The sequence below is a fragment of the Novosphingobium sp. ERN07 genome (assembly GCF_012641335.1).
GTDB lineage: Bacteria > Pseudomonadota > Alphaproteobacteria > Sphingomonadales > Sphingomonadaceae > Novosphingobium.
Genome location: NZ_JABAID010000004.1, coordinates 1 through 57,671, shown reverse-complemented (window position 1 = coordinate 57,671; position 57,671 = coordinate 1). Strand labels below are relative to the sequence as shown.

50 protein-coding genes, 1 tRNA gene and 1 pseudogene (1 of these 52 running past the window's edge) are annotated in these 57,671 nt (G+C 62.1%); 45 read left to right on the top strand and 7 right to left on the bottom strand.

Translation table 11 applies throughout. The features are described from left to right. Positions 1-39, bottom strand: the 5' portion of a protein-coding gene (ispH, locus tag HGI47_RS07555; protein ID WP_168852222.1) for a 4-hydroxy-3-methylbut-2-enyl diphosphate reductase. The gene continues 930 nt to the left of window position 1, outside the view; 39 of the gene's 969 nt are visible here — the first part of the coding sequence; it begins with the start codon at positions 37-39; the stop codon falls past the left edge of the window. A gap of 121 nt (positions 40-160) precedes the next feature. Here ispH and HGI47_RS07550 point away from each other — a divergent pair, with 121 nt between their 5' ends. The 9 genes from HGI47_RS07550 (at position 161) to tatC (ending at position 7,727) form a co-directional block, all read left to right on the top strand. Next, positions 161-823 (top strand): hypothetical protein, encoded by a 663-nt coding sequence (locus HGI47_RS07550; protein ID WP_168852221.1) that lies wholly within the window; start codon positions 161-163, stop codon positions 821-823. A 57-nt stretch (positions 824-880) separates the two neighbouring features. Then, positions 881-2,629 (top strand): arginine--tRNA ligase, encoded by a 1,749-nt coding sequence (gene argS / locus HGI47_RS07545; protein WP_168852220.1) that lies wholly within the window; start codon positions 881-883, stop codon positions 2,627-2,629. A 30-nt stretch (positions 2,630-2,659) separates the two neighbouring features. Then, complete coding sequence (locus tag HGI47_RS07540; RefSeq protein ID WP_240950068.1) at positions 2,660-3,547, top strand: SPOR domain-containing protein; 888 nt, start codon at positions 2,660-2,662, stop codon at positions 3,545-3,547. 220 nt (positions 3,548-3,767) lie between these two features. Continuing rightward, complete coding sequence (gene nagZ, locus HGI47_RS07535) at positions 3,768-4,784, top strand: beta-N-acetylhexosaminidase (RefSeq protein WP_168852219.1); 1,017 nt, start codon at positions 3,768-3,770, stop codon at positions 4,782-4,784. Further along, positions 4,784-5,581: a ScpA family protein gene (locus tag HGI47_RS07530; protein ID WP_168852218.1), complete on the top strand. Its 798-nt coding sequence runs from the start codon at positions 4,784-4,786 to the stop codon at positions 5,579-5,581. Before nagZ ends, HGI47_RS07530 begins: the two co-directional genes overlap by 1 nt. Continuing rightward, complete coding sequence (gene scpB / locus HGI47_RS07525) at positions 5,578-6,186, top strand: SMC-Scp complex subunit ScpB (protein ID WP_168852217.1); 609 nt, start codon at positions 5,578-5,580, stop codon at positions 6,184-6,186. The genes HGI47_RS07530 and scpB overlap by 4 nt, the downstream gene beginning before the upstream one ends. Positions 6,187-6,238: 52 nt before the next feature. Further along, positions 6,239-6,478: a twin-arginine translocase TatA/TatE family subunit gene (locus HGI47_RS07520; protein ID WP_168852216.1), complete on the top strand. Its 240-nt coding sequence runs from the start codon at positions 6,239-6,241 to the stop codon at positions 6,476-6,478. 26 nt (positions 6,479-6,504) lie between these two features. Further along, positions 6,505-6,909, top strand: coding sequence for a Sec-independent protein translocase protein TatB (gene tatB, locus HGI47_RS07515; RefSeq protein WP_168852215.1), 405 nt, complete (start codon positions 6,505-6,507; stop codon positions 6,907-6,909). Then, complete coding sequence (gene tatC / locus HGI47_RS07510) at positions 6,906-7,727, top strand: twin-arginine translocase subunit TatC (protein WP_168852214.1); 822 nt, start codon at positions 6,906-6,908, stop codon at positions 7,725-7,727. Before tatB ends, tatC begins: the two co-directional genes overlap by 4 nt. Here the strand turns inward: tatC and HGI47_RS07505 are convergent. Together HGI47_RS07505 and HGI47_RS07500 are read right to left on the bottom strand one after the other, a co-directional pair. After that, positions 7,724-9,442, bottom strand: coding sequence for an amidohydrolase (locus HGI47_RS07505; protein WP_168852213.1), 1,719 nt, complete (start codon positions 9,440-9,442; stop codon positions 7,724-7,726). The genes tatC and HGI47_RS07505 overlap by 4 nt on opposite strands. A 143-nt stretch (positions 9,443-9,585) precedes the next feature. Beyond that, positions 9,586-10,503 carry an NAD(P)-dependent oxidoreductase gene (locus HGI47_RS07500; RefSeq protein WP_168852359.1) on the bottom strand — a complete coding sequence of 306 codons (918 nt, stop codon included), beginning with the start codon at positions 10,501-10,503 and terminating at the stop codon, positions 9,586-9,588. Positions 10,504-10,588: 85 nt separating this feature from the next. On the opposite strand from HGI47_RS07500, the gene HGI47_RS07495 reads away from it, so the two are divergent. The 6 genes from HGI47_RS07495 (at position 10,589) to HGI47_RS07470 (ending at position 21,070) form a co-directional block, all read left to right on the top strand. Continuing rightward, positions 10,589-10,966: a hypothetical protein gene (locus HGI47_RS07495; protein WP_168852212.1), complete on the top strand. Its 378-nt coding sequence runs from the start codon at positions 10,589-10,591 to the stop codon at positions 10,964-10,966. 50 nt (positions 10,967-11,016) lie between these two features. Then, positions 11,017-12,264 (top strand): threonine ammonia-lyase, encoded by a 1,248-nt coding sequence (locus HGI47_RS07490; RefSeq protein ID WP_168852211.1) that lies wholly within the window; start codon positions 11,017-11,019, stop codon positions 12,262-12,264. Between the two features lie 210 nt (positions 12,265-12,474). Next, positions 12,475-13,335 (top strand): arginyltransferase, encoded by an 861-nt coding sequence (locus HGI47_RS07485; RefSeq protein WP_168852210.1) that lies wholly within the window; start codon positions 12,475-12,477, stop codon positions 13,333-13,335. Further along, positions 13,304-15,529: an autotransporter assembly complex family protein gene (locus tag HGI47_RS07480; RefSeq protein WP_240950067.1), complete on the top strand. Its 2,226-nt coding sequence runs from the start codon at positions 13,304-13,306 to the stop codon at positions 15,527-15,529. The genes HGI47_RS07485 and HGI47_RS07480 overlap by 32 nt, the downstream gene beginning before the upstream one ends. Further along, positions 15,529-19,734 carry a translocation/assembly module TamB gene (locus HGI47_RS07475; RefSeq protein WP_168852209.1) on the top strand — a complete coding sequence of 1,402 codons (4,206 nt, stop codon included), beginning with the start codon at positions 15,529-15,531 and terminating at the stop codon, positions 19,732-19,734. Before HGI47_RS07480 ends, HGI47_RS07475 begins: the two co-directional genes overlap by 1 nt. A 67-nt stretch (positions 19,735-19,801) precedes the next feature. Further along, a complete protein-coding gene (locus tag HGI47_RS07470; protein WP_168852208.1) occupies positions 19,802-21,070 on the top strand; it encodes a glycosyltransferase in 1,269 nt (422 codons plus the stop codon). Here the strand turns inward: HGI47_RS07470 and HGI47_RS07465 are convergent. Both HGI47_RS07465 and HGI47_RS07460 read right to left on the bottom strand, forming a co-directional pair. Beyond that, complete coding sequence (locus HGI47_RS07465) at positions 21,051-22,475, bottom strand: aldehyde dehydrogenase family protein (protein ID WP_168852207.1); 1,425 nt, start codon at positions 22,473-22,475, stop codon at positions 21,051-21,053. The genes HGI47_RS07470 and HGI47_RS07465 overlap by 20 nt on opposite strands. A 108-nt stretch (positions 22,476-22,583) precedes the next feature. After that, a complete protein-coding gene (locus HGI47_RS07460; RefSeq protein WP_168852206.1) occupies positions 22,584-22,730 on the bottom strand; it encodes a lmo0937 family membrane protein in 147 nt (48 codons plus the stop codon). Between the two features lie 165 nt (positions 22,731-22,895). Between HGI47_RS07460 and HGI47_RS07455 the strand changes: the two genes are divergently transcribed. Continuing rightward, positions 22,896-25,196 (top strand): bifunctional diguanylate cyclase/phosphodiesterase, encoded by a 2,301-nt coding sequence (locus tag HGI47_RS07455; RefSeq protein WP_168852205.1) that lies wholly within the window; start codon positions 22,896-22,898, stop codon positions 25,194-25,196. A gap of 13 nt (positions 25,197-25,209) precedes the next feature. Here the strand turns inward: HGI47_RS07455 and HGI47_RS07450 are convergent, their stop codons facing one another. Then, the gene (locus HGI47_RS07450) at positions 25,210-25,695 is read right to left on the bottom strand and encodes a CHAP domain-containing protein (protein ID WP_168852357.1); all 486 of its coding nucleotides are present in this window, start codon (positions 25,693-25,695) and stop codon (positions 25,210-25,212) included. A 273-nt stretch (positions 25,696-25,968) separates the two neighbouring features. On the opposite strand from HGI47_RS07450, the gene HGI47_RS07445 reads away from it, so the two are divergent. From HGI47_RS07445 to HGI47_RS07305, 29 genes are all read left to right on the top strand, one after another. Then, positions 25,969-26,772 (top strand): SDR family oxidoreductase, encoded by an 804-nt coding sequence (locus HGI47_RS07445; protein WP_168852204.1) that lies wholly within the window; start codon positions 25,969-25,971, stop codon positions 26,770-26,772. Between the two features lie 136 nt (positions 26,773-26,908). After that, entirely contained in the window at positions 26,909-27,484 is a 576-nt protein-coding gene (gene ccmA / locus HGI47_RS07440) for a heme ABC exporter ATP-binding protein CcmA (RefSeq protein ID WP_168852203.1), read from the top strand. After that, positions 27,481-28,143 (top strand): heme exporter protein CcmB, encoded by a 663-nt coding sequence (gene ccmB / locus HGI47_RS07435; protein WP_168852202.1) that lies wholly within the window; start codon positions 27,481-27,483, stop codon positions 28,141-28,143. The genes ccmA and ccmB overlap by 4 nt, the downstream gene beginning before the upstream one ends. 67 nt (positions 28,144-28,210) lie before the next feature. After that, the gene (locus HGI47_RS07430; RefSeq protein WP_168852201.1) at positions 28,211-29,206 is read left to right on the top strand and encodes a cysteine synthase A; all 996 of its coding nucleotides are present in this window, start codon (positions 28,211-28,213) and stop codon (positions 29,204-29,206) included. Positions 29,207-29,224: 18 nt separating this feature from the next. Then, the gene (locus HGI47_RS07425; protein WP_240950066.1) at positions 29,225-29,641 is read left to right on the top strand and encodes a hypothetical protein; all 417 of its coding nucleotides are present in this window, start codon (positions 29,225-29,227) and stop codon (positions 29,639-29,641) included. A 5-nt stretch (positions 29,642-29,646) separates the two neighbouring features. Further along, positions 29,647-30,375, top strand: a complete 729-nt coding sequence (locus tag HGI47_RS07420) for a DUF4350 domain-containing protein (protein ID WP_168852200.1) — start codon at positions 29,647-29,649, stop codon at positions 30,373-30,375. A 323-nt stretch (positions 30,376-30,698) separates the two neighbouring features. Beyond that, positions 30,699-31,196 carry a division/cell wall cluster transcriptional repressor MraZ gene (locus tag HGI47_RS07415; RefSeq protein ID WP_168852199.1) on the top strand — a complete coding sequence of 166 codons (498 nt, stop codon included), beginning with the start codon at positions 30,699-30,701 and terminating at the stop codon, positions 31,194-31,196. Then, positions 31,193-32,200: a 16S rRNA (cytosine(1402)-N(4))-methyltransferase RsmH gene (gene rsmH, locus HGI47_RS07410; RefSeq protein WP_168852198.1), complete on the top strand. Its 1,008-nt coding sequence runs from the start codon at positions 31,193-31,195 to the stop codon at positions 32,198-32,200. Before HGI47_RS07415 ends, rsmH begins: the two co-directional genes overlap by 4 nt. Further along, positions 32,197-32,919: a hypothetical protein gene (locus tag HGI47_RS22605; RefSeq protein ID WP_240950065.1), complete on the top strand. Its 723-nt coding sequence runs from the start codon at positions 32,197-32,199 to the stop codon at positions 32,917-32,919. The genes rsmH and HGI47_RS22605 overlap by 4 nt, the downstream gene beginning before the upstream one ends. Continuing rightward, positions 32,916-34,661 carry a penicillin-binding protein 2 gene (locus HGI47_RS07400; RefSeq protein WP_168852197.1) on the top strand — a complete coding sequence of 582 codons (1,746 nt, stop codon included), beginning with the start codon at positions 32,916-32,918 and terminating at the stop codon, positions 34,659-34,661. The genes HGI47_RS22605 and HGI47_RS07400 overlap by 4 nt, the downstream gene beginning before the upstream one ends. Then, positions 34,658-36,106, top strand: coding sequence for a UDP-N-acetylmuramoyl-L-alanyl-D-glutamate--2,6-diaminopimelate ligase (locus tag HGI47_RS07395; protein ID WP_168852196.1), 1,449 nt, complete (start codon positions 34,658-34,660; stop codon positions 36,104-36,106). Before HGI47_RS07400 ends, HGI47_RS07395 begins: the two co-directional genes overlap by 4 nt. Further along, a complete protein-coding gene (gene murF, locus HGI47_RS07390; RefSeq protein WP_168852195.1) occupies positions 36,103-37,572 on the top strand; it encodes a UDP-N-acetylmuramoyl-tripeptide--D-alanyl-D-alanine ligase in 1,470 nt (489 codons plus the stop codon). Before HGI47_RS07395 ends, murF begins: the two co-directional genes overlap by 4 nt. Further along, positions 37,573-38,637, top strand: a complete 1,065-nt coding sequence (gene mraY / locus HGI47_RS07385; protein ID WP_168852194.1) for a phospho-N-acetylmuramoyl-pentapeptide-transferase — start codon at positions 37,573-37,575, stop codon at positions 38,635-38,637. It abuts the gene before it with no gap. Further along, complete coding sequence (gene murD, locus HGI47_RS07380) at positions 38,634-39,965, top strand: UDP-N-acetylmuramoyl-L-alanine--D-glutamate ligase (protein ID WP_168852193.1); 1,332 nt, start codon at positions 38,634-38,636, stop codon at positions 39,963-39,965. Before mraY ends, murD begins: the two co-directional genes overlap by 4 nt. Then, the gene (locus HGI47_RS07375) at positions 39,962-41,197 is read left to right on the top strand and encodes an FtsW/RodA/SpoVE family cell cycle protein (protein ID WP_168852192.1); all 1,236 of its coding nucleotides are present in this window, start codon (positions 39,962-39,964) and stop codon (positions 41,195-41,197) included. Before murD ends, HGI47_RS07375 begins: the two co-directional genes overlap by 4 nt. After that, positions 41,194-42,360 carry an undecaprenyldiphospho-muramoylpentapeptide beta-N-acetylglucosaminyltransferase gene (murG, locus tag HGI47_RS07370; RefSeq protein WP_168852191.1) on the top strand — a complete coding sequence of 389 codons (1,167 nt, stop codon included), beginning with the start codon at positions 41,194-41,196 and terminating at the stop codon, positions 42,358-42,360. The genes HGI47_RS07375 and murG overlap by 4 nt, the downstream gene beginning before the upstream one ends. Further along, positions 42,357-43,769, top strand: a complete 1,413-nt coding sequence (gene murC / locus HGI47_RS07365; RefSeq protein WP_168852190.1) for a UDP-N-acetylmuramate--L-alanine ligase — start codon at positions 42,357-42,359, stop codon at positions 43,767-43,769. The genes murG and murC overlap by 4 nt, the downstream gene beginning before the upstream one ends. Next, positions 43,766-44,659, top strand: a complete 894-nt coding sequence (gene murB, locus HGI47_RS07360; protein ID WP_370521660.1) for a UDP-N-acetylmuramate dehydrogenase — start codon at positions 43,766-43,768, stop codon at positions 44,657-44,659. Before murC ends, murB begins: the two co-directional genes overlap by 4 nt. After that, a complete protein-coding gene (locus tag HGI47_RS07355; RefSeq protein ID WP_168852189.1) occupies positions 44,656-45,597 on the top strand; it encodes a D-alanine--D-alanine ligase in 942 nt (313 codons plus the stop codon). The genes murB and HGI47_RS07355 overlap by 4 nt, the downstream gene beginning before the upstream one ends. A 4-nt stretch (positions 45,598-45,601) precedes the next feature. Further along, the gene (locus HGI47_RS07350; RefSeq protein WP_168852188.1) at positions 45,602-46,567 is read left to right on the top strand and encodes a cell division protein FtsQ/DivIB; all 966 of its coding nucleotides are present in this window, start codon (positions 45,602-45,604) and stop codon (positions 46,565-46,567) included. A gap of 9 nt (positions 46,568-46,576) precedes the next feature. Then, entirely contained in the window at positions 46,577-47,857 is a 1,281-nt protein-coding gene (gene ftsA / locus HGI47_RS07345) for a cell division protein FtsA (RefSeq protein ID WP_168852187.1), read from the top strand. 195 nt (positions 47,858-48,052) lie between these two features. Next, positions 48,053-49,489, top strand: coding sequence for a cell division protein FtsZ (ftsZ, locus tag HGI47_RS07340; protein WP_168852186.1), 1,437 nt, complete (start codon positions 48,053-48,055; stop codon positions 49,487-49,489). A 64-nt stretch (positions 49,490-49,553) separates the two neighbouring features. Beyond that, the gene (locus HGI47_RS07335; RefSeq protein WP_168852185.1) at positions 49,554-51,746 is read left to right on the top strand and encodes an SPOR domain-containing protein; all 2,193 of its coding nucleotides are present in this window, start codon (positions 49,554-49,556) and stop codon (positions 51,744-51,746) included. A 200-nt stretch (positions 51,747-51,946) separates the two neighbouring features. After that, positions 51,947-52,450, top strand: coding sequence for a YbjN domain-containing protein (locus tag HGI47_RS07330; RefSeq protein WP_168852354.1), 504 nt, complete (start codon positions 51,947-51,949; stop codon positions 52,448-52,450). Positions 52,451-52,619: 169 nt separating this feature from the next. Continuing rightward, the gene (gene proC / locus HGI47_RS07325) at positions 52,620-53,426 is read left to right on the top strand and encodes a pyrroline-5-carboxylate reductase (protein WP_168852184.1); all 807 of its coding nucleotides are present in this window, start codon (positions 52,620-52,622) and stop codon (positions 53,424-53,426) included. Between the two features lie 121 nt (positions 53,427-53,547). Further along, entirely contained in the window at positions 53,548-54,291 is a 744-nt protein-coding gene (locus tag HGI47_RS07320) for a Bax inhibitor-1/YccA family protein (protein ID WP_168852183.1), read from the top strand. Positions 54,292-54,497: 206 nt separating this feature from the next. Then, on the top strand, positions 54,498-55,226 hold the full coding sequence (locus tag HGI47_RS07315; RefSeq protein WP_168852182.1) for a hypothetical protein: 729 nt from the start codon (positions 54,498-54,500) through the stop codon (positions 55,224-55,226). A 105-nt stretch (positions 55,227-55,331) separates the two neighbouring features. Then, positions 55,332-55,407: transfer RNA gene (locus HGI47_RS07310), tRNA-Ala, on the top strand. Positions 55,408-55,497: 90 nt separating this feature from the next. Then, positions 55,498-57,297 carry a site-specific integrase gene (locus HGI47_RS07305; protein ID WP_168852181.1) on the top strand — a complete coding sequence of 600 codons (1,800 nt, stop codon included), beginning with the start codon at positions 55,498-55,500 and terminating at the stop codon, positions 57,295-57,297. A gap of 25 nt (positions 57,298-57,322) precedes the next feature. Here the strand turns inward: HGI47_RS07305 and HGI47_RS22400 are convergent. Beyond that, positions 57,323-57,671: pseudogene (locus tag HGI47_RS22400) on the bottom strand (hypothetical protein); the annotation flags it as partial.

Here is a 57,671-nt window from a genome sequence, read left to right as displayed (position 1 = left end):
GGCCGTTTCGGCGGCGATATCTGGCAAGCTGGCGTTCATGCAGCGGCACTTAGCAGCAAGCGCAGCCCACCGCCATTGCCGAAAGCCATTGTGGCGATTAGAGGTGGCGCAAATTCCGGTGCCGCGTGCGCCGCCGTGATCTTAAGGATAGACAGTGCCCATGAACGCATCCGCCCGCCGTCTCGCCCTTCTGGGCGCTCCGCTTGTGGTGGCGCTGGCGCTTGGTGGCTGCGGCGGAAAGCGCGGCGAACTGGTGGTGGATGATGCCGTTGGCGTTACCGCACTGCGCGATCCATGCCCGCGCGTCGGCATCCCTGATTACACGGGCGACGTTACGCTGTTCTCCGATCCGGCGCGTACCGATTCGGCAGCGATTGATGTAGAAGCGGTCATCACCAACCTGCGCGCGCAGTGTTCCGAAGGTGAAAAGCTCTATTCGGTCGCCAGCTTCGATGTGCTGGCCCGCCGCAGCAACACCAGCGGCGCACGTCGGGTGGAACTGCCCTATTTCTCCACTGTCATCCGTGGCGGCAACACTGTCGTCGCCAAGCGGCTGGGCAAGGTCGTGATCGAATTTGCCGATGGTCAGGCCCGCGCCAGCGCAAAGGCGCAAGCTGCGGCCTATGTCGAAAAGGCCGAAGCATCGCTGCCGGAAGACGTGGTGAAGCGCATCACCCGCAAGCGCCGCGCAGGTGATCAGGACGCTGCTGTCGATCCGCTGTCACAGCCCGATGTGAAGGCCGCGCTTGCCCGCGCCAATTTCGAACTGCTGGTGGGCTTCCAGCTTACTGACGCGCAATTGCAGTTCAACGTCCGCAAGTAAGCGTAGGGGCGCACAGCGCCCTTCCGTTCCCGCCGCGATTGGGCTAACCGCGCGGCCATGACTGACGCCCGGATCAACCTTCACGCCGATTTCGCTTCGGTAATCGACACCGCGCTGACCGCGCTCGAAGCCGCTGGCACACTGCCAGCAGGCTTGCCGCGAGGCGCCGTTACGTGCGAGCCGCCGCGCGATCCGTCGCATGGTGATCTGTCCACGAACGCCGCGATGGTTCTGGCCAAGCCCGCCGGAACCAATCCGCGCGCATTGGCAGCCGCGCTCGTGGCCGAACTGGAAAAGGAACCGCGCGTTGTCTCTTCCGAGATCGCCGGTCCCGGCTTCATCAACTTGCGCCTGACCGATGACGCATGGCGCGGCGAACTCGCTTTGATCGCGCAGAGCGGTGGCGATTATGGCCGTTCGCAGATGGGCGGCGGCAAGGTCGTGAATGTCGAATATGTTTCGGCCAACCCCACCGGCCCCATGCATATGGGCCACTGCCGTGGTGCGGTGGTGGGCGATGCGCTGGCCGATCTGCTTGCCTACAGCGGACACAAGGTCACCAAGGAGTATTACGTCAACGATGCGGGCGCGCAGGTCGATGTTCTCGCCCGCTCGGTCCACATGCGGTATCGCGAAGCGCTCGGCGGAAGCATCGAGATCCCGGAAGGCCTCTATCCGGGCGACTACCTCGTGCCCGTGGGCCAGGCGCTCGCCGCCGAATTTGGTGATCAGTATGCCACCGCGCCCGAAGCGGACTGGCTCATCCTGTTCCGCACCCGCGCGGTTGCCGCGATGATGGACATGATCCGCGCCGATCTCGCCACGCTCGGCATCCGCCACGATCTTTTCTCGTCCGAAGCGGAACTACAGGCATCGGGCAAGGTCGATGCCGCCGAACAATGGCTGCGTGCGCACGATCTGGTCTATGATGGCCAGCTCGAAGCGCCCAAGGGCAAGACGCTCGAAGACTGGGAACCGGTCGAACTGCCGCTTTTCCGCTCCACGAAGTTTGGAGACGATCAGGACCGCCCGATCAAGAAATCGAACGGCGCGTGGACCTATTTCGGTGCAGACCTCGCCTATCACTTCCAGAAGGCGCAGAATGCCGATGCGCTGGTGGATATCTGGGGCGCGGACCATGCCGGGACGGTAAAGCGGATCAAGGCCGCTGTCGCCGCGCTCACCAGCGCCGATGGCGGCACGGCCAAGCCTTTCGAGGTTAAGCTGGTGCAGATGGTGCAGCTTCTGCGCGATGGCCAACCGGTGAAAATGTCGAAACGGGCCGGGACTTTCGTAACGCTTGCTGATGTGGTGGGCGAAGTTGGGAAGGATGTGGTGCGCTTCACCATGCTCACCCGCAAGCCTGACGCGCAGATGGACTTCGATTTCGCCAAGGTGGTTGAAGCCAGCAAGGACAACCCAGTGTTCTACGTGCAGTATGCCCACGCGCGCATCTGCCGGAACATTCGCAAGGGCGCCGACGAAGGCTTTGTTCCTTCAGCGGAAAACCTCGGGTTGCTGGGTGACGAAGAGCTGGCGCTGGTAAAGCTGGCGGCGCAGTTCCCGCGCACCGTCGAAGCTGCCGCCGTGGCGCGCGAACCGCACCGCATCGCCTTCTTCCTCCATGATCTCGCTTCGGCCTTCCACTCCTATTACAATCTGGGGAATGATCGGCCTGAGAAACGGTTCATTGTGGCACATGACTCCGGTTTGACCGCAGCTCGCCTTTTCCTTGCCGCACAAATCGGGCAGGTAATCCGCAATGGTCTTGCGCTGCTTGGCGTTGAGGCTGCGGAAGAACTCTGACGTCACCGTATATTGGGGCAAGGACAAGACATGCAGGGCGATAACGACCAGAACGACTGGGACAAGAAGACAGTGCTGCAGCCCGAAGGGCTGAAGCCGTTCAATGTCTCCGAGGAGTTGGATGAACTGGCGGACGATGCGCGTGACGTCATGGGCGATCCCGAAGCAGCGGCACGTCGGGCGCTTGGCAGCGGCGGGGCCGCTGTCGGCGTTTCAAATAACGACGTTGATCAGTTGGCCGAAGACGTTGTCAGCGAACAGGTCGGTGATCAACGTCTGGCCCTTGGCGATGAAGATCGTCTGCCGTGGCTGGAAAGCGCTGACGATGTTGATGGCGAAGAAGAAGACAGCGGCAATGGCCGTCTGATCGGCTTTGCGCTGGCAGGTCTGCTCGCGCTCGCCGCGCTGATTGGCGGGATCTGGTATGCCAGCAATCGCAATTCGGTGGCAAACAATGCCGATGGAAGCCTGATCGAAGCTAGCAAGGAACCCTACAAGGTCGCGCCGAGCGATCCGGGTGGCAAGACTTTCGCTGGCACCGGCGATTCCAGCTTCAAGGTGAGCGAGGGGCAGAAGCCTTCGGCCAACCTCGCCAATTCCGCCTCGCCCACGCCCACTGCATCGCCATCGGCCAAACCAAGCGCCGCTGCTTCAGCAGCGCCTGCTGCTGCACCCGCCACGGGCGGCGTCGGTGTTCAGGTTGGCGCGTTCTCGTCAAAAGCCACAGCCGAAGCCGGCTGGCAGAAGCTTGTTGGCAATCACGAAGCGCTCAAGGGCCTGTCGCACCGCGTGATCGAAGGCAAGGCCGATATCGGCACCGTCTATCGCCTTCAGGCGGTTGCGGGTGATGCCGCCGCCGCCGATGCCTTGTGCCGCAAGCTGCAGGCCGGCGGCCTGAAGTGTCAGGTAAAACGCTAATTAGCCCGTCCGACCGCGTCTGACGGCGCTCGCACCTCCCCATTTGTCCTGCGGAAAAATGGGGAGGTGCATGCAGTCACAATCCTCCCCGTTTTTGCGAAGCACAAATGGGGAGGTGCCAGCCGCAGGCTGAGGGAGAGGCAGGTTCTAGGCCCCCTTTTCCCCCAACTTCGCCGCAACCGCCCTTGCAAAACCCGCACGGCTGCGCGAACCAAGGCCCATGCTGCCCGCCATCTTCGGCCTGTCCGGCCCGGTCCTGACCGACGACGAACGCGCGTTTTTCCGCGATTGCAATCCTGCTGGATACATCCTGTTCGGTCGCAATGTCGAAACCCGTGAACAGGTTCGTGCGCTGACCGATGATCTGCGCAGCCTTCATGGGCGGGATCGCACTTTCATCTGTATCGATCAGGAAGGCGGCCGTGTCGCGCGGATGAAGCCGCCGGTCTGGTTGCCCTACCCAGCGGGTGAAGCGTTCGACCGGCTTTACGAGATCGCGCCCGCCAGCGCGATAGAGGCCGCGCGCGCCAATGCCCATGCGCTTGGGCTGGATCTTGCCGAAGCCGGTATCAGCGTTGATTGCCTGCCACTTCTCGATGTGCGCCAACCCGGCGCGCATGACGTGATCGGGGACCGCGCTTTGGGCACCGAACCGATGCGCGTGGCCGCGCTGGGCCGGGCCACGATCGACGGCCTTGCGCGCGCCGGAATTGCCGGCGTTGTCAAGCACATGCCGGGGCATGGCCGCTCGCTGGTCGATAGCCACAAGGAAACTCCGCTGGTCACCGCCTCGGCAGAGGAACTGGAGCAGGATCTTGCGCCGTTCCGCACACTGAAGGACGCCACCATCGGCATGACCGGGCATTTGCGCTTTACTGCGTGGGATGCGGAAAATCCTGCCACGCTTTCTCCTTTCGTGATCGAAGAGATCATTCGCAAGGCCATTGGTTTCGATGGCCTGCTGCTGACTGACGATCTCGATATGCAGGCGCTGGGCGGTGCGGTGCCTGATCGCGCGGCGCGCGCGCAGGCGGCGGGTTGTGATATCGCGCTGAATTGCTGGGCGAAAATGGACGACATGGTGGGCATCGCCAAGGCGCTTGGCCCCATGAGCGCAAAGACCGCGCAGCGGCTTGACCGTGCCCTTGCCCCTACTGCCGCTTTCGATGGCCCCGCCGATCTTGCCGAACAGCGCACGCTCCTCGCCACGCGTGACAGCTTGCTGAAACTTGCCTGATGGACGATCTCACCGAACCCATGCTGTTCGGTGATGATGCCGAGTGGGGCGGCGTGGCATCTGCGCAAAGCGGTGATGCGGCGCTCTATCTGGAACTTGACGGCTGGGAAGGCCCGCTCGACCTGCTGCTGGAACTGGCCCGGCGGCAGAAGGTAGACCTTCGGAAAATCTCGATACTTGAACTGGTTGGCCAGTATCTCGACTATATTGAGCGTGCCAAGGCGCTGAAGCTGGAACTGGCCGCCGATTACCTCGTGATGGCGGCGTGGCTTGCCTATCTCAAATCGCTGTTGTTGCTCCCACGCGATCCTGAAGTGCAGCCAAGCCCTGAAGAACTGGCACTAAAACTGCAATTGCGGCTGCAAAGGTTGGGCGCGATGCGCGAGGCCGGGGCGCGGCTGATGGCGCGGGATCGGGTTGGGCGTGAAGTGTTCATGCGAGGCGCGCCAGAGGGGTTGCGCGTTGATCGCAAGGCCTTGTGGAAGTGCGATATTTTCTCTCTGATCCAGGCCTATGGTGCGATCAAGCAGCGGAATCAGCCGGTGGTCCACATGGTGCGCGAACGTGCGGTGATGACATTGGATGCGGCGCTGGCGCGTGTTGCGAAGATGTTGGGTGTCGCTGTTGAATGGACCGATCTGCGGGCGTTCCTGCCGCTGGATGGTGATCCCCAACTGCGCAAATCTGCGCTCGCGTCGAGCTTTCTCGCGGCGCTAGAACTGGCGAAGCAGGGCAGGGCGGATATCGCGCAGGATCAGGCATTCGGGCCGTTGATGTTGCGGGCTGCGCGCACATGACGCGGCCTGACGACCTTGAACGCGCAGTTGAGGCCACGCTGTTTGCGGCCCAGCAACCCCTTACGGAACAAGAGATTTCTGCGCATCTTGAAGGCGCGGATGTGCGTTCATCCTTAAGTGCACTGAAATGCACCTACGCGCACCGAGGCGTACATCTGGTGGAGCGAGGGGGGCGCTGGCACTTCCAGACCGCCCCTGATCTGGCCCATCTGCTCCGCCGCGAAAAGGAAGAGCCAAGACGCCTCTCGCGCGCGGCCACCGAAGCGCTCGCCATCGTCGCCTATCACGAGCCTGTCAGCCGCGCAGAGATTGAGGCGATTCGCGGTGTGCAGACCGCGAAGGGCACTCTGGACGTGCTGCTGGAGGCGGGCTGGATACGTATTGCCGGGCGGCGCGAAGTTCCGGGGCGGCCGACGATTTATGCGACAACTCCCGAATTTCTCACGCATTTCGGGCTACAATCACGCCGCGATCTGCCGGGAATCGACGAACTGCGGGCAGCCGGGCTGCTTGATCCCGTGGACGAGGCGTTTGCCGTCTTGACGGGGGGTGATGATGGGGACACGGGAGACGCTGTTCCGCGTGACGAAGAAAGTGCGGAATAGCTGGCAAGTGGGGCGCGCCGTCCCTATCTAGGGGCGCAAAGGAGTTAGTGACATGGGTGGTCTTTCCCTTCCGCACCTGATCGTGCTGGCGCTGGTCGTGCTGGTCCTGTTTGGCCGTGGCCGCATTTCCGAGATGATGGGCGATTTCGGCAAGGGTATCAAAAGCTTCAAGCAGGGTATGACCGACGAGGACAACAAGCCCGTTACCCCGCCGCCTGCACAGATCCAGCAGCAGACGCCGCCACCCGCAGCGCCCGCGCCTGCTCCGACGTCGACCGATCAGGCCCAGTAAGCTGCTGATATAAAGGCGCTATAGCCGTGTTCGATATCGGCGCGTCCGAACTTCTGGTGCTGGTCATCGTGGCGATCGTGGTGATCGGCCCGAAGGACTTGCCGCTCGCCCTGCGCACTGCAGGCCGTTGGGTGGCGAAAATGCGCCGCGTTTCCAACCACTTCCGTTCAGGCATCGAAACGATGATCCGCGAAGCGGAAATGGAGGAGATGGAGAAGAAGTGGAAAGAGCAGAACGAGCGGATCATGCGCGAAACGGCAGCGCAAGAAGCTGCCGCTGCTGAAGGGCAAACGCCCGATGCGGCGGTCGATCAGAACGATCCGTTCCCCACGCCGCTACCTTCGGATGTCCCAAATGCGGCGTCCGATCCGGTGATGATCGGCCCGATGCCGCCTGAACAGGCGACAAAGCCGGAGGCTTCGAAGCCATGATCCGGGATATTGACGAGACGCAGGCCCCGCTGCTCGATCACCTGCTGGAACTGCGCACGCGCTTGCTGCGCTGCGTCTATGCGCTGGCAGTGGCCTTCGCGGTCAGCTTCTATTTTGCCGACGATATCTTTGCGATCCTTGCGCAGCCGCTGGTCCATGCCTTTCCGCCGGGACAGGGCAAGCTGATCTACACCAAGCTTTACGAAGCGTTCTTTGTGGAGCTGAAAGTGTCGATGTTTGCGGCATTTCTCGTCAGCTTTCCTGTGATCGCGAACCAGCTTTGGGCTTTCGTCGCGCCGGGTCTGTACGCGAAGGAAAAGCGGGCGTTTCTGCCGTTCCTGTTCGCCACGCCGATCCTGTTCACGATGGGGGCAAGCCTTGCCTACTTCATCGTCATGCCAACCGCGTTCAAGTGGTTTCTCGGCTTTGAAGGCAACAAGGGTGGGCTGCAACTGGAAGCGCTGCCGGGCACGGGTGATTACCTCAGCCTTGTCATGCAGTTCATTCTTGCGTTCGGCATCAGCTTTCTGCTGCCGGTACTTCTGATGTTGCTGAACCGCGCAGGCATCGTCAGCCGTGCGCAACTGGTCACGGCGCGGCGGTATGTGATCGTCATTATTTTTGCAGTGGCGACCGTGGCGACGCCGCCAGACGTGGTTTCGCAGCTTATGCTGGCAATACCGCTGCTGTTCCTGTTCGAAGGCACGCTGATCCTGATGCGCTTCACCGAAAAGGCCGACGCCAAGCGGCGTGCCGAGGAAGAAGCGGAAAAGGCGGCGGAACTGGCTGCCGGGCAAACTCCGCCGCTCCTGCCTTAATTCGTCACGGGTTTGGTGGCGGCGGTTCCTTCTTCCGCCGACCAGACACGGCCGCCACCGATCCACGTTTCGCTGACTTTCGCGGCGCGGACCTGTGCCGCGCTGGCGGTGAGCGGATCGACATCGACCAGCACGAAATCGGCGCGCAATCCGGGGGCGAGGCGACCGAATTTGCTTTCCGCGAACCCGGCCCATGCGGCGTCGGCGGTATAGGCCGAAAGTGCTTCTGCCGGGGCGAGCCGTTCCTGCGGTTGCCAACCGCCAGCAGGCTGGCCGTCTGGTCCTTCGCGGCTGATCGCGGCGGCAAGGCCGGCCCAAGGATCAGCCAGTTCAACCGGCGCGTCCGAGCCGAAGGCGAGGCGCACGCCTGCGGTCTTGAGTGATTTCCACGCATAGGCCCCGGCAAGGCGATCCGGCCCAAGCCTTGCTTCAGCCATCAAGCGATCCGAAGTCTGGTGGACCGGCTGCATCGAGGCGACGGCCCCGCTCTTCGCGAACTTTGCAAAATCCTTTGGATCGACGATCTGGGCATGTTCAATGCGCCAGCGCCGGTCACCCTTGTAGGTGTCTGACAGGTCGTTGATCGCACCGATCACTGTGGCGTTGGCTTCATCACCGATGGCGTGAACGGCGATCTGGAAACCGTCCATTGCGGCGCGGCTCATCAGGTTGCCAAGCTGGGTCTGGTTTAGTTGCGGCAAGCCCTTTGTGCCGGGGGCATCGGCATAAGGTGCCTTGAGCCATGCCCCGCGTGATCCCAGCGCACCATCGAGATAGAGCTTCACCCCGTTCAGCCGCAGCCGGTCCTGGTAGAGCCAGGGCGAGGGGCCGGGGCCGCCGATCAGCGTCATTTGTTCGGTGCCCGCTGCATAGGCCATCACGCGCACATAGAGCCGGTTGGCATCGCCCGCGCGGCGATAGGTCTGCCAATCCTCGATGGATGTGCCCATATCAGTCACAGCAGTGACGCCGCGTTTGAACAGCATCTGCTGCGCGGTGGCGAAGGCAACGTCGCGGTCTTCGGCGCGTGGTGGCGGCACTTTTGCGGCGACGAGTTCCATCGCGGAATCGACCAGCACGCCGAGCGGAGTGCCATCAGGGGCACGCTCGATGTTGCCGCCGTTCGGGGCTTTTGTTGTGGCAGTAACGCCTGCGGCCTTGAGGGCGGCGCTGTTGGCCCATCCAGCATGGCCATCGACCCGTTCGAGCCAGACAGGACGGCCACCGGTTACGGCATCGAGTTCAGCGGCGGTGGGAAAGCGGCCGAGTTTCCATTTTTCCTGATTCCATCCCCGCCCGATGATCCACGGACGATCCGGGTGTTCGGCGGCAAATTTGCCGATCAGGTTCAGCGCCTGCGCGAACGAGGTGGTTTCGGACAGATCGAGGCTGAGCGCGGCAAAGCCCATGCCCATGACGTGTGCGTGCGCATCGATCATGCCGGGCAGCATCACGCGGCCCTTGCCGTCGATATGATACTGATATTCCTTTCGTGGTTTGGGCTTCTTGTCGCCCGCGCGGATTAGCCGTTTGATCATGCCCGCATCGTCGAACAGCAGGCCGGTGAACTGTTCGACCTGACCGTTCGTGCCAATCGTGCGGCCCGAAACGTTGTCGACCAGCGTATCGGCAAGGGCTGCGGTGGAAGTTGTGAGCAGCAGTGCTGCCAAGCTGATGCCAAGCGCCTTGGTGGTTATCCCGTTTGCATTCGGCATTGCAAATTTCGTCACCCCGGACTTGATCCGGGGTCCATTTCTCCATCGAGACCCTTGGGCTGATTGGCGAGATGGATCCTGAAACAAGTTCAGGATGACGGAAACGCAGGTGCTTTGCCGTGCGGGATAAACTCCCATCATCGTCACGCCTTGCTCTTCCGGTGCGGCAGTCGGCGGATCAGCGCGCTCGTGTCCTCGCGGCCATAGCCCATCGCCTGCACATCGACATAGAACTGATCGACCAGCGCGGTGACCGGCACGCTTGCGCCAAGGTTGCGGGCTTCGTCTATTGCAAGGCCCAGATCCTTCCGCATCCAGTCGACGGCAAAGCCGAAGTCAAATTCGGCTTTGGCCATCGTGTGAAAACGGTTGTCCATCTGCCAGGATTGCGCGGCGCCGCCTGAAATCGCCTCGAATACCTTATCCAGATCGAGGTGGGCGATTTGCGCGAAACGGATCGCTTCAGACAGGCCAGCAAGCGCGCCTGCGATGCACATCTGATTGGCCATCTTTGCCGTCTGTCCCGCGCCGGATTTTCCGACATGGACAACGCGCTTGGCATAGGCAGCAAGGATGGGCCGAGCGGCGTCCACCGCCTTGGCACTGCCCCCGCACATGATGGCCAGCGTTCCGGCTTCCGCGCCTGACTGGCCGCCGGTGACCGGCGCATCTACGCAAAGCAGTTCCTTGTCGCGTCCTTCGACCGCGATCTGGCGGGCGATACGCGCCGAAACGGTCGTGTGATCGATATAGAGCGCGCCGCGTTTTAGCGTGGAAAACGCGCCGTTCGGGCTGAGCACGACATCGGCCAGATCATCGTCATTGCCGACGCAGGTGATTACCACGTCTGCGCCATCGGCAGCTTCTGCCGGGCTGCTGGCAATGCGGGCGGCGAGGCCGGGGTGGGCCGCCTGCCATGCTTCGGCGCGCGCAGGTGTGCGGTTATAGATGGTCAGGTTGTGCCCGGCTTTGCCAAGGTGGCGGGCCATCGCGCCACCCATCGTGCCAAGGCCAAGAAAAGAGACGTTGCTGGGCGAGGTGCTTGCGGTTTCATCGGTCATGCTGTGCTTCATATCCAGTTTCGGGCGTTGTGCCAGCCCTGTGGCACCTTGCGTGCGGTGCTGCGGCGCACCATAAGCGCCTGCCATGCAAAGATTGCTCCATCTGCTTTCCCGCACCGCGCGGCTTTTGTTCTGGCCTGCGCTGATCTTTGCATTGATCATGGCGGTGCTGCCCAAGCCGCCGCAACTGCCGGGGCCTGATCTGGGCGACAAGGTGCAGCACATGCTGGCCTTCTTCACGCTGACGACGCTGGCAGGGGTTGGTTGGCCGCGATTGCCGCTGCTGCGCGCGGTACTGTGGCTTTCGCTGGTGGGGGCGGGGATCGAAGTGATTCAAGCGATCCCGTCGCTCTATCGCGATTCGGACTGGCGCGATTGGATAGCCGATACGGTGGCGATCATGGCCGCGCTAGTGCCGGTGGCGGTGTTCCGTCGCCTGTTGGAGCGTGGCAGCGCCAACTGACCGGCAGTCGGAGGTTTTCTTGAAGGCCGCTTTCCGTTAGGGCGCTGGCGATGGAAAACACAGCGCTCAAGACCGAAACGCAGGACGCCCTGCTGACTCTCGCCGATGTTCGTGCGGCGGCGAAACGGATTGCCGGGCAGGTCGTGCGCACGCCGACGCTCTATAGCAAGACATTGAGTGCGATTACCGGAGCCGAAATCTGGCTCAAGTTCGAAAATCTGCAGTTCACTGCGGCTTACAAGGAGCGCGGCGCGCTGAATGCGCTGCTGCAGCTTGACGAGGAACAGCGTGCGCGGGGCGTGATTGCAGCTTCGGCAGGCAATCATGCACAGGGCCTCAGCTATCACGGCACGCGGCTGGGGGTGCCGGTCACCATCGTCATGCCCAAGACGACGCCGACGGTGAAGATCATGCAGACCGAAGCCGTTGGCGGCAATGTCGTGCTGGAAGGCGAGACGTTTGACGAGGCTTATGCCCATGCCCGTTCGATGGAGCGGCAACTGGGGCTGACGTTCGTGCATCCGTTCGACGATCCTCAGGTTGCCGCCGGGCAGGGCACTGTCGCGCTGGAAATGCTGGAAGACGTGCCGGAGCTTGAGGCGCTGGTGATTCCTATCGGGGGCGGTGGGTTGCTGACCGGCATGGGCACGGCAGCGCGCGCGCTGAAGCCGTCTATCGGGCTGGTCGGCGTTCAGGCATCACTGTTCCCTTCGATGTATGCCAAGCTCAAGCATCTGGAAGTGCCTTGCGGTGGCGACACGCTGGCAGAAGGCATCGCGGTGAAGGAGCCGGGCACGTTCACTTCGGCAGTGCTAGGCCAGATCGTGGATGATGTGGTGCTGGTGGGCGAACCGGCGCTGGAAAGCGCGGTGGCGCTGCTGTTGCAAATCGAAAAGACCGTGGTTGAAGGCGCGGGCGCGGCAGGGCTGGCCGCGCTGATGACGCACAAGAAGCGCTTTGCCGGGCGCAAAATTGGTCTGGTGCTGACGGGGGGCAATATCGATACGCGCCTGCTCGCCAACGTGCTGCTGCGCGATCTGGCGCGGTCCGGGCGGCTGGGCCGCTTGCGCATCACGTTGCAGGATCGCCCCGGCGCGTTGTTCAAGGTGGTGGAAGAGTTCAACCGTTATCAGGTCAACATCCTTGAAGTGTGGCACCAGCGCATCTTTACCTCGCTGCCGGCCAAGGGCCTGACGGCTGAGATCGAATGTGAAGCGCGTGATCGTGAGCAGATCGATCTGCTGGTGGCGGGCCTTCGCGGCAAGGGATACGATGTGGAGCAGGTGGAACTCGGTTGATCCGGTTTGCCGCTGCGTTAACTTCTTGAAAGCGTGGTGTCCTGTAACCGGACTGGCGGCATTGATTGGCGTATTTCCGCCGTTTCGGCAGGGTTTTTCGGCAAATTCCCTGATGAAGACATGGTTAAGGGGCTTTTACGAATGCTTTCGCTGGGGCATGTTCCTTACTGACAGGCAGGACAGTCCAGCCTGAGGAGCAATCGCAACGCCGTGACCGCGCCCGTCCGCTTTCCCCGCTTCTTCGTGACCAGCCCTTCGCCGTGCCCCTATCTGCCGGGGCGGAACGAAAGGAAGGTGTTCACCGAACTGAAGGGCCAGAACGCTGACGAACTGAACGACGCGCTGAGCCGTATCGGCTTTCGCCGCAGCCAGACGGTGGCCTATCGCCCCAGTTGCATCGATTGCACCGCCTGCGTTTCGGTGCGAGTCGTCTCCGAAGCGTTTAAACCTTCGTCCACGCAGAAGCGCATCTGGAAGCGCAATCGCGATCTGGTGGTGAATGTTTGCAAGCCGTGGTCAACGCCGGAACAATTCGAACTGTTGCAGCGTTACCTCGCCGTGCGCCATCCCGGCGGGGGGATGGCCGCTATGGACGAGATGGATTTCGCGGACATGGTGGAGCACACGCCCGTCAAGAGTTATGTGATTGAATACAGGGAGCCGACCGTAGACGGCTCGCCGGGAAGACTGGTAGGAGCCTGTCTGACCGACGAGCAGGGCGACGGCCTCTCGATGATCTACAGCTTCTACGATCCACAACACGAGACGCGGGCCGGGCTTGGAACTTTTATCATCCTCGACCATATCCAGCGCGCCGCGCGCGTCGGGCTGCCCTATGTCTACCTTGGCTACTGGGTCGAAGGGTCCGAACGGATGCAGTACAAGGTCCGCTTCCGGCCTATGGAGAAACTGGGCCGTGATGGCTGGGAACGGTTCGAACCTGCTGAACAGGCCGTTGCGATTGAACGCGCCGTTGCATCGCTGGACGAACGTGGCGGCGTGGAAAGCAGTGTTGCAGGAAGCCTCAAGGACGGCGTGCATGGCGCGCAAGGGCGCTACGCTCACACCTGAATCGTCGCTTACCCGGATCATTGCTGCCGTTCTGGCGCTGGCACTGCCTACGCAGGCATTTGCCCAATCGATGAATGCGGATCAGGAGCTTGAAGCGCTGATTCCTGATTCGGCGCTGCAAAACTCTGATGCCTGGGCGCTGGATACCGACGCTGCCCGCACCGGTGCACCGACCGAGGCCGAAATCGGTGAAATAGCCACCGATGTGGAAATGCCCGAACTGCCGGGGATAACCATCCCTTGGCCCGATGGCAGCGAAATACCTGAAATAGAACCGCTTTCTCCTGATCCCGATATCGATGTGGCCGAACAGACCACCGATGCTGCGGTTGAGGCACTACCCGGTCAGGAAGCAGCGGAGGCCAATCCGCGTCTGGCCGATGCCGATCTGGAACGGGTGGGCGATCAGGTGGAAGTGGCCTTCCCCCGCGGGGAAGGGGCAATTGCCGATCAGGACGCCATCGTTGAGCGTTTCGCCGGGCTTTCCAGCCTCAAGACCTACAGGGACGATGAGGACAATCTCGCGCAGATCGTGCGCCGCGCGCGCACTGACCGCGATCTTCTTGCCGAGATCATGCGCGTCTATGGCTATTACGATGCCAGCGTGTTCCAGTCGCTCGGCGGGCTTGGCCAGCGCGCCGAAGGTGAGGAACGTGGGCCGATTGACATAAGCAAGGTCGTCGTCCGGTTCGATGTACAACCAGGGCCACAGTACAAGTTCGGCGCGCTGGCCTTTGGCGATCTTCAAGCGACGGGCAAGGATTTTGCGGCCCTACGCGGGGCGTTCAAGCTGAACAGCGGCGATGCGATCAATTCCGACCGGATCGTGGCAGAGCGCGTGAACCTGCAGTCTGCGCTGGGTGAAACCGGCTATGCCTTTGCCAAGGTGGGTGAACCCGACCTGGTGATCGATCACGAACGCCGCGAAGGCGATCTGACTGTGCCTGTCACGCCCGGAGGCGTCTATGCTTTCGGCAAGGTCAATTCCTCGCGCGACGATTTCCTCAGCGGCAAGCATTTGCAGCGCATAGCACGCTTCGATCCGGGCGACCTTTATCAGCGTTCAGACGTGGACGACTTGCGGCAGGCGATCCTTGCGACGGGTCTGGTATCATCCGTCACGGTCGAGGCGCGCGAGGTGGCCAAGCCTGCGAACGGCGCGCCGGGCACAGTCGATGTGGACGTGGCGCTTACGCCGGGGCCGTTGCGGACGATCGCAGGGCTGGTCGGCTATTCCAGCGGCGAAGGTTTCCGTCTGGAAGCAAGCTGGGAACACCGCAACTTCTTCCCGCCCGAAGGCATGGTGCGCGTGCGCGGCGTGGCGGGCACTCAGGAGCAGCTTGCGGGGATCACCTTCCGCCGCAACAATTTCCTCACCCGCGATTTGGTGCTCAACGCCGATCTTTATGCGCGCAAGCAGGTCAGCAGCGCGTTTCAGGCGCGAACGGTTTCCTTTACCGCCGGGCTGGAGCGGCAGCAGACGTTGTTGTTCCAGAAGCCTTGGGTGTTCGCAGCGGGTATCGAGATTCTCGCCACCGGAGAACGCGATGCGGCGGCGATCCTCGCTAATCAACCACGCAAAACCTATTTTATCGGCGCCTTGCCGATGCGTGTTGCATATGACGGCAGCGACGATCTGCTCGATCCAAAGCGCGGCTTCCGGGTTGGGCTGCGAGCATCGCCGGAAATCTCCGTACAGGATGGCACCAAGTCGAGCTATGGCAAGATGCAGTTTGACGCCAGCTACTACCAGCCAGTGGGCGAAAAGCTGGTCGTGGCATCGCGCGTACGGCTTGGCACTATCCTTGGCACCGACATTACCAATATCGCGCCGTCACGGCGGTTCTATGCCGGTGGCGGCGGGTCGGTGCGCGGCTATGGCTACCAGTTGATCGGCCCGCGCGACACGGCGGGGGAACCCAGCGGAGGTCGTGCATTGAGCGAGTTTTCGCTGGAAGCCCGCGTCAAGACCGGGCTTTTGGGTGGCGCGGTCAGCCTTGTGCCCTTCGTTGATGCGGGCGCGGTCGATACGACAAGCACGCCCCGCCTGCGCGATATCAAGGTGGGTGCGGGCATTGGCCTGCGCTATGAAACGAACTTCGGCCCGATCCGCATCGATCTGGGCACGCCGCTCAACCCCTCGCCGGGGGACAGCCGTATCGGTGTCTACGTGGCGCTGGGGCAAGCGTTCTGATGGCCGACGAACTGCCGCCCGCTGCGGAAACCGCACCGGCCCGCTCGCGCGGGGCGGTGATCGTGCGCGGGCTGGCAAAGCGCATCGTTATTCTCGCTGTGGCGGGCGTGGCGCTGGTGCTGGCGGCGCTAGTGGTTCTGGATTCCTCGCTTGGCCACCGTCTGGTTGCAGATCGTATCGCCGCCATAACGCCGGGTTCCGGCCTGCGCATCGAGATCGGGCGCATCGATGGATCGATCTATGGCGCGGCCAAATTGCGCGATATCAGGGTGAGCGATCCTGAGGGCATCTTCATGACGGTGCCCGAAGCGGAACTGGATTGGCGACCGCTTTCTTGGCTCAAGACCGGGCTGGACGTGCGGCTGCTGTCGCTACATCGCGGCGTGCTGCGCCGTGCGCCGCGCCTGCGCCCCAGCGAAGATCCCAACGCTCCGATCCTGCCGGATTTCGACATCCGCGTGGACAAACTGGTTATCGACAACCTGACCGTATCCGAAGCGATGGCAGGTCAGAAGCGCAGGGTGGACGTTCTGGCCAAGGCCGATATTCGTGGGGGCCACGCCATTGTCGATGTGAACGGCGTGTTCGGCGGCAAGGACAAGATTGTGTTCCGGCTCGACAGTGAGCCTGACCGCAACAAGTTCGATCTGCGGCTGGTCTACGATGCGCCCAAGGATGGCGTGATTGCTGCGATGGCGGGCGTAAAGTCCGATATCAAGGCGCGTGTGTTCGGCAGCGGCGGGTGGCAGCAGTGGGACGGTATTGCCTATGCCACCCAAGACGGGCGCAGGCTGGCGGCGTTTCAGCTTGGCAACCGATCAGGCACCTATCGCCTTGCCGGGCAGGCATGGCCGGGTGCGCTGCTGACCGGCACGCCGGGGCAGGCGGTGGGTGAAACACTCTCACTACTTTTTGACGGCGCTTTTGCCGGCAATGCCTTCAACGGAACCTTCCGCACCGCAGGCGCGGCGTTCAAAGCCTCTGCCACAGGTGGACTGGACCTTGCGAACAACCGGGCCGATGCCCTGCGCATCATGGCGACGCTGCCACAGCCGCAGCGCTTGCTGGCGACGCCTGAACTGGCAGACGTCAACATTGACGCCACGCTGGATGGTGCGTTCGATGATCTGACGATTGAACACAAAGTGGCCGTGGCGCGGATGAAGCTCGGCACGCTGGACGCGCAAGGGTTGCAAAGTGCCGGAACCGCCACTTGGGATGGCAAGTGCTTTATCCTGCCGCTGGCGGTAACAGCGCGGCGCGTAGTGACAGGTAATGCGATGATCGACCCGCGCTTTCCCGGCGCGCGCATCGGCGGCGATCTGGTGTTCGAGGGCAGCCGCCTTACGTCGGACGATCTCTCACTGACGATGAAGGGTCTTGGCGCACGGCTTTCGCTGCGGGGCGATATGGCGCGGGGCGGTTATGCGCTGGCAGGTCCGGTGGTGGCGCGCGGCTTCGCGGTCGAAAACCTCGGCGCGGTGGATGGCACGGCCAAGATCCTGTTCAAGATCGGCAATGGCGTGCCGTGGACCTTGCAGGCGAACCTTGCGGGGCGGATGTCGCGGATCGACAATGCCACGCTGCAAACGCTGACCGGCGGCGGTGTGCGCTTTGCCGGGGGGCTTGCACTGGGTGAGCGTGTGCCGGTGACTTTCCGCAAGGCCACGATCAATTCGGCCAAGCTGCAGATGGCGCTGGATGGTCGCGTTCAACCGGGTGGTGCTGCTTCGTTGAAGGGTAGCGGCAGACATACCGAATATGGTGCCTTCACGGTTGAAGCGGCGATGACGGCCGAGGGGCCGAATGCCGTTCTGGTGCTGGCCAGTCCGCTCCCCGCTGCAGGGTTGAAGGACGTGCGCGTTGCGCTTGCCCCCATTGCCGATGGTTTCCGCATTGAGACTGAAGGCCAGTCCGCACTTGGCCCGTTCAACGGCACCTTCGGCCTGTTCATGCCGCCAAAACAGCCGACGCGCGTGGATATCGAACGTTTCCGCGTTTGGCAGACCGATGTGACCGGCGGCGTTACGCTGGGTGACGATGGCGTTTCGGGCCAGATCGCGCTGGCGGGGGGCGGGTTGAATGGCACGGTCCAGCTTGCCCCACGCGATGGCGGGCAGGGCTTTGATGCTGATGTGACCGCACGTAATGCTAAGTTCGGTGGCGCACAGCCTTTGTCCATCGGCAATGCGCGGATCGATGCCAGCGGGCTGATCAAGGATGGCCATTCGACCGTCGAAGGCAATCTGCTGGCCGAAGGTATCGGCATGGGCAAAGTCTTCATCGGTCGGCTGGCGGCGGCGGCATATGTGGAGGACGGCAGTGGTTCGGTTACCGCGTCGGTCGCCGGGCGCAGAGGCACGCGCTTTGACCTGCAAGGCACGGCGGCATTCTCACCCGATCAGGTCATCGCCTATGTCTCTGGCGAATATGCTGGGCGGCAAGTTTCGATGCCTCGCCGTGCGGTAATGACGCGCGAAGGCGAAGGCGAAAATCGCGGCTGGCGGCTTGCGCCCACGCAGATCACGTTCGGCCGGGGCATCGTGATTGCCGAAGGGCGGATGATGGGCGGGCCAACGCAGTTGCGGCTGCAACTGGCGCGGATGCCTCTATCGGTGATCGATATCGTGGTGGCCGATCTTGGCCTTGGCGGCACGGCTTCGGGCATCGTCGAATACAGCAACGATGGGCAGGGCGCGCCTTCGGGCAACGCGGCGCTGATGGTGCGCGGGCTTTCGCGCTCTGGCCTAGTGCTCACATCGCGGCCTGTGGACGTGGCGTTGCTGGCGCGGCTTGATCCCGATGCCATGCAGATGCGCACGGTTTTTCGTGAAGGTGGCACGGTGCGCGGACGCTTGCAGGCGCGCATCGGTGGGTTGCCGCGCGGCGGTACATTCATGGAGCGTCTGGAAGCAGGGCAACTCGCCGGGCAGTTGCGTTATTCCGGTGCGGCAGAGGCGCTGTGGCGTCTTTCCGGTGTTGAGATATTCGATCTTACCGGCCCGGTCGGCGTAAAGGCCGATATCACCGGCACCATAGCGGCACCGGTGTTGCGCGGTGCTGTTTCGTCCACCGGCCTCAGGGTGCAAAGCACGCTGACCGGCACGGATATTCGCGATGTGGCGATGGCCGGGACTTTCAACGATTCCTCGCTCCAGCTTGCGCGGTTCAGCGGCGTTACGCCCAATGGCGGCCGCGTTTCCGGCAGCGGCACCATCGGGCTGGCCGAGCTTTCCGAGCATGGCCCGACCATCGATCTGAAACTATCGGCGCAGAACGCGCAGATGATCAGCCGTGACGATATGGGTGCTACCATCACCGGGCCACTGCGTATCGTCAGCAATGGAGTGGGCGGGACCATAGCCGGGCGCGTGCGGATCGAACGGGCGCGTTGGGCGCTGGGGCAGGCCGCGGCGGTTACTGAACTGCCAACGATTGCCACGCGCGAGATCAATGCCCCTGCCGATGCCGCGCCACCTCGTGCTGCAGCAGCGCCGTGGCGTTTCATGATCGATGCGGCGGGCATGAACCGCATCGATGTGCGCGGGCTGGGGCTGGACAGCGAATGGGGTGCCGACATCCGCCTGCGCGGCACTACCGCTGCGCCGCAGATATTCGGGACGGCAGACCTGGTGCGCGGCGGTTATGAATTTGCGGGCAAGCGCTTCGAGCTCACGCGTGGGCGCATCCGCTTTGCCGGTGAAGTGCCAGTCGATCCGCAGCTTGATATCGTGGCGGAAGGCGATGCCAACAATATCAATGCCAAGATATCGATCACCGGCACCGGGAACAAGCCGGTCATTGCGTTCTCTTCCACCCCGGCCTTGCCTGAAGAAGAACTGCTCAGCCGCATCCTGTTTGGCAGTTCGATCACGCAGATTTCCGCGCCGGAAGCGGTGCAGCTTGCCTCGGCGCTGGCCAGCCTGCGCGGTGGCGGCGGGCTTGATCCGATCAACAAGCTGAGGGCGGCCATCGGGCTGGACCGGCTGCGGATCGTCGGCGCAGACCCAACCGTGGGATCGGGCACCAGCATCGCCGTGGGCAAATACCTTGGACGGCGGGTGTTCGTCGAACTGATTACCGATGGCGCTGGCTATAACGCCACATCGGTGGAATTCAGGATCACGCGCTGGCTGGCTCTGTTGGGAACGGTATCGACCATCGGGGACGAAAGCCTCAACCTGCGCGTCAGCAAGGATTATTGAGCGGCGGCTGTCACGCAGGCTTAACCTCGTCCTGAAACTGACACGATGGCATGGCCTGTCGGCGGGTATGACAAAGCCCGCTGCGCCCATGCTGATCTGTGATCTCACCCAAAGCTACGCCCCGCACGGCGGCGGTGGGATTGGCAGATATCTGCGCGAAAAACGCCGATATGTGATCCATGAAACGCCGCACCGCCTGCTTCAGATCGTGCCGGGGCCAGAGGATCGTATCGTAGAGGACGGGCGGCATATCTGGGTTGAGGTGGGGGCCGAACAGGTTCGCGGCAGCCCAAACTATCGGTTCATCATGCGCACCCGGATCGTGCGCGATGTATTGAAGCGCTTCCTGCCCGATCTGATCGAATCTCAGTGCCCGTGGGTTCTGCCCTGGACCGCAATCAACCATCGCCGCGCCTTTCCGCACACGGCGCTGGTGGCCGGGTATCATACCGATTTTCCCAATGCGCATGTCCACCGCGTTGGCTCTGAACTTTTCGGGGAGTTCGTCGGGCGCGGGCTGCGGAGACTGGCGACGGGCTATGCCGAAGTGACGTATCGCGAATTTGATCGGGTCTATACGCTCAGCGCGATGATGGCCGATGTCTTGCGCGGATATCGCGTGGATCATGTCGATGTGCTGGCGCTGGGCGTCGATACCGCGCTGTTCCATCCCGAACGGCGGGATGCGGCGTTCCGCCAGGAACTGGGACTGACAGCGCGGGGTCCATTGCTGGTCTACGCAGGACGTATCGACAACGAAAAGCGTGCCGACCGCGTGCTCACCATGTTCCGCCAGCTTCCGCGTGATCTTGATGCGGCGCTGGTGATGATCGGGGACGGCAAGCTGCGCGATGCCCTTATGGCAGAAGCGAAGGGGCTGCAGGTCGCCTTTCCGGGCTTTATGGCCGACCGGCAGGAACTGGCGCGCGCGCTGGCATCGGCCGACATCTATGTCTCGGCAATGGCTGATGAGACGTTCGGCATATCGATCGTCGAGGCGCAGGCGAGCGGGTTGCCGGTGGTCGGTGTCGCATTGGGTGCCATGCGCGAGCGGGTCGTACCGGGCACCGGGGTGCTGGTCGAGGTTGACGATACCGTGGCAATGGCGACAGCGGTTGCGCAGATATGGCAAGGACCGCGTGCAACGATGGCTGAGGCGGCGCGCGATCATGTGGCAGGACGTTTTGAATGGAGGCAGACGTTTGAGCGTCTGCTGGGCGAAGTCTACCCGCGCGCGCTGGCGACCGCGCGGGCGCGCAACGAAAAGGGCCGCTCCGGCATGGGAGCGGCCCTATCCTTGTTTCCACGCGGCGGTTTTAGGCAGGTAGGCCGCTGATAGCCTTCATCTCCATGAAGTCCTTCAGGCCATATAGCCCGCCTTCACGGCCATTGCCCGATTGCTTGTATCCGCCGAACGGTGCGCCCGGCGTCGGTCCCCAGTTGTTGATTGCCACCATGCCCGCGCGTAGTGCCGGAGCCACTTCTGCAGCCTTTGCCGGATCGCCGGTGATGCAGGCGGAAAGGCCATAGGCGGTGTCGTTGGCGATCTCGATGGCCTGATCGAGGCTGTCATAGGCCATGATCGTGGCGACCGGCCCGAAAATTTCCTCCTGCGCGATGCGCATGTCCGGCGTTACGCCTGAAAACACGGTGGGCTTGATGTAGTAGCCGCGGTTGACGTTGGATGGCAGGTCCGGCCCACCGGTTTCGAGCTTTGCGCCTTCATCGATAGCGGACTGAATCAGGCCGCGAATTTTCTCAAACTGGGCCTTGTTCACCACGGGGCCAAGATGCTGGCCTTCCTGCAAGGGATCGCCCACCGGTGTTGCCGAATACATGGCAGATACGAAAGCGGCGGCTTCGGCCTCCCGCTCCTTGGGCACCAGAATGCGCGTGGGTGAGATGCACGACTGGCCAGTGTTGACCAGCGGGCCTGACGCGGTGGACGGCAGATATTTGGCGAAGTCGGCATCCGGCAGCACCACGTTGGGTGATTTTCCGCCCAGTTCCTGATGCACGCGCTTGACGGTGTCCGCCGCAGCTTTGGCCACAAGGATGCCTGCGCGGGTTGATCCGGTGAAGCTGACCATATCGACGTCGGGGTGCGAACTGATCGCGGTGCCAACGCCCGGCCCATCGCCCTGGACAAGGTTGAAAACGCCCGGCGGGACGCCCGCCGCATCAAGGATTTCGGCAAAGATCGCGGCGTTTGTCGGGCATTCCTCTGATGGTTTGAGGATCATCGTATTGCCTCCGGCCAGTGCTGGGGCAACTTTCAGCGCGATCTGGTTCAACGGCCAGTTCCACGGCGTGATCATGCCAACCACGCCAATCGGCTCGTAAGCCACGGTGTAGGAACCGTTGTTTTCCGTAAAGTCAAAGTTCTTGAGCGCGGCCATCGTGCCAAGGAAGCCGCCGATGCCGGCGCCAACCTGTGCGGTTCCGGCAAAGCTCACCGGCGCGCCCATTTCTTCGGCCATTGCCACGGCAAGATCAGGTGCGCGCTTTTTGTATTCGGCCACGATCCGGTCCAGCAAGGCCAGACGCTCTTCGCGCGATGTTTTGCTGAATGTCTTGAAAGCGCGCTGGGCGGCGGCAACCGCTTTATCAACATCGGCCTGCGTACCTAGCGCTATCGCGCAAACGGCTTCTTCTGTGGCCGGGTTGATCACCTCGTGGCGCTTGCCACCTTCGCTATCGACCCATTTGCCATCGATATAGTGCTGCAATCGTTCACGCATGTCTGATCTCCCAAGGTCGCCAGCGACGCTATCTAAACAGAAAGCTAGGCACGTGCGTTGCAGACTGCAACCCACATGGCTTGCCAGATTCCCTCAGGCCATATTCCGTCAGACCCTGCGACCCCGGAACAGCTGAACCAGTCCCACAACTAGCGCAGCGATCAGCACCAGATGGATCACGCCCGCGGTTACCTTGAAGGCAAAGACGCCAAGCGCCCAGAGGACGAAGAGAATGAGCGCGATGGTCAACAGCATTTCGGATCTCCGCAAATTCCAGCATCCCGTCGTGCGATCAATCCGCGAAGCTGAGGACGGTTCCGACGCTGGAGTCAGAGATGAAGCAAGCCTTTCGATGAAAGAGATTGCGGCGCGTAGTCTTTGATAACCATTTCTTTGCAACCGCTTGGTAACCCAAGAATTATGGGGAAGGGACCCGTTGCCAGCGCCGGGAAACGGCACGATACCGGCGCAGCCAATGTCGGCTGGATTGTCGTGGCGACTTTTCTTGCCCTGTTGGCCCTTACCGCTGCACTGGTCGCTGCTTTCCGCAACTCGACCGATATCGCTGATCGGTTCGCCCGCGCCGAGGAGCGTCGATTGGCGCATCGGTTCGTGGAACGCAGCGAAAGGCAGATCCTCGAAGCGGCCAAATTGCAGCTCGTGTGGGACGATGCCGTCGTCCGGCTCAATGCGCCCGGCGCTGAAAGTTGGGCGCGCAACTTCATTGCAGGCTATTTCTGGGGCAGCCATCGCATCGATCGCATCTACCATGTGCGCTATGCGGGCAACCTTGTGCGGTGCTGGCAAGGGCCAAAGCTTACTGGCGATTGTCGCTATGATCAGATCGAGCGCACTGTCCGCGATCTCATCACCACATCAATGCGCACGACCTCGCCGGGTGGCAAAGTCAAGGAATGGCGCAAGCATGGCGAGGTGATGTGGCCCTATGATTCAAAGGGTTTGCCGATATCGCAGGGCGCTTCTGCGCTCATAAGCTTTGGTGGGCAGCCTACCATTATCGCTGTCGCGCCCGTCCTGCCCGACGTTACGCCATCGCTTTTGAAGGGCGCACCCGATTACCTCGTCGTAGTTCGCTTTCTCGACCAGCATATTCTGGCTGACTTGCAATCGTCGCTACTGCTTGATGATGTGCGCTTCGGCCACGTTCCTGATACTGCATCCGCGCGCAACGATCTTGCGCTCACCGACATGCGCGGCGGCACGGTGGGCTGGCTGTCATGGCGTTCCAAGCCACCGGGGCCAGCCATCCTGCGCCAGACAGCGCCTTTGCTGGCGATCTATATCCTGTTCTTCGTCGGCGTGGTTGCGGGCGGGGCGATCATCGTGCGCCGAATGCGCCGGACCACTAGCGAACTGATGGCGAGCGAAGCGCAGGCACAGCACAACGCGATGCATGATGCCATGTCGGGCCTGCCCAACCGGGCGCACTTCATGCAGCGGTTGCGGCAGGAACTGGCAACATGCGTTGCCCGTCGCGAGCTTGGCGACGTCTTTGTCGCTTATGTCGATATTGATCGGTTCAAGGTGGTCAATGACACGCTTGGCCATCATGTGGGCGACGAACTGGTGCGGCAGGTCGCGCTTCGCTTGCGTCGGTCGCTACCGGCGGGCGATTTCCTTTCGCGTTTCGGGGGCGATGAATTTGTGCTGATGCGCCGCAGCACTGGCGGACGCGCCTCGGCCGACATGCTCGGCCGTCAGATCATGGCCATCGCTCGCGAACCGTTTGTCATCTCCGGCCACAGCCTTGAAGTCAGCCTTTCGTGCGGGATCAGTTGGGGGCCTGAACAGAGCGAAGATCCTGGAGAACTGCTGCGCCGTGCAGACATCGCGCTCTATCGCGCCAAGCAGCGCGGCCGTGCGCGCTATCGCCGCTTCACGCGCGATATGGACGCATCGGTCAAACTGCGCCGCGAAATGGAGATGGAACTGCGCCGCGCCATCGCCCGTGACGAACTGACGCTTGCCTATCAGCCCATCGTCAATGCGGCGGACGGTGCGATCGAAGGCTTCGAAGCGTTGTTGCGCTGGCCCCATCCAGAACGCGGACCCATCCGTCCGGGTCTGTTTGTGCCCGTGGCAGAGCAGGCAGGCCTTATGATTCCGCTCGGCGAATGGGTGCTGCGCCGCGTCTTTACCGAATGCCAAGATTGGCAGGGCTGCGACGTCTCGGTCAACCTTTCGCCGCTGCAGATCATGGCCAGCAATTTCCTGCAGATGATCGACGATCTGCTGCGTGAAACCGGGGCCGATCCGCGACACTACGTTCTTGAAGTGACTGAAGGCGTCATGCTGGATCGCAGCGAGCATGTTGTCGAAGTGCTCAAAGGCCTGAAATACCGTGGCTTCCGCATCGCGCTGGACGATTTCGGTATCGGCTATTCCTCACTGAGCTATCTGCGCTCGTTCCAGTTTGATCGGATCAAGATTGACCGGTCGTTCGTGCAGAACATCGAAGCGGATCTCGATGCGCACTCGATTCTGCGCGCAATCGTTTCGCTGGGGCATACGCTGCGAATGAAGGTCGTGGCTGAAGGCGTTGAAACGCCGATGCAGCGGGCGCTGGTTCAAGCTGCAGGATGCCAGATGATTCAGGGCCATCTGTTCTGGCAGGCCATGCCCGCATCGGAAGCGCGGAGCCTGCTGAAACCCGACGTGAATGCGCAAGCCAGCGGCATAAGCCGCGTAGCGAACGGCTGACCGCAGGCCCTTTTTACCCCTTGGCGGGTGTAAGGGCTTCGACCTTTGCGGTCATCGTGTTGGGATAGATGAAGCCTTTTGCCGGGCTGGCGCGCAGGCCGACCGACTTGGTAGGGGCGTACCAGACGCGGACTTCGCTCCAATCACCGGCAGCCGAAACGTCTACGGCCACAACGCCGCGTTCCACCATGCCGGGGCGCGACCAGTTGGCGTGATCGATCAGGATGTGACGATCATCGACGATCTTGCGGACGACGGCCACGTGGCCATAAGGCATTGCGCGCGTGCCGCTAAATGCCAGAACCGCACCCGGCTTCGGCTCTTCACCGCGCTGGTAACGTCCTTCGGCATTGCCCCACCAGTCACGCGCATTGCCGCTGATCCGCACGTCGGAAACCTGACGGGCATAAGTTACGCACTGCAGCCGGGCATGAGCTGCAGAGGGCAGCGCGGCGAAGGAAACCAGTGCGATGAGAGCGGCGACCACGTTCTTTAGCATGTGCAGCATGACTAGAGATTTCGGCGGATTCGGGGAGTCCCGTCCGACTCCGTTCATCCTGTCGCAATCTCCGTTCACCTCGGTTCGTCGCAAACTGTGGAAAAAATCGCGATGCTGTGTGTTGTCCGTCATAGACGGCGCCGTGGATCGCAGAGTTTCGCATGTCGGGCAATTCCGGGCGTTGCACGGCAGCGCGCAGGGCACAAGTCGCTATGCACTTCGCACGGAATCTGCAATCTCTTCTGCTGACAATGATGTGAGCAGGAGGTGCCAGTGGCTGGGAAAACGATCTTCATCACCGGCGGCGCATCGGGAATCGGGCGCGCGGTGGCACAGCGCTTTGCACAGGGCGGCTGGTTCGTGGGGCTGGCCGATGTGAACGAAGCGGGCATGGCGGAAACCGCCGCGTTGTTGCCCATCGGGCAAAGTTCCTGCCACAGGCTCGATGTGCGCGAACGCGCAGCATGGGATCAGGCCCTGGCCGATTGCGCCAAGGCTTCTGGCGGGCGGATCGACGTTGTGTTCAACAACGCGGGCATTCCGATTGGCGGCGCGATTGTCGATCTGACACCTGAGGAAATCGAACGCACGCTCGACATAAACCTGAAGGGCGTGATCTTTGGTGCGCAGGCGGCGCATCCGTGGCTGAAGGGCAGCGCGCCGGGATCGTGCCTGCTCAACACCGCCAGCGCGGCAGGGATATACGGATCGCCCGGAGCATCGGTCTATTCTGCCACCAAGTTCGGCGTGCGCGCCATTACAGAATCGCTTGATGGCGAATGGGCCGAGGACGGAATCGCGGTGCGCGATCTGATGCCCAGCTTCATCGAAACCCCGCTGCTAGATCATGCGCCAAACAGGGCCAGCAACGAAGATATCCGCACCCGCGTGCTTGGCGCGGGGCTGGAACTCACGCCGGTAAGCGATGTGGCCGAGGCCGCATGGGCGGCAGTGCATGGGGATCGGTTGCACACGGTAGTGGGCAAGACCGCGCGCAAGCTGGCTTTTGCTGCGCGATGGATGCCGGGTGCGTTGCGCAAGCAGATGCGGGGGTCGGCAAAGCCAATGGGCAAATAGCGGCTATAGAAGTTCCTCCATCGCTCGCCAACGCTCCGCCGGAGGATTTCTGGATCAGGCTCTCAGGCGGTTATCGCCATTCCTTGTCCCTTGGCATCCTTGGCAGGCCCTGCGCTTTCCCCTATCGGGTTGCCCCATGCAAGAGTGCGGTCTCGTCGCCACGGATGTTGCCTGCAGGCGCGGGGACCGGATTTTGTTCCGGGGTCTGTCGCTGGGGCTGGGACGTGGCGGCATCGTGCATCTGGCGGGGCCGAACGGGATCGGCAAATCCAGCCTCATCCGCATTCTGGCGGGCCTGCTGCGCCCCTATGCCGGAACAGTGGAGCGCACTGGCGCAGTGGCGCTGGCCGATGAGCGACTGGCGCTTGACGGTCATGAACCACTCGGAAAGGCGCTTGCATTCTGGCACCGGATCGACCGGGTAGAACGCGAAACGGCTGATTTCGGACTTGCCGATCTGCTCGACGTGCCGGTGCGTTACCTTTCGACCGGCCAGCGCAAACGCGCAGCTCTGGCGCGCGTGGCGGCCAGTGCCGCGCCGATCTGGCTGCTGGATGAGCCACTGAACGGGCTTGACGCCTATTGGTCCTGCAAGGCGCAGGCGGCTATTCACGCGCACTGCCGCGATGGCGGCGCGGTGGTCATCGCTTCGCACCAGCCTTTGTCGCTCGATGGTGTGAGCGTGATCGAACTGCTGGATTTTCAGGTATGATGCGGCGTCTTTGGCCGATTTTTACCCGCGATCTCGCACTGCTCACGCGGGGCGCGCAAGGGCGGGGTGGGGCGGTGTTGCCGCTGCTGTTCTTCCTTGCCGTGGCAATGCTGTTTCCGTTTGCCGTGGGGCCTGATGCGCGCTTGTTGGCGCGAACCGGGGCAGGCGTGATCTGGGTGGCGGCGTTGCTTGCCGCGATCCTGCCGTTGGACCGGCTGGTCGAACCCGATGTGGAAGCGGGGCTGTTCGACCAGTGGGCCTTGCGCGGAATTTCGGAAGAGGCGCTGCTGATGGTGCGCATCGTTGCCCATTGGTTGAGCTTTGGTGTGCCGTTGATGCTGGCTGCGCCGATTTCGGCAGGACTGCTCTCGCTTAATGCGCAGCAGTTGTGGACGGTTGAGGTAGGGCTGTTGCTCGGCACGCCAGGGCTGGCGGCGATAGGCGTTACTATTGCGGCCCTGACAGCGGGAATGCGCGCAGGCGCGGCACTTGGCGGATTACTGGCTATCCCGCTGGCGGTGCCGCTGCTGATATTCGGTGCGGGATCGTTGCAGCCTGGCGGGGAAGGTGGGCTGGCCTTGCTGGCAGCGTGCAGCCTTGTGGCGCTGGCGGTGGCACCCTTCGCAGGTGGTGCCGCCATCCGGGCTGGGCGCGAGTAATCGGGCTTTTTGCCGGGCAAGCGCAAATTCGTTGGCAATTGCTGAAACTGCCCCTACCTCCGGCTCCATGATGGCTCCAGCGATTGCACCCGATACTATTTCCCTCATCGGCAACACGCCGCTCGTCCTGTTGAAAGGGCCGAGCGAGGCTGCAGGCGCCGAAATCTATGGCAAGTGCGAATTTGCCAATCCCGGCGCTTCGGTGAAAGACCGGGCCGCGCTGTGGATCGTGCGCGATGCCGAGGAACGCGGGGTATTGCAGCCCGGTGGCACCATTGTTGAAGGCACGGCGGGCAACACCGGCATCGGCCTTGCGCTGATGGCCAATGCGCGCGGATACAAGTCGGTCATCGTGATGCCCGAAACGCAATCGCGCGAAAAGATGGACACCCTGCGCGCGCTGAGGGCAGAACTCGTGCTGGTGCCTGCTGCGCCGTTTTCGAACCCAGGCCACTTCGTCCACACCTCGCGCCGTATTGCCGAGGAGACCGAAGGCGCGGTCTGGGCCAATCAGTTCGACAATATCGCCAACCGTCGCGCCCATATCGAAAGCACCGCGCCCGAAATCTGGGAGCAGATGGAGCACCGCATCGACGGGTTTACCTGCGCTGCCGGCACCGGTGGCACCATCGCGGGCGTGGGCCTTGGCCTCAAGGCTTTTGATGAGAACATCACCATCGCGCTGACCGATCCGCACGGGGCCGCGCTCTACAACTACTACGCCAATGGCGAACTGAAGGCCGAAGGCTCTTCGGTGGCCGAAGGCATCGGGCAAGGGCGGATTACTGCCAACCTCGATGGCGCGCCGATCGACACGCAGTTCCGCATCTCTGACGAGGAAGGCCTGTACTGGGTTGAGCGTCTGCTCGCTGATGAAGGGCTGTGCCTTGGCCTGTCGAGCGGCATCAACGTGGCAGGGGCTGTGGCGCTGGCAAAGCGCCTTGGGCCAGGCAGCCGCGTGGTCACCATCCTGTGCGATACCGGCTTTCGTTACCTGTCTTCGCTCTACAATGCCGAATGGTTGAGGGTGAAGGGACTGCCGGTGTTCCCTTGGCTGGAGTAATGCGCTAAAAGGCTCGTTATGGCGCTTTTTGGCTCCCGATCGGCAAGCAAGGCTCCCGCCAATATCGTGGCGGAGCAGGTGGCTGCCGAACATGCTGCGACAGTCAGTATGCTGGCCTATGTTCCGCCCGGGCGGCGTGAACTGCGGGCGCAGGCGGTGCATCGATTGCAGGTGGGCATGTTCGGTCTGGCCGGGATGCTGTTGCTGGTCAGCCTTGCCAACGTCATCATGGACCGTGCCAAGTTCATCGATGCCAGCGCGGTGAATACCGGCGCGCCGGTGATCGAGGCGAGCGAGACTTCGGCAAAAGACCCGCTTGCTGATATGGGTGTTGCCCCGCAACTTCCCGTGACGACCGGCGAAAAGCCAACTGTGGCGATATCCCCCGCGCCGCCACCCACGCCTGCGCCCACGGTTCGCGCGCCGCAGCCTTGATGCGCTTGGCTCGCCGGAAGGCGTTGTGGTGTGTTCTGGCCGTCGTTGCTGTGCTGGTTGCGATTGTATCGTGGCGGGCGAGTTCACCCTTCGCGCAGCCTGATCGGCGTATCGGGTTATTTACCAGTCTGCCGATCCTGTGGAATGAAGCGGCGGCTCTTGATGAACTTCTTGATGCCAAAGACCAGCCGCATTGGGCGCGGGCCGTGCTGGAAGATCGCGGCACGGTGGTCCCGCTTGATACGCTTCTCGACCTTGCTCACATTGATGTGCTGATGGTGGCCCAGCCGCGCCCGTTGGCACCGGACGAAAACGTTGCGCTGGACGCATGGTTGCGCGGTGGCGGCAGGCTGCTGCTCTTTGCTGATCCGATGCTTACCGAAGAAAGCGCGTTTCCGCTGGGTGACCGTCGCAGACCGCAGGATGTGGTGCTGATCTCACCGATACTCGCGCGATGGGGGCTGCAACTGCGCTTTGATGATGCGCAGCCTTCTGGTGAGCGGGAAAGTGCGGGCGAGCATGTCCCGGTCAACCTTTCGGGCGAATTCGGCCTTGTTGCTGGCGGGCACGATGCAGCCTGTCTGATCGGCCAGAATGGCCTGATCGCGCGGTGTCAGGTGGGGAAAGGGCGGGCTGTCCTGGTTGCCGACGCCGCGCTGCTGGAGCGCGCAGCCAACGGTGGCGCCCGGATTTCAGCGCTTCGTCGCCTGTTTGACGAAGCTGCGGCCGATTGATCTGGCGCGCTTGCGGGAAACTGCGGGCAGAATGGCAGCCATACACATGCTTCCAATCCAAGACATCGCGATTCCAAGGCTTTTGCGTGCCACTATTTGCGGCAGACTATGGTTACTGATCCGATAAGGAATAGAAAAAATGCTACGGAATCATAACTAGTCCGCAAAATCCCGCATTTTCCCCTTTTCGCCCGCACACTCCCGCGTTAGTAATATGGCTCATCGGGACGAACTCCAGTCGCATCCACGGGGGATGAGTCGGCTTTGCGTGAAAGCGCGGGGCCGAGAAGAGGAGTTTTGCGTCCGCGAGCGGGGTGTCCAGCGTGGCAGGAGGGCCGGTAAATCTGGTAGGACAGGGCTTTTCGCCACGCGGCGAAAAGGGCCGTTTCGTCCTGCCTGCCGACTTCCGCGCCGACATTCACGCTGCGTCTTCGAATCAGCGCATCCTCTGTCTCGACAAGCACCCCCGTCTGCCTTGTCTGACCGGATTCGGCCTGTCCCGCCTTGCCGACTTCGCCGCCGAGATTGATCGCGAGGAAGAGAAGAAGCTGCGCCTTGGCCTCGATTTTGATCGCGATATGGCTGAGGCGCAGGTCTATGGCTTCTATCGCGCCAGCTTCGACGAAAGCGGGCGGTTCGTCCTGCCTGATTACCTGTCCGAACTGGGCGAAGTGGAGGATGGCCTCTACTTTCATGGCGGTGGGCGTCAGATCACCATCTGGAATCCGCGTATCCTGTTTGAGCAGGGCGCGGGCTGGGAAGGCGCGCAGGCCGGTTGCCGTGCCAAGATGGCCGAAGCTGCAAAGGGGAAGCGCAAGTGACCGCAGCCGCCTCTGTTCCCCACTCTGGCTTGGCCAAATCCCCCCACATTCCGGTTCTGCTCGATGAAGTTGTTGTCGCGCTTGATCCGAAACCCGGAGACCTGATCGTCGATGCCACGTTCGGTGCTGGCGGCTATACGCGCCGCCTGCTGGAATCGGGCGCGACCGTCCACGCTTTCGACCGTGATCCTGATGCGATTGCCGCTGGACAGCTCTGGGGAGAAACCTGTGGAAAAGATCCTCGTCTGGTTCTCCACCCTCGCCGCTTTTCCGAACTGGCAGAAGGACTTGCCGATGCCGGAATTGCGGGCGTTCAGGGTGTGGTTTTCGATATCGGCGTAAGTTCCATGCAACTGGATCAGGCCGCGCGCGGGTTTGCGTTTTCGTCGGATGGCCCGTTAGACATGCGAATGTCACAGGACGGTCCAACAGCGGCGGATTTCCTGAATGAATCCAGTGAGGAAGACATAGCGGATGTGCTCTATCGCTTTGGCGAAGAACGCCAATCGCGTCGGATCGCCCGCGCCATCGTCGCTGCCCGCCCGCTGACAACCACCGCCCAGTTCGCCAATGTCGTGCGCAAGGCGCTTGGCTATCGCCCTGATATGAAGGGGCCGAAAGCGCCGAAAGACCCTGCAACCCGTAGCTTTCAGGCCGTGCGCATCCATGTGAACGGCGAACTGGACGAGCTGATGGAAGGTCTGGCCGCAGCGGAAAAGGTGCTGGTGCCGGGTGGCCGCATCGTTGTGGTGAGCTTCCACAGTCTTGAGGACCGCATCGTCAAGCAGTTCCTGCGCGAAGCAGCAGGGGCGCTTCCTGCCGGGTCGCGTCACTTGCCGCAGCTTTCGGCAAAGCCGGTTGCGGTGTTCGAAAAGCCGTCCGGGGCAATTCGTCCTACGGTTGAAGAGGAAGCGCACAATCCCCGCGCGCGCTCTGCCACATTGCGCTGGGCAAAGCGTACTGCCGCGCCTGCGCGGGTCTTTGGCGGGAGGACAGCGGCATGATCGCGCCTGCCAATCGCCTCCGTTCGGTCGGCTGGCTGGTGCTGCTGGGGCTGTGCTTTGCGGTGGTGCTGGTTCTGGCCTTCCGAGTCAACGCGCTGCGCAGCCAGATCCACCATGCCGAAGCGCGGATCGTCGCGCTCAAGCAGGAAAAGCTCTATCTCGAAACCGAGTTCGAGACCCGTTCGAACCAGCAGCAGCTCAAAGTCTGGAACGATGTCGAGTTCGGCTATGCCGCGCCCGTTGCCGGGCAATATCTGGAAGGCGAACGGCAACTTGCAGCGTTGAGCGTTCCCGCCATGCCGGATGCCCCCGCGCCGATCCGTGTAGCCAGCGTGGATGATAGCGTCATCGCTTCGGCGGGCTTCCCCGCAATGGTTTCGCCGCTGTCGGGTAAACAGCTTGGCGATAAGCCCGCAGTTCCGGCGGAAGCAAAAGTGACCAAGGTCGATCACGATGAGGCTGTCGAGACGTTGAACGAGCGCCTTGGCAAAGTGGTGGATTCGCGCCCGCGCAAGCCGGTGCGCAAAGAGACGGCTTCCGAGAAGGAAGAGCCGAATCACCCCCCTGCGAAGAAGCCGGCCGTGGCCAAGCCGACGACCAAGAAAGCCGAAAAGGGCGGCAAGGCCGTCGCGGTTGCGGATAAGTCCAAGGCGAAGGTCGCCAAGCCGGTCACGGCCTCTCGCGCCATCAAGGGCAAGGAGGCTAAGGCTGCCACGTGAACGCACTCACTGCTTCAGCCGCAATCGCATCGGGCCGCGTCAAACTCGCCAACGTTCGCCAGCGTTCGCTGGTCGAGGCGAAAATGCGCGTGCTGCTGGTTGCATCCTTGTTCCTGCTGGCAGGCGTTGCTGCTTTCGTGCGCATCCTGCAGCTTGGCTTCTTCGAGGATGCGCCTGAACGCCGTTCGTTGGCCGAAGCGTTGCTGCCGCCGCGTGGCGAGATCACTGATCGCAATGGTGTGCCGCTGGCGCGCGCGTTTCCGGCCTATGCTTTGTGGTACAATCCCAAGGCTTTCGGGGCTAGCGGTCAGCCCCTCGTCAAATCGCCTGAGGAGGTTGCATCGGCCCTGATGCAGATTTTTCCCGATGCCGATTACAACGATCTGCTGCGCCGTCTTAAATCCGATAAGCCCAGCTATCTGATCCGCCGGGTCATGCCAGAAGAGGCGAACCGCATTTTCGCGTTGGGCGAACCAGCGCTTGAATTCCCGCGCGAAAACCAGCGTTATTACCCGCAAGGATCGCTTGGCGCACATGTGCTTGGCTATGTTGATGGCGAAGGCAAAGGCCATGTCGGCATGGAGCAGGTGCTGGAAAAGCAACTGCTTGATCCGGCACAGCGCGGCCAACCGGTCGCCCTCTCGATCGACATGCGCGCACAGGGGGCGCTTGAAGACGAACTTGGCCGGGGTATGCTTGAAACCGAAGCCAAGGGTGCGGCGGGCATCGTTCTTGATGTCGATACGGGTGAGATCGTGGCGCTGGCCTCGCTGCCTTCATTCAATCCGAACCGTTCGGACATGGCTTACAACGATCTGGTGTTCAACAAGGTCACCAATCAGGTTTACGAACTGGGGTCCACGTTCAAGCCGCTGTCGGTTGCTGCGGCAATCGATGCGGGCGTCATCACCGATCTTTCGGTGCGGTATCCCGCCAATCGCCCGTTGGAAATCGGTGGCTTCCGCATTCGTGACAGCCATCCTTTCGGCGCGTCGCTCAACGTGCCTGAAGCGCTGATCCATTCATCCAACATCGTCACCGCCCAAGTGGCTGACAAGCTGGGCGGGCCGGGCCTGAAAAAGACGATGGCGGCGCTTGGCATGAACGAGCGCCCTTATATCGAACTGCCCGCGCGTGGCTTCCCGCTCTGGCCGCGCGGCCATGAAAAGACGGGTGAATGGGCGCGCATTACGACGATGACGGTCAGTTATGGTCACGGTATCGCCGTTACCCCGCTGCATCTTGCCGCAGCTTATGCAGCGATGGTCAATGGCGGAGTGTGGCGTCCGGCGACGTTGTTCAAGGTCGATCCGGCCAAAGCGCCCGAAGGCCGCCGCGTGTTCAAGGCATCGACCAGCGCGCGGATGCGGCAGTTGTTGCGGATGATCGTGGTGGATGGCACCGGCAAGACGGCGAACGCGCCCGGCTTTCGCGTTGGGGGCAAGACCGGTTCGGCCGAAAAGCCGGGTGGCAAGGGCGGTTACAACCGCACTTCGTTGGTGGCCACCTTCGCTGCCGCCTTTCCGATGGACAAGCCGCGCTATGTAGTGATTGCCATGCTTGACGAGCCTAAAGGCACGGCGGCGACATCGTATCAGCGCACGGCGGCATGGAATGCCGCGCCGATCGTAGGGCGCGTGGTGCCGCGCATCGGTCCATTCCTTGGCGTGGTGCCCGACGATACGCGCGATATCGATATTTCCGACCTTTCGCCGCTGGTCGGAAACGGAGACGGTGAATGAAGCTGGCCACCATTCTTGAAAAGGTGGGGCACTTGGCTGAGGGCGGTGACGTTAACGTGACCGGCTTTGCCATCGATCACCGCAAAGTCGCTCCTGGCACGGTGTTCGGTGCGTTTCCCGGTGTGCGTTTCAATGGCGAGGATTTTATTGCCGATGCCGTAAAGGCTGGCGCTGTCGCCGTGGTCGCCCGTCCTGAAGCGCGTGTTGAAGGGGCGGTCCATGTTGCAGCGGCAGAGCCGCGTCAGGCCTTTGCCGCGCTGGCTGCGCAGTTTTTCCAGCCTGTGCCCGAAACCGTGGTGGCGGTGACAGGCACCAACGGCAAGACCTCAACAGTAGAGATGACGCGCCAGATTTGGCGCATGGCCGGACGATCTGCTGCCTCTATCGGTACGCTGGGCGTTACAACAGCGGACGAAAGTGTTTCGACCGGACTGACAACGCCCGATATCGTGACCTTCCTTTCCAATATGACCGGCCTCGCGCGCGAAGGCGTGACGCATGTTGCCTATGAAGCGTCAAGCCACGGTCTTTCACAGTATCGCAACGAAGGCCTGCGCGTGGTGGCAGGGGCGTTTACCAACCTCAGCCGCGATCACCTCGATTATCATGCGACGATGGAGGATTACTTCGCGGCCAAGATGCGGCTGTTCGATCATGTTGTGGTCGATGGCGGCACGGCAGTCGTCTGGATGGACGACGAATGGTCTGAACGCGCTGCGGCCCATGCGCGGGCACGCGGGCTGGATCTGTTTACGGTCGGGGCAGGCGGTTCATCGATCCGTCTGACCGGGCGCGCGCCGACGCAGCTTGGGCAGACGCTGGACATCGAATGGCAAGGCAAGCCGCGCAAGATCGTGCTGCCGCTGATCGGGGCTTATCAGGCCGCCAACGCACTGGTGTCGGCCGGACTGGCTATCGCTTCGGGCAGTGAGCCTGAAAAAGTGTTCGATGCCCTTGGGCGCTTGCAGCCAGTGCGTGGGCGGCTTGAGCGTGCGGCGATCAATCGTGCGGGCGCGCCGGTCTATGTTGATTATGCACATACGCCCGACGCGATTGAGGCGGCGATTGCGGCGCTGCGCCCGCACGTGAAAGGGCGTCTGATCACGGTGTTCGGCGCAGGCGGGGATCGTGATGGCGGAAAGCGGCCGGAAATGGGACACGCTGCCTGTGTCGGGTCCGATGTGGTCATTGTCACCGATGACAATCCGCGCGGGGAAGATCCCGCCGATATTCGCGCTGCCGTGCTGGGCGGGTGCGATGACAAGGCGCGCGAGATCGGTGATCGCCGCAGCGCCATCGCTGCCGCCATTGCTGATGCTGGGCGCGACGATATCGTGCTGGTTGCAGGCAAAGGCCACGAACAGGGCCAGATCGTGGGCCGGGGCGATGCGGTGCGCGTGTTGCCGTTCGACGATGTTGAAGTCGCCAGGGAGTGTACGACATGACCGCTCATCCCGCGCTGATAGAATGGCCTGAAGACCCGTCCGATGCGGCGGGTCTTGCGCTGTGGACGAGCAGCGAAATCGCACAGGCCATAGGCGGCCGCGCCAGTGCGCCGTTTGCAGTATCGGGCGTGGAAATCGATAGCCGGGAAGTCGTCGAAGGCGATCTGTTCTTTGCGCTGAAGGGCGAAAGTTCCGACGGCCACCGTTTTCTTGAAGGCGCATACGGACGAGGTGCCGCAGGTGCGGTAGTGGAACACGCGCCCTTTGGCGCGCATGTTATCGTGCCCGATACGATGGCTGCGCTGGAGGCACTGGGACGCCACGCGCGTGCCCGTGTCGACGCAGGGATAATCGGCGTTACCGGTTCGGCGGGGAAAACCGGGGTCAAAGAAGCGCTCTATGCCGCGCTCGACCGTGCCAGCAGGGGGCGGGCACATCGCTCGGTCAAAAGCTACAACAACCACGTCGGCGTTCCGCTCAGCCTTGCGCGGATGCCTGCCTCCACCCGTTTCGGCGTGTTCGAGATGGGGATGAACCATGAAGGCGAACTGGCGGCACTCACCCGCATGGTCCGCCCGCACGTGGCCATCGTTACGACAATCGCACCCGCGCACATCGGCCACTTCTCCGGCGAAGAAGCCATTGCCGATGCCAAGGGCGAAATCTTCGAAGGGCTTGAACCGGGCGGCGTGGCGATCATCCCGGCGGACAGCCCGCATTTTGGCCGACTGAAGGCTAAAGCGGCGCAGCATGCAGCGCGCGTGGTCGCCTTTGGGCGCCATGCCGACGCAGACGTGCGGTTGCTCGATGCCGTGGCTGCATCGGGCGGCGGCACGCTGGTGACCGCTGATTTGGGTGGGCGCAAGGTTTGCTACACAATTGGGCAGCCGGGTGAACACTGGGTGGCCAATTCACTGGCGATCATGGCTGCGGTCGAGGCGATTGGCGGCGATCTGGGGGCGGCAGGGCTTGCCCTTGCCGAGATGGAGGGGCTGGCAGGGCGCGGCGCGCGCCATGCCATTCCGGCCAGCGGCGGCGATGGCTCGGGCAAAGCCCTGTTGATCGACGAAAGCTATAACGCCAACCCAGCGTCGATGGCGGTTACCTTGCGCCAGCTTGGGCAGACGCCAGCCACGCGCCGCGTCGCCATCCTTGGTGCGATGCGTGAGCTTGGAGCTGAAGAGGCTCGCTACCATGCCGAGCTTGCCGGGCCTGTGGCCGAGGGCAAGGTTGATCGGCTGATTCTGGTAGGAGCCGAAATGGCGGCACTTGCCGATGCCTTGGGGAAAAGCGGCTCTGCCTCGCTTGCCGGTAGAATCGATGTGGCGCATGTGCAGACAGCGGCCGACGCGGCGGAATGTCTTGCGGCCGATGGCGTGCGTGGGGGTGATGCCCTGCTCGTCAAGGGGTCGAATTCGGTGGGTCTGGGCGCGATCGTGCGTTCGCTTGCCGCCAGGGAACAGTGAATGCTCTACCAACTGGCCGAATGGCTGAACTTCGAAGGTTTCAGCAACCTCATCCGCTACCAGACGTTCCGCGCCGGGGCGACGCTGCTGACCGCACTGGTGATCGGCCTGATCATCGGCCCCCGCTTCATCAACATGCTTCGCGTGCGTCAGGGCAAGGGACAGCCCATCCGTGAAGACGGTCCGCAATCGCACCTGGCCAAGCGTGGCACGCCCACGATGGGCGGGTTGATGATCGTGACGGCGCTTACGCTGTCGTTGCTGCTGTGGATGGACGTGACCAGTCGGCATCTGTGGGCCTGTATCGTCGTCACGCTCGGCTTCGGCCTGATCGGCTTTCTTGACGATTACGACAAGGTGACCAAGTACGCCCATAAAGGCGTTCCGGCCAAGGTGCGTCTGGCGGGGGAGTTCGTTGTTGCGGCAGTGGCTGCATGGCTCGCTGTGGGTGAGACGAACCTTTACGTGCCGCTGTTCAGCAACCTCTATGTGCCGCTTGGGCCGTTTTATTATCTCTTTGCGATCTTTGTGATCGTGGGGGCGGGCAATGCGGTGAACCTGACCGACGGGCTTGACGGGCTGGCGATCATGCCAGTGATCATCGCGGCGGGCACATTCGCCATTATCGCCTATCTTGCAGGCCGCGTGGACTATTCCTCATACCTTGGCATTCCACACGTGAAAGGTGCAGGCGAACTTGCCATTTTCTGCGCGGCCATGATGGGCGCGGGGCTTGCCTTCCTGTGGTTCAACGCACCGCCTGCCGCCGTGTTTATGGGCGATACTGGCAGCCTTGCGCTGGGCGGAGCGCTGGGTGTGATCGCGGTTGCAGCGCATCATGAGATCGTGCTGGCCATCGTTGGCGGGCTGTTCGTGATGGAAGCCGTTTCGGTGATCGTGCAGGTTTCGGTCTACAAGCGTACCGGCAAGCGCGTATTCCGCATGGCGCCGATCCACCACCACTTCGAACAGCTTGGCTGGAAGGAATCGACCGTTGTGATCCGCTTCTGGATCGTGTCGATCGTGCTGGCGCTGATCGGCCTTGCCACGCTGAAGGTGCGATGATCGTCTCCTCCGCCTTTTCCGGCAAGCGCTTTGCGGTGCTGGGCCTTGCCCGTTCGGGGCAGGCGAGCGTCGAGGCGCTGCTGGCGGGCGGGGCAGAGGTTACCGTATGGGACAGCCGCGAAGAGCCGCGCGCCGCCTATGAAGGGCGCTGCCAGATTGCCGACCCGCTGGGTATCGACCTGACGGGGTTTGCAGGGGTGGTTGTCAGCCCCGGCGTGCCGCTTAACCGCCATCCGATTGCGGCTCATGCGGCATCGTTCGGCGTGCCGGTGATCGGGGATATCGAACTTTTCGCGCAGGCCCGCGCAGACCTGCCGCCGCATCGCGTAGTGGGCATTACCGGGACCAACGGCAAATCGACGACGACCATGCTGGTGCATCATATCTGCAAGGCGGCAGGGCTGGAGGCGCGGCTGGGCGGCAATATCGGCTTGCCCATTTTGGGGCAGGAGCCGCTGCCTGCAGGCGGTGTCTATGTGCTCGAACTGTCGAGCTATCAGATCGATCTGACGCAGAGCCTTGATTGCGATGTGGCAGCACTGATCAATCTCAGCCCGGATCATCTTGACCGGTATGATGGCTTTGCAGGTTATGCTGCGGCTAAGGCCCGCCTGTTCCAGATGCAGTCGCCTCGCCACCACGCAGTGTTTGGCTGTGGTGACGAACATACGCTGGCCATCGCGCGCGAAGCCTCGGCACAGCATGACGCGAACTTCGTTCACGTGGTGCAGCCCGAAGCGCTGGAAGGGCAAGGGGATTGGCCATCGCTGCAAGGGCCGCACAACTTGCAGAATGCCGCAATTGCAGTTGAGATCGCCCGGCAGCTTGGCATTGAAGAGGGTGTGTGGCGCCCTGCGCTGACCAGCTTCGTCGGCCTGCCACACCGCATGGAGCGCGTGGCCGAAGCGAATGGCGTGCTGTTCGTGAATGACAGCAAGGCGACCAATGCCGCCTCTACCGCGCCCGCGCTGGGGGCCTATCCGCGCATTCACTGGATTTTGGGCGGCCTGCCCAAGAGCGACAATCTTGACGAATGCACCCCCTATTTCGGCAATGTGGTCGCTGCTTATACCATTGGTGAGGCCGGGCCGATGTTTGCCGATATTCTCGAACCGGTCATGCCTGTGACCCGCAGCGAGATGATGTGCGATGCGGTGCGGCAGGCGATGGAAGCCGCGCAACCCGGCGATGTGGTGATGCTGTCACCTGCTTGCGCCAGTTTCGACCAATTCCGCGATTTCGAAGCGCGGGGCGACAGCTTCCGCCAGATCGTCGAAGCGCTGATCGAGGATCGCGATTCGCCTTGCCCCCCGGATGCCGGCAGATGAGCACTGCGCCCACACCAACCCGCCTTGTCACCACGACCACACCCGATGGCGGTGTGCGCGTGGTCGGGCATGGCGCGCGTTTTCGCCGTAGCCGTCGCAGCGAACTGCTGATCTGGTGGCGTGAGATTGATCGCGTTCTGCTGACGCTGATCCTGTCACTCGTAGTGATCGGCTGTATCGCTGTAGCCGCTTCTTCGCCCGCCAGTGCGCATCGCCTGTCTACGGCCAAGAAGTCGCTCGGCGATCTGTATTTCTTCTGGATTCACTTGCGCTGGGTTGCAGTGGGTATGGTCGCCATGTTCTTCGCCTCGGTCTTGCCCAAAGAGGCGGCGCGGCGGGGTGCGATCTTGCTGGCGGCAGCGATGGTCATCGGCCTGATGCTGGTGCCGCTGGTGGGCAGTGAGGTGAAGGGCGCGCGGCGCTGGTTGTGGCTGGGTTTCAGCCTTCAGCCTTCGGAATTTCTCAAACCCGGCTTCGCCATCGCAATGGCGTGGGTGCTTTCATGGCGTCTGCGTGACCCCAACCTGCCGGTCATCCCAATAACGGTGGCGATGATGGCATTGGTTGCTGCGCTGCTGATGGCGCAGCCCGATTTCGGATCGACCGTCCTGTTCGGCGGGGTCTGGTTCGTGCTGGTGCTGCTTTCGGGCCTTTCCCTCAATAGGGTGCTTTGGTCGATGGGCGCTGGCCTCGTGGGAATTGTCGCAGCTTACCTGTTCTATCCCAACGCAACGCATCGCATCGATAGCTTCCTGTCGGGCGGCAGCGAGTTCGATCAGGTCGATCTGGCTATGCGGACGCTTACCAACGGCGGATGGAGCGGCACCGGTTTATGGCTGGGCAGCCGCAAGAATGCGCTGCCCGAAGCGCACACCGATTATATCTTTTCGGTGATCGGTGAGGAATTTGGGCTGATTGCCTGTGCGATCATCGTGCTGATCTATTGTGCTATCGCGCTGCGCGTGCTGATGCGCCTGCTTGACGAGGACGATCTGTTCACCATCCTTGCCGCTGCCGGGCTGACCGCGCAGTTGGTGGGGCAGGCGTTCATCAACATCCTCGTAAACCTGCAACTGTTCCCCTCGAAAGGCATGACATTGCCGTTGATCAGCTATGGTGGATCGTCGACCATTGCACTTCTCCTTGGCGTCGGGCTGCTGCTCGCCATTACGCGGCGCAATCCCTATCTTACGCGCGAGAAGTTTGACGTGACCGATCTGGTGCGGAAATGAGCGTAGTTTCAAGGCATTATGTACTGGCTGCGGGTGGCACAGGCGGACATCTCATCCCTGCATTTGCGCTTGCGGACGAACTGGTAAAGCGCGGACACCACGTTGCGCTTGTGACGGACGAGCGTGGCGCGAAGATTCCCGGCAAGCCTGATTTCCTGCCCGCACACGTGCTGCCTGCTGGGCGGATGGCCAAGAATCCTGTCGCGATGTTCAAAGGCGTGCGCGCCATCTGGCAGGGTCGCGCGATGGCGTTGCGCCTGTTTGAAAGCTTCCAGCCTTCCTGCGTGATCGGCTTTGGCGGCTATCCGGCGCTGCCTGCGCTGCTTGCTGCGCGCGCGGCCAAGGTGCCGACCGTGATTCATGAACAGAACGCGGTGCTGGGCCGGGTCAACCGCTATCTGGCGGGCCGTGTCGATGCCATCGCCACGGCCTATGCGGAGATCGACAAGCTCGATCCAAAACTTTGGGGCAAAGTTCACCGCGTCGGCAATCCGGTGCGCCCCGAAGTGCTGGCACTGCGGGGCGAAGCATTTCCCGAATTTACCGACGACAGCCTGTTCCGGGTGCTGGTGACTGGCGGCAGTCAGGGTGCGTCGATCCTGTCCGAAGTCGTGCCCGATGGTCTCGCCATGCTGCCGCCCGCGCTGCGCCATCGTTTGCAGGTGACACAGCAATGCCGACCCGAAGACCTGGAAGCGGTGCGCGCGCGCTATGCTGCGCATGAAATTCCCGCTGAACTCGGCACTTATTTTGAGGATATGCAGGCCCGCCTTGCAGGTGCGCACCTGTTCATCGGGCGTGCCGGAGCTTCGACCATCGCGGAACTGACGGCGGTGGGTCGCCCCGCTATCCTGATCCCGCTGCCCATCGCAACGGATGATCATCAAGCCGCCAATACGCGCGAGATGGTGGCGGCGGGCGGCGCTCGTGCGATCCGTCAATCGGGCTTCACACCCAAGGAACTTGCCAAGCAGATTCAGGTCATGGCCCAACACCCGCAAACCCTTGCCAATGCCGCCCACGCCGCCTGGAACTGCGGCCTGCCCAATGCCGTCAGTGATCTTGCCGATCTGGTCGAAAGCTTCGGCGGCGAACCGATCATGGACGTGATCCGCGTCGATACGCGCAGCACTGCTGCGGTAGGGCAGGAGCAACTGGCATGAAGGGCGTCGGGACCGAGATTGGCACGATTCACTTCGTCGGCATCGGCGGCATCGGCATGTCGGGAATTGCCGAAGTCATGCACAACATGGGCTATTCGGTGCAGGGATCGGACATGGCGGAAAGCTACGTCGTTGATGGTCTGCGCCAGCGCGGCATCAAGGTGATGATCGGGCAGGCGGCGCAGAACGTCGATGGCGTGGCGGTGGTGGTCACCTCTACCGCCGTGAAGCGCGACAATCCCGAAGTGGTCGCCGCACTCGAAAACCGCATTCCGGTGGTGCGCCGGGCGGAAATGCTGGCCGAACTGATGCGGTTGAAGAATACCGTGGCGGTGGCTGGCACGCATGGCAAGACCACCACGACATCGATGATCGCCTGCCTGCTGGATGCGGGCGGAGTGGACCCGACTGTCATCAACGGCGGCATTATCAACTCCTACGGTTCGAATGCGCGTCTGGGCGATAGCAACTGGATGGTTGTGGAAGCCGACGAGAGCGACGGTTCGTTCCTGCGTCTCGATGGCACGCTGGCTGTCGTCACGAACATCGATCCCGAGCATCTCGATCACTACGGCAGCTTTGACCGTGTGAAATCGGCCTTCGTCGAATTTATCGAGAACGTGCCGTTCTATGGCGCGGCGATGCTGTGCATTGATCACCCTGAAGTGCAGGCGATCATCCCGAAGGTGCGGGACCGTCGCGTGGTGACTTATGGTTTTTCGGCGCAGGCTGACGTGCGCGGCGAAGCGGTTACGCCAATTCCGGGCGGCAATCGCTTTACCGCCGTGCTGCGCCAACGTGACGGCTCTTTCCGCCGGATCGAAGGCATCGAATTGCCGATGCCGGGGCGTCATAACGTGCAAAACGCATTGGCTGCCGTCGCGGTCGCCGTGGAGATGGGCGTTTCGGATGAGCTGATCCGGGGCGGGTTTGGCAAGTTCGGCGGGGTGAAGCGTCGCTTTACCAAGGTGGGTGAAGTGAATGGCGTTACTGTCATCGACGATTACGGCCACCACCCGGTTGAAATCCGCGCCGTTCTGGCGGCTGCGCGCGAAGGCGTGCAGGGGCGCGTTATCGCCGTGGTTCAGCCGCACCGCTTCACCCGGTTGCGGGATCACATGGAAGAGTTTCAGGGCGCGTTCAACGATGCCGATGTGGTCTATGCCGCGCCCGTCTATCCTGCGGGCGAGCAGCCGATCGACGGCGTTGATAGCGCCGCGATGGTTGAAGGCATCAAGGCGCGCGGCCACCGCAGCGCACATCTGACTGCGGGCGCTGACGCTCTGGCAAAGGAACTGGCCGCCACCGCACAGGCAGGTGATATGGTCGTGTGTCTTGGCGCGGGTGATATCACCAAGTGGGCTGCTGGGCTTGCCGACGCTATTGCGCGTGCAAGGGGGCAGGGGTGACAGCCACTGCCGTGCCATCAGTCCGTGGCAAGCTGACCGCGAATGCCCCGCTCGCCCCGCTGGTCTGGTTCAAGGCTGGCGGCTCGGCTGACTGGCTGTTCGAGCCAAAGGATGTGGCGGACCTGCAGGACTTTTTGGCAGGCCTTGCACCGGATGTTCCAGTAATGGCGCTGGGCCTTGGTTCCAACCTGATCGTGCGCGATGGCGGTGTTCCGGGCGTAGTGATCCGCCTTGGCAAGGCTTTTGCAAAGGTCGATAAGCAGGACGCGGTGACGCTGAACTGCGGCGGCGGTGCCAGCGGCATCCTCGTCTCCTCCACCGCGCGCGACAACGGCATCGCAGGGCTTGAATTCCTCCGCTCGATCCCCGGCACGGTCGGCGGTTTCGTGCGGATGAATGGCGGTGCCTATGGCCGCGAGGTGAAGGACGTGCTGATCGATTGTGACGTGGTGATCCGGTCGGGCGAGATCGCGACGCTGCCGTTAAGTGAGCTTGGCTATACCTACCGCCATTCGGACCTGACCGATGGTTGCGTGGTCGTCGCCGCGCGGTTCCGGGGTGAACCGGGGGAGCCAGACGCGATTCAGGCGGAGATGGATCGCATCAGCGCCGCGCGCGAAGCGTCACAACCGTTGCGGTCAAAGACTGGCGGCTCCACCTTCAAGAACCCCGATGGCGGCAAGGCGTGGGAACTGGTCGACAAGGCTGGTTGCCGTGGGCTGACGATGGGTGGGGCGCAAGTCAGCGAAAAACACACCAACTTCCTCATCAACACCGGCACTGCCACCAGTGCCGAAATCGAGGGACTGGGCGAGGAAGTCCGTCGCCGTGTGAAGGACAGCGCAGGCGTGGACCTCGAATGGGAAATCAAAAGGATCGGTCGCAAGTGACTTTGCCCAAACTTCATGTTGCCGTGCTGATGGGCGGCTGGTCGAGCGAACGCCCCGTCAGCCTGATGTCGGGCGAGGGCGTGGCCAAGGCGCTGGAATCCCAAGGGCATCAGGTGACGCGGATCGACATGGATCGCGACGTTGCCCTGCGTTTGTCGGACGCGAATCCCGATGTGGTGTTCAATGCGCTCCACGGCACGCCGGGGGAGGACGGTTCGATTCAGGGTTTGATGGATATCATGGGCCTGACCTATACCCATTCGGGCCTCGCCACGTCGGTCATCGCGATCGACAAGGAACTGACCAAGCAGGCGCTTGTCCCCCACGGCATCCCGATGCCTGGCGGACGGATCGTGCGCACCGATGAACTGTATAAGGCAGACCCGCTGCCGCGTCCTTATGTGTTAAAGCCGGTGAACGAAGGTTCTTCAGTCGGCGTGGCTATCGTGATGGCCGATGGCAATTATGGCAACCCGATCAGCGCCGATAGCAAGGGGCCGTGGCAGGAGTTCGACGAACTGCTGGCCGAACCGTTCATTCGCGGGCGCGAACTGACCACGGCGGTGATCGGGGATCGCGCGCTGCTCGTCACTGAACTGCGGCCCAAGTCCGGCTTCTATGATTTCGATGCCAAATACACCGATGGCATGACCGACCATATTTGCCCTGCTGAAATCCCGGACGAGATTACGGAAGCATGCAAACAGATTGCCTTGCGTGCCCACCAGTTGCTGGGGTGCAAGGGAACGAGCCGGTCCGACTTCCGCTGGGACGATGAACAGGGCGTCGAAGGTCTGTTCTTGCTGGAAGTGAACACGCAGCCGGGCATGACGCCGCTCAGCCTCGTGCCAGAACAGGCGCGCGCACTGGGTATGGATTATCCCGATCTGGTCGAGGCGATCATCGCCGAGGCGCTCCGGGACGCAGGAAAGGCCTGACACGATGGCGCAGACGATCAAGCGTGGCGGAAAGGGCGTGCGGCGCGCGGCGGCTGCGCGCACGACCCAGCGCAAGGTCCAGACTGCGCGCAAGCAGACAGGTTCGCTGTTCGACAGCGTGATGGCGTGGATGCCGTTCAGCGAGGAAACGCTGCACCGGATCGTCATGGCGCTGATCCTGGCCGTTGCGGCTGCCATCGTGTGGACCGTTGCGATGATGGCGGGGATTCCTGCACTCGCTTCCGAACAGGCCGCGCTGATCGCATCGGATGCCGGGTTCAAGGTCAGCCATCTTGAAGTGCGCGGTGTTAACCGCATGAACGAGCAGAAGATTTACGAAAAGATTCTTGGCCAGAATGATCGCGCGATGACCACGCTCGATCTTTCCGCGTTGCGTGAGGAACTGAACGGCATTTCGTGGGTCAAGGATGCGCGCGTATCGCGCAAGCTGCCCGATACGCTGGTGATCGATATCGTTGAACGCAGCCCGCATGCAGTGCTGCGCAAGCCCGACCGGTTGATGCTGATCGATGATACCGGCGCCGAACTGGAAACGGTGAAGCCTGATCGCGCCAAGGGCATGTTGGTTCTGACCGGATTGGGCGTGGGTAAGCGGGTGCAGGATCTTTCGCACCTGCTCGACGCTGCGCCTGCGCTGAAACCGCAAGTGGCGGAGGCCGAATGGGTCGGCAATCGCCGTTGGAACCTGACGTTCAAGACGGGTCAGGTGCTGGCACTGCCCGAAGGCGATGAGAAGTCGGCAGGCGCGCTGCTCAGCTTCGCGCGGATGGATGGCGTCAACCGCCTGCTTGGCGGAAAGGTCGCCGCGTTCGATATGCGCGCGGGCGATCGCATTTACATGCGCGTCCCCGGCCATGCCGAGGAACAGGCCGAAGCCAAGCGTGCGGCGGCGGCTGCCAAGGCGGAAGCCAAGCGCATCGCTGCTGCTGCCCGCGCTGACGAGGGCTAATCGCGCACAATGGCCACTCCGCGCATCACCAAGGTTTTTGCCGCCGTAAACATCGGCTCGTTCCGTGTCTCCGCGATGATCGCGGGGCTTTCGGAAACGGGCGAGATGGTTGTGCTTGGTTCCGGCCATCGCGCCGCGCAGGGGATCAAACGCGGCTATGTAACCGATATGCAGGCCGCCACGCATTCGGTGCGTGATGCCATCGAACGGGCCGAGAAAATGGCCAATATCGGCATCCAGAAGGTGTGGATTGGCTGTTCGGGGGCGGGCCTTGCCAGCACCACCGCCAAAGTCGAGGTCGATATTGGCGGGCGCCGTATCGAACAGGACGATATCGAGCATCTGCTGGTCGCCGGCCGCGAAGTGATCGAGCCTGACGGCCGCACCGTGCTGCACGCCCAGCCTGCGCACTATACGCTGGATGGCGCGCATGGCGTGCCCAATCCCAAGGGCCTTCATGCAGAGCGGCTGGCAGTGGATATCCACGTCATGCTGGCCGATGGTGCCCCTGTGCGCAACTTGCGCGAAGCCGTGCAGAACGCGCATCTTGATGTGGAAACAGTGGTCGGTTCTCCCATTGCTGCTGGCCATGCCTGTCTGACGCCCGAAGAGCGTGAATTGGGCGTTGCGCTGGTGGAATTCGGTGCGGAAGTGACCACCGTTTCGGTCTATGCGGCGGGCATGTTGCTGGGGATGCAGGTCATCCAGTACGGTTCGGGCGACATTACCGACGCGATTGCTTCGGCTTTCGGTATCCGGCGCTATCAGGCCGAACGGCTGAAATGCATGTCTGGCTCGGCCATTGCCAGCCCGGCAGACCATCGCGAGATGATCCCTGTTAATGCGCCCGGCGATCCCGAAGGCGGCCCCGTTGCTCGCCATGCCGATGACAAGAACCGTATCCCGCGGGCCGAACTGATCTCGGTGATCACGCAGCAACTGGGCTTCTTTACAGAGGAAGTTTCCAAATCGCTGAAGTCGATGGGCTTCGTCGGGCAGACTGGTCAGCAGGTGGTGCTGACGGGTGGCGGTGCTCAGCTTCCGGGCCTTGCCGACTATGCGCAAGCCGCGCTTGGACGCCCCGTGCGCATCGGTTCGCCGCCGACGATGGTGGGCCTGCCGCCGGGCCATGCGACGCCGAGTTCAACGACGCTGGTGGGCCTTGTGCTGTTTGCAGCAGCAGACCCCGTGGACATTCGCAGCATTGGCCCAGCCTTTACGCCCAGCGGTCAATACAAAGGCATGGGACTGCTCAATCGGTTGGCGCGTGCGGTAAAGGATTACTTCTGAACCGGGTTTTCCACCGTTCCGGCCCCATATGGCCGGAAACATGGGCCGTCATAGTGCTGCAACCTGTGGAAAAGCCTGTGGGGCCTTTGATTCGACAAGCCTGCCTGTGCAACAGGTTAATGTGAAATTGTTCAATCGCGCCAAGGGCACCGGAAAGCCTGCGGCAATAGCAGCGACCCGCTTGGGAGACCGACTATGAGCATCAACATCGGACCGCCGGCCATCGACGAGCTGCGGCCCCGCATCACGGTGATCGGGGTTGGCGGCGCAGGCGGCAATGCCATCGCAAACATGATTAACGCAGAGATTGAGGGCGTCGATTTCATCGTCGTCAACACCGATGCGCAGGCGTTGAACAATGCCATTGCCGAAACCCGCATCCAGCTTGGGCCAGACATCACACAGGGCCTCGGCGCTGGTGCACGTCCCGAAGTGGGTCGCGCGGCAGCCGAAGAAACGCTTGAGGAAATTGAGCGTGCGCTCGATGGCGTGCACATGGTGTTCATCGCCGCGGGCATGGGCGGTGGCACAGGCACTGGTGCTGCTCCGGTCATCGCTGAAGCAGCGCGCCGGAAGGGCGTGCTGACTGTCGGCGTGGTGACCAAGCCTTTCCTGTTCGAAGGCACGCGGCGGATGCGCGCGGCTGAAAGCGGCATCGAAGAACTGCAAAAACACGTCGATACGCTGATCGTCATTCCGAACCAGAACCTGTTTCTGGTGGCAAAGGCCGAAACGACCTTCAAGGAAGCGTTCCAGCTTGCTGACGAAGTGTTGCAGCAGGGCGTCCGCTCGATCACCGACCTTATGGTCATGCCGGGTCTGATCAACCTCGACTTTGCCGACGTGCGTTCGGTCATGGGCGAAATGGGCAAGGCCATGATGGGCACGGGTGAGGGCGAAGGCCCGAACCGCGCGCTCGAAGCGGCTGAACGCGCCATTGCCAATCCGCTGCTGGATGGCGTGTCGATGGCAGGTGCCAAGGGCGTGATCATCTCCATCATCGGTGGCGATGACATGAAACTGCTTGAGGTTGACGAAGCCGCCAACCACATTCGCGAACTGGTCGATCCCAACGCGAACATCATCTGGGGTTCGGCGTTCAATCCTGATCTTGGTGGCAAGATAAGGGTTTCGGTGGTCGCAACCGGTATCGAACAGAGCAGCGAGCAGGCCGAGGTTGCCTCGCGTCCGGTTTCGCTTCCCGGCGCTGCGGCGCGTGGGCCAGCTGTGCCGACCGCGGCACCTGCCGCGCCGGTCTACACACCACCACCGGTGCAGGCTGAACCTGCGCCCGTTGCAGCAGCGCCCGAACCCGCGCCGGTTGCAGAGCCAGAGCCTCTCGATCTCACGCTCGATCTCTCGGCTGCGCAAGAAGCGCCTGCAGCGCCGCCTTCCGACGAACTGCTTCTCGGCGCGGCTGAGGCCGCTCCCGCACCTGCACCGGAACAGCCCGCGATGCCACGCTTTGGCCGTGCGGAAGAGCCTGCTCCGGCCAAGTCTGCTGGCGGCAGCACCCTGTTTGAACGTATGGCCAATCTCTCGCGCGGGAGCCGTGCGGGCGAAGACGAGGACGGCGAAGAGGGCGGATCGCTCAATATCCCGCGCTTCCTTGGGCGTCAGAACAATCAGTAAATGCGATGAGCGGCGGCACCTGTTGCCGCCGCTTCATCTACAATGATGTATTGAGCGCGGCTGGATGACGAATTGCTTCCCCTTCGCGCAGGGCACGCGCCTCGCTGTTTCGCTGCTCCTCGCTGCGACGTATTCCCACGCGCTTGCACAGGTTGATGACGATCCCGATGGTCCGGCGGTTGTTTCGCGGCCAGTGGTGCAATCCACCGCACCCAGTCCCAGCCGCGAACTTAATGCCGCGTTGGCCCGTCTTGCTACAGATCCTCGCAATGTTCCCGCGCTTTCCGACGCTGCCGAAGCGGCGTTGAAACTGGGCGACAGCGATGCGGCAATCGGGTTTCTTACCCGTGCGGACGAAGTGCAGCCCGGCAATGCCCGCACCAAGGCTTTGATCGGTAAGGCGCATCTGGCTGATGAAAATCCGGTCGAGGCTATTCGGGCGTTTGACGATGCCGAACGTGCCGGCGGCGACACGTTCGCTATGGCCGCCGAACGTGCGCTTGCCTATGATCTGGTGGGTGATAATGGACGCGCGCAGCGCTGGTATCAGGTGGCGCTGAGCCGTGGTGCCAATGCCGAAACCACGCGCCGTTATGCGATGAGCCTTGCCATTTCCGGCGACCGTCGCGGGGCAGAGGCGCTGCTTGCCCCGCTGATTGAAAAGCAGGACCGTGCCGCATGGCGCACGCGCACATTCGCGATGGCGGTGACAAATGGTGCGGATGAGGCAGTGGCCATCGCTTACGCCTCAATGCCGCAGGAACTGGCTTCGGGCATCGCGCCGTACTTGCGCTTCATGCCCCGATTGACTCCAGCGCAGCAGGCCGCGGCTGCCAATTTTGGCCGGTTTCCGCGCGCGGCGGACATGGGGCGTGATGATCCGCGCGTTGTGCAATATGCCGCGCTCAATCCGCGTGCGCCGCGCGGAGCCGAAGCGGGCCTGATCCCGGCGGGTGCGCCGCTTGGACCATCGGTCGCATCGGCTTCGGAAAAGCCCAGCCGCGAAAAGCGCCGCCGTCCAGGCCGCGATGATGGCAAGGTTGCGCTCGCTCAGGCTACGCCACGCACGCCGGCGCCGCTATCGGCTCCGTCAACAGCGCAATCAGCGGCATCGCAGCCCGCCGCCACGCAAGTTGTCCGCAGTACACCGCCAGCGTCGGCCACGCCCCAACGTCCGGCGGTTCTTTCCGCACTCGATGTGCCACCCGGCACGGTACGACCGCCGGTCCCACCGATTCGGCGTGATGTTCCGGCCAGCACGGTTGCTACACCTGTGCAGTCGACAGCGGTTCCTGTGCGAACGGCCGCGCTGACTCCGGCCCCGGCCCCCACACCGCCATCAAGCAGCGTGCCCATCAGCAACGCACCTTTGCCCGCAACGCAGGCGCAGACCAGTGCCGTAGTGCCAGTTCAGACGCCGCCACGCGCGCAGCCGTCTGCAAGCGCAGGTTTCGATCTGGCGCGGGTCGGCGGGTCTACTGCTGGAGCGGTTAATGCGCCGCCGCCCGTTGCACTGTCACCTGCAGCTACAACCGCTGCAGTGACGCAGGGCACGGCGACACCGGCGGTTACGCCGCCGTCGGCGCCAGTTGCAACGCCTCCGGCACAACCTGCCGCATCGACCGTTCAACTGGCGCAGACCCCCGCCGCCGTCACCGGCACTTCGTTACCAACCAGCGCTGTTGAACCAGCACGTCCGGCTGATTTCGCGTTGATGTTCAAGGCTTTCGAACCGCCTGCCGAAGAACGGTCAACCACCGTCGCTGCGGTCGATATCACGCGGCTGCCGCCAAAGCCGGTGGCCAAGCCTGATCCGCGTGGCGAACGGCCCGATGGTCCGACCGATGTATCGCGCACGCCTGCGAAGGAGGTGGACAAGCCTTCCGAAAAGGATGCGAAAAGCACCAAGGATGCCAAGGCCAAAGACGCCAAAGCGGCCAAGGATGCAAAGGACGCAAAGGCCAAAAAGGCGCAGCCCAGCCACCCCAGCCGCATCTGGGTGCAAGTGCTGACCGGCGCGAATAAGGCTGTGATGGACAGCGAATGGCGTCGTCTGGTGAAGGAAGCGCCCGAACTGCTGCGCAGCAAGAAACCCTATCTTTCGCCGTGGCGCAGCAATTTCCGCCTTCTGACAGGGCCGTTCGAAAGCGAGGCTTCGGCGCAGGAGTTCGTCACCAAGCTCAAGAAAAGTGGCGTTTCCAGTTATCAGTGGACCAGCCCGGCAGGGCAGGCAGTGGATACGCTGGCATTGAAGTGACCGTCGGTCAGAGATCGCTGTTCACCCCTTGTCCACAGCTTTCCCACAAGGTTGTCGAGTTTTGCCCAACCGCCTGTTAACCCAAGATTGTCGCTGAGGGGTGCTTGCCTCCATTGACGGTGTGAGCAGCAGGGAAGGCATCATGCCTTGCCGGGGCCGACCAGCCGAGGAGGCCCGATCAAGTGTTCAGGGGACGTACCATGCGGACCGGCCATGACGACAACGAGCGCGAGGAGGCAGCGCCCGTCGACATGATCGCCTCGCTGTTCGAGGCACGCGGCTGGCCGTGCGAATTCGTCTCGGACGATGAGGTTACCGGCGAAATTCAGGGTTCGTGGGCAAATTATCAACTGCGCGCGATCTGGCGTGTGGAAGATCACGTGCTGCAGATATTGTGCCTGCCCGACATTCGCATACCTGACGACAAGAAGCCTGCGGTCTTCGAACTGATGGCCCTGATCAACGAGCAGGTGTGGATCGGCCACTTCGATATATGGTCGAACGGCGCGGTCCTGCTCTACCGCCACGGCCTCATGCTGGGTGATGAAGGTCTGCTGAGCATCGGTCAGGCGCAGGCTGCAATCGAGGCGGCGGTTGACGAGTGCGACCGCTTTTACCCTGCGTTCCAGTTCATCCTGTGGGGCGACAAAAGCCCCGCCGAGGCGCTCGCCAGCGCATTGGTGGACGCTGCGGGCGAAGCTTGAGCGCCTCGTCCCTACCAAAGCGCAACGCTCCCCCGCGCAGGCGGGGCGTCAGCGTTGTTACGGAACACTGGCGTAAAATTTCACGAGGTCCCCGCCTTCGCGGGGACGCTTGCGATAACGCTGGGGCAGCGCCATTGAGCGCGCATAGGCGACTCAAGGATCAAAGCTGATGACCAAGACCATCCTGCAATTCGGCTGTGGCAACATGGGCGGTGCCATGCTTAAGGGCTGGTTGGCCGGGGGTTTCGCGCCTGAAGGTTTCACGGTCGTCGATCCCTATCTCGAAGCAGCGCCGCAGGGTGTGCGGCTGTTGCAGACCGCGCCAGAGGGTGAGGGGGAGTTCGATGTCGTGCTGTTGGGTTTCAAGCCGCAGCAATTGCCCGATGCCACGGCGGCTGTGCGGCCTTCGGTTGGGCGGCAAACGTTGCTGCTCTCGATTCTAGCAGGTGTTGATCTTGCGACCCTGCGCAGCGCGTTCCCGCAAGCGCGGGCCATTGTGCGGGTGATGCCCAACCTTGCCGCAGCGCTCGGCAAATCGCCCATCGCGCTGGTGGGTGATGCCGATTCTGCCGCCCGTGCCGAAACCGATGCGTTGATGGCACCGCTGGGCCAGGCCGAATGGCTTTCCGGCGAGGATCAGATGGATCTCGTCACTGCGCTTGCCGGATCTGGCCCCGCTTTCGTCTATCGCGTGATCGATGCACTGGCCGAGGGTGCTGCGGCGCTTGGTCTGCCACGCGATCAGGCGGACCGTCTGGCCCTTTCGATGGTGGAAGGTTCGGCCATGCTGGCAGCCGCATCCGAACACAATCCCGGCGAACTCGCACGCCGTGTCGCCAGCCCCGGTGGGGTGACGCAAGTGGGCATCGATGTGCTCGACAAGGACGCGCGGCTGGTATCACTGATGACCGATACCTTGCGTGGCGCGCGTGATCGCAGCGCCGAAATGACGGCGCAGGCCCGCGCCAAGACCTGATCCGCAACAATTCGTTACAATTGATTGCCCTGCTCTTGCACCGGTTTCGCTTGAAAGCGGAACCGGTTGCGCCGATATTCCGTTTACGTGGCCATTGGGGCCACAGAACGGAGCTTTGAAAATGGCAAATTGGAACGACCCTCGGCCCACCGGAACGGGCTTCGGCGCGTCTCCGAGCCTTTCCGGCATCCAGGGCCGCAGCGAAGTGTTCGATGCGGGTCTGCGTCGTCACATGCTGTCGATCTACAATTACATGGCCTCTGGCGTGCTGCTTTCGGGCATCGTCGCCCTGGTCTTTGCAACGTCCGGCCTTGCCGCTGCCGTGTTCGGCACGCCGCTGCGCTGGGTCGTGGCGCTGGCCCCGCTGGCGTTCGTCATGGTGATGAGCTTTGGCATCAATCGCCTGTCAACCACGGCGATGAAGTCGTTGTTCTGGGCGTTCAGCGTGGTCATGGGCATGTCGCTGTCGGCGATCTTCTTCGTATACACTGGCCCGTCGATTGCGGTGACGTTCTTTGCAACCGCAGGTGCTTTCGCCGGCCTCAGCCTGTTCGGATATACCACGAAGAAGGACCTGTCGGGCTTCGGCAGCTTCCTGATCATGGGCATGTTTGGCCTGCTGATTGCGTCGGTGATCAACATCTTTCTCAAGTCGCCGGGCCTTGCATGGGCCGTCAGCTTCCTTGGCGTGCTGATCTTCGCGGGCCTTACCGCCTATGATACACAGCGCCTGAAGGAAGAGTATGCCTATGTCGCAGGCACCGACTTTGCGGGCAAGGCCATCGTGATGGGTGCGCTCAGCCTCTATCTCGATTTCATCAACATGTTCACGTTCCTGCTGCAGTTCATGGGCGACCGCCGCTGATCTGCCGATAGAACCGGAATGAATTAGATTGCCCGGCGGGCCGCAACGGCTCGCCGGGTTTTCTTTGCGCGGGGGATTCTCATGGCACTATACTCGCGCTAGGATTGCTTCATCTTGTAGCAAGGTTCCGAAGTTCAGGCTCCGATATTGAATTGGGCCGCGTGATATCGGGATCGTTTGAAAACCGAGTTCTCGGGGGAATGCCGATGTTTGAGTTCCGGCGCACTGTTGCGCCAGCCGTTCTTACCACAGCACTGGCCATCGGCCTTGCGTCATGCGCGCCAAAGCCTCCGCCGCCGCCACCCCCGCCGCCGCCGCCGCCCAAGGTCGTGGTGATCCCACCCAAGCCGCGCCCGCCGAACAACGCATCGGACAATCTGGCAATTCCACCCGCCGACGCTAATGGGCTGCGCTATTCGCTGAACCGCAATATCAGTTCGGCGCAAATGCTGTGGAACCTGCGTTCGGCCTATAACGTGGCGGCGCTGAACTGCTTCAAGCCGCAACATGCGGCCATCCTGCCGCAGTACAAGGACTTCCTGAAGAACCACGCCAAAACGCTGGCCACGATCAACAAGAAGGTGGATGCGGAATTCAAGGCCAAGCACGGTGCGAAATTCATTGCCCCGCGTGAGGCTTATATGACGTCTGTCTACAACCACTTCGCCCTTCCGCCGACGTTGACCGATTTCTGCGATGCAGTGGGCGCGGTGGCGCGCGATGGCGCGGCGGTAAAGTCTGCCGAACTGGAAGCGTTCGCAGTGCGTAGCCTGCCGAGTATCGAGGTCGTGTTCGATGATTTCTATCGCCGGTATGAAGTCTATCGCAACGATCTGGCCATTTGGCAGGCGCAGTACGGTACGCCCGTATCGACAGCGCAGCCGGCTGTTACGCTGCCAGCGACCACAAGTGTGGCTGGCGGGGCAGGGCACTGAACCGCCCGAACCGCTGAAAAATCTGCAATTGGGGTCTTTGCAGGCCGGGGGCGCTGCGCTAATGGCGGCGCTCCTGGTCGTGCAGCGATTGGGGATACCGGGAACGGGGCCGTAGCTCAGATGGGAGAGCGCGTCGTTCGCAATGACGAGGTCAGGGGTTCGATCCCCCTCGGCTCCACCACCCCGGTCAAGAACCGCAGTTTTCTGCAAAACTCCCGGAAAATCGGGCTTTCTTAACGCTCTTGCTACCCACAGGTGTTACACACGGGGCATGAACGACGTGGGAAAGCCGACTGGATTGGTAAAGCGCAAAGGTAGCGCAGTTTGGTATTTCCGGCAGCGTTGTCCAAAGCATTTGAAGGCCCAAGGCTCACCCGCTGATATTTGGATCAGCCTTGAGACAGCATCATATCCAACTGCGCTGACACGGGTCGAAGGTGCCCGTTTGGAAGCGATGCGCCGGTTCTCGGCTAGACCCACGACCTCGATCTATTCCCGTAGTGCGCCGAGTGGCCGCATCGTCGATGAGAGTTGGCCAGTGCTGGAGAGCGAACAGGCAGGGCCGCTGGCGCGTGCATTTTTGGCTGATGCCGTTCGGGAATTAGATTGTGAGCGACAGATTGACGCTGACATCGACAAAGATCGGATCAACGCTTGGCGCGTTGAGCTTGAGGGTATGCTGGCGCGGTTGACTGGCCCCTTGCCCGACGACGGCATCGACGACGTTGCTGGGGCCAAATATGGGGTGCTTCGGAAAGCGAAGCTTCGCGCCGAGCCGGGAAGCGAAGCATGCAACTTGTTGCACAACTACCTGCGCCGGGCGATGGCGCAGGCCACGAGGATCGAACTCGCAAGAATGCGAGGGGACTATGCAGATCGGATCACAGACCGACTGTTTGCCAGCGCGCTGACCGCTGGTGTCGCCATACCTACGGCATATGTGAATGGCGTGCCGATGGCTTCGCCGGTTGGTGTCATAGTGACGCCCTTGAGCGATGCAGTAGACCGCTACCAAGCAACCCTGTTCAGCAAGTCCACTACAGACAAAACGAAGGACCGCTATCGGTCTGAATTGCGTCACATTGTCTCATTCTTCGGTGCTGACTACCCGGTCTGGAAGCTGACTGCAGATGAGTGTGACAGGTTTCGAGAAGCGTTCTCTCTGCTTCCGCCAAATTTCGAGGATCAGATACGAAAGGGGAAGGACGTAGCGTCAATCGTGTCAACGCGAGGCGAGGATGATCCGACACTTGCTTGGGCGACCCTCGACAAATATCTGTCGCAACTGTCCCGGTTCGTCTCATGGGCGCATAAGCGTGACTATGTCGCCAAGGATTATGCGGCAGGTCTGAAGCCGTTGGCCGTCAAGCCCGATGGATCGATGGCCAAGCTCCCGTTTGAAGATGACGAATTGCGCCGAATTTTTCAGCGACCGATTTATACCGGCTGCCTCAACGACCGCGTTGGCTTCTCAAGGGCAGGACCGAACATCATCCGCCGTGCTCGCTATTGGGCACCGTTGATCGGATTGTTTTCGGGCCTTCGATGCGGGGAGATACTGCAACTCACCACGGAGCATTTCCGCGTTTCGCCGAAGGGAAACCATTTCATCGTCCTGACGCCTGACATGAAGCTCAAGACAAAAAATGCTGTGCGCGAGATACCACTGCACCCTGTCCTTCAAGCTATCGGTCTTGTTGATTGGGTTGCCCGCAGGCGAAGCCGAGGTGAAATAGAGCTATTTCCAGAGGTTCCTGCGCACTCAAGTTACAAAGATCGAAGCTCGCGGTTCTCCAAGTGGTATGAAAGCGATCTTCGCCATTTCGAGCTAGGCGAGCGCCGTCCCAAGCTGACGTTTCATTCCTTCCGGCATACCTTCAAGCGCGGGCTGGACCGGGCAGACGTGCCCGAAGATAAGAAGGAGGAGCTTTGCGGCTGGGCGAGGGGCAAGAGGACAAGTCGGCGATATGGGCTTGGCTTGGAAGCGGATGTTCTCAAACCGTGTGTCGATGCCATAGACTACGGATTGGACCTCTCGCATTTGCATGGCCATGCAAAGCTGGTGGATTAAGGGGCCAAGGCGCGCCACAAGAGTGTCATGTCGGCATCCCGAAAAACCAACGCATTGACTGGTGGGTAATTGGGGACACTGCATAAGCTCCACCGGGGTCGCTGTCGCTGGCAGCCCACAGCAATAACTTGGCTTCACGATCTCCAGTGACTGCGCGGGTGCGCTTCGTTACTGCAGACTGAAACTGCTTCAAATTTATCGCCTCGTCAGTGAGCCAGTGCGCATCGAACACTGGCCCATGCTGCGCTATGATCTTCACGCCCTGCGCTACGCTCGGTGACCTGCCCCCCGGCAGTCCCTCGATCATAACGAGAGTCCAGCGGTTAAATACGATGGCCCGGACGCCTGCACAAGCGCGTCGGGCATGATGCTCT

What these genes read in the sequence shown, in the direction of transcription:
- HGI47_RS07550 (WP_168852221.1), top strand. Translation starts at nt 161, where the DNA reads ATGAACGCATCCGCCCGCCGTCTCGCCCTTCTGGGCGCTCCGCTTGTG.
- argS (WP_168852220.1), top strand. Translation starts at nt 881, where the DNA reads ATGACTGACGCCCGGATCAACCTTCACGCCGATTTCGCTTCGGTAATC.
- HGI47_RS07540 (WP_240950068.1), top strand. Translation starts at nt 2,660, where the DNA reads ATGCAGGGCGATAACGACCAGAACGACTGGGACAAGAAGACAGTGCTG.
- nagZ (WP_168852219.1), top strand. Translation starts at nt 3,768, where the DNA reads ATGCTGCCCGCCATCTTCGGCCTGTCCGGCCCGGTCCTGACCGACGAC.
- HGI47_RS07530 (WP_168852218.1), top strand. Translation starts at nt 4,784, where the DNA reads ATGGACGATCTCACCGAACCCATGCTGTTCGGTGATGATGCCGAGTGG.
- scpB (WP_168852217.1), top strand. Translation starts at nt 5,578, where the DNA reads ATGACGCGGCCTGACGACCTTGAACGCGCAGTTGAGGCCACGCTGTTT.
- HGI47_RS07520 (WP_168852216.1), top strand. Translation starts at nt 6,239, where the DNA reads ATGGGTGGTCTTTCCCTTCCGCACCTGATCGTGCTGGCGCTGGTCGTG.
- tatC (WP_168852214.1), top strand. Translation starts at nt 6,906, where the DNA reads ATGATCCGGGATATTGACGAGACGCAGGCCCCGCTGCTCGATCACCTG.
- HGI47_RS07505 (WP_168852213.1), bottom strand. Translation starts at nt 9,442, where the DNA reads ATGCCGAATGCAAACGGGATAACCACCAAGGCGCTTGGCATCAGCTTG.
- HGI47_RS07500 (WP_168852359.1), bottom strand. Translation starts at nt 10,503, where the DNA reads ATGACCGATGAAACCGCAAGCACCTCGCCCAGCAACGTCTCTTTTCTT.
- HGI47_RS07495 (WP_168852212.1), top strand. Translation starts at nt 10,589, where the DNA reads ATGCAAAGATTGCTCCATCTGCTTTCCCGCACCGCGCGGCTTTTGTTC.
- HGI47_RS07490 (WP_168852211.1), top strand. Translation starts at nt 11,017, where the DNA reads ATGGAAAACACAGCGCTCAAGACCGAAACGCAGGACGCCCTGCTGACT.
- HGI47_RS07480 (WP_240950067.1), top strand. Translation starts at nt 13,304, where the DNA reads ATGGCGCGCAAGGGCGCTACGCTCACACCTGAATCGTCGCTTACCCGG.
- HGI47_RS07475 (WP_168852209.1), top strand. Translation starts at nt 15,529, where the DNA reads ATGGCCGACGAACTGCCGCCCGCTGCGGAAACCGCACCGGCCCGCTCG.
- HGI47_RS07470 (WP_168852208.1), top strand. Translation starts at nt 19,802, where the DNA reads ATGACAAAGCCCGCTGCGCCCATGCTGATCTGTGATCTCACCCAAAGC.
- HGI47_RS07465 (WP_168852207.1), bottom strand. Translation starts at nt 22,475, where the DNA reads ATGCGTGAACGATTGCAGCACTATATCGATGGCAAATGGGTCGATAGC.
- HGI47_RS07460 (WP_168852206.1), bottom strand. Translation starts at nt 22,730, where the DNA reads ATGCTGTTGACCATCGCGCTCATTCTCTTCGTCCTCTGGGCGCTTGGC.
- HGI47_RS07455 (WP_168852205.1), top strand. Translation starts at nt 22,896, where the DNA reads ATGGGGAAGGGACCCGTTGCCAGCGCCGGGAAACGGCACGATACCGGC.
- HGI47_RS07450 (WP_168852357.1), bottom strand. Translation starts at nt 25,695, where the DNA reads ATGCTAAAGAACGTGGTCGCCGCTCTCATCGCACTGGTTTCCTTCGCC.
- ccmA (WP_168852203.1), top strand. Translation starts at nt 26,909, where the DNA reads ATGCAAGAGTGCGGTCTCGTCGCCACGGATGTTGCCTGCAGGCGCGGG.
- ccmB (WP_168852202.1), top strand. Translation starts at nt 27,481, where the DNA reads ATGATGCGGCGTCTTTGGCCGATTTTTACCCGCGATCTCGCACTGCTC.
- HGI47_RS07430 (WP_168852201.1), top strand. Translation starts at nt 28,211, where the DNA reads ATGATGGCTCCAGCGATTGCACCCGATACTATTTCCCTCATCGGCAAC.
- HGI47_RS07425 (WP_240950066.1), top strand. Translation starts at nt 29,225, where the DNA reads ATGGCGCTTTTTGGCTCCCGATCGGCAAGCAAGGCTCCCGCCAATATC.
- HGI47_RS22605 (WP_240950065.1), top strand. Translation starts at nt 32,197, where the DNA reads ATGATCGCGCCTGCCAATCGCCTCCGTTCGGTCGGCTGGCTGGTGCTG.
- HGI47_RS07395 (WP_168852196.1), top strand. Translation starts at nt 34,658, where the DNA reads ATGAAGCTGGCCACCATTCTTGAAAAGGTGGGGCACTTGGCTGAGGGC.
- murF (WP_168852195.1), top strand. Translation starts at nt 36,103, where the DNA reads ATGACCGCTCATCCCGCGCTGATAGAATGGCCTGAAGACCCGTCCGAT.
- mraY (WP_168852194.1), top strand. Translation starts at nt 37,573, where the DNA reads ATGCTCTACCAACTGGCCGAATGGCTGAACTTCGAAGGTTTCAGCAAC.
- murD (WP_168852193.1), top strand. Translation starts at nt 38,634, where the DNA reads ATGATCGTCTCCTCCGCCTTTTCCGGCAAGCGCTTTGCGGTGCTGGGC.
- HGI47_RS07375 (WP_168852192.1), top strand. Translation starts at nt 39,962, where the DNA reads ATGAGCACTGCGCCCACACCAACCCGCCTTGTCACCACGACCACACCC.
- murG (WP_168852191.1), top strand. Translation starts at nt 41,194, where the DNA reads ATGAGCGTAGTTTCAAGGCATTATGTACTGGCTGCGGGTGGCACAGGC.
- murC (WP_168852190.1), top strand. Translation starts at nt 42,357, where the DNA reads ATGAAGGGCGTCGGGACCGAGATTGGCACGATTCACTTCGTCGGCATC.
- HGI47_RS07350 (WP_168852188.1), top strand. Translation starts at nt 45,602, where the DNA reads ATGGCGCAGACGATCAAGCGTGGCGGAAAGGGCGTGCGGCGCGCGGCG.
- ftsA (WP_168852187.1), top strand. Translation starts at nt 46,577, where the DNA reads ATGGCCACTCCGCGCATCACCAAGGTTTTTGCCGCCGTAAACATCGGC.
- ftsZ (WP_168852186.1), top strand. Translation starts at nt 48,053, where the DNA reads ATGAGCATCAACATCGGACCGCCGGCCATCGACGAGCTGCGGCCCCGC.
- HGI47_RS07335 (WP_168852185.1), top strand. Translation starts at nt 49,554, where the DNA reads ATGACGAATTGCTTCCCCTTCGCGCAGGGCACGCGCCTCGCTGTTTCG.
- HGI47_RS07330 (WP_168852354.1), top strand. Translation starts at nt 51,947, where the DNA reads ATGCGGACCGGCCATGACGACAACGAGCGCGAGGAGGCAGCGCCCGTC.
- proC (WP_168852184.1), top strand. Translation starts at nt 52,620, where the DNA reads ATGACCAAGACCATCCTGCAATTCGGCTGTGGCAACATGGGCGGTGCC.
- HGI47_RS07320 (WP_168852183.1), top strand. Translation starts at nt 53,548, where the DNA reads ATGGCAAATTGGAACGACCCTCGGCCCACCGGAACGGGCTTCGGCGCG.
- HGI47_RS07315 (WP_168852182.1), top strand. Translation starts at nt 54,498, where the DNA reads ATGTTTGAGTTCCGGCGCACTGTTGCGCCAGCCGTTCTTACCACAGCA.
- HGI47_RS07305 (WP_168852181.1), top strand. Translation starts at nt 55,498, where the DNA reads ATGAACGACGTGGGAAAGCCGACTGGATTGGTAAAGCGCAAAGGTAGC.